This window comes from Pseudoalteromonas sp. NH0006-46 (assembly GCF_057547735.1).
In genome coordinates, this window is record NZ_BAAJML010000001.1 from 691,847 (window position 1) to 749,517 (window position 57,671).

Here is a 57,671-nt window from a genome sequence, read left to right on the forward strand (position 1 = left end):
CAAAACACTTGTTGTAAATACGATGGCTTATAGCGAGTCTATCAATTTACTACCTGTTTTTAGTATTACCTATGTGCATAATTACGGTGCTGCTTATAGTTTTTTAAGTGATGCCGGTGGTTGGCAACGTTGGTTTTTAAGTGCAATTGCAATTGCGATAAGTGCCTTATTAGTGTGGTGGCTAAAAAGATTACCTGCCACTAATAAAGTGTTATGTGGTGCTTACTCGTTAGTGCTTGCTGGCGCTATTGGTAATTTATACGACCGTATTGCTTACGGTTATGTAATTGACTTTATTCACGTATTTTATGAAGACTCACATTTTCCTGTATTTAACTTTGCTGATTGTGCTATTTGCGTTGGCGCGGCATTGTTATTATTTGACGCCTTTACAGGCGAGAGTCCGAAGGAGCACAAAGCATGAGCCAAGCTGTAATTGGTGAGAACTCGCAAGTTATTTTTCATTTTTCTATAAAACTTGAAGATGGCTCTGCCGCTGATTCAACTAAAGTGCATAACAAACCTGCAAAATTAACAATGGGCGATGGTAGCTTAACAGCAAATTTTGAGAAGTGCCTATTGGGTTTAAGTGCAGGCGAAAGTAAAACGTTTGAATTAGAGCCTGAAGATGCATTTGGTCAGCCAAATCCAGATAATATTTATTACGTTGATCGTAGTAAATTTGGCGCAGAGACACCTGCTAAAGTAGGTGCCATTATTGCGTTTACACAACCTGATGGAACAGAACTTCCTGGGTTAGTGCGTGAAGTGCAAGGTGAGTCGGTTACGATTGATTTTAATCACCCGTTATCTGGGCAGCGCTTAACATTTGAAGTGGATATTATTGAGGTAGAGGGCTAATGGATATTTTATTAGCTAACCCACGTGGTTTTTGTGCAGGCGTTGACAGAGCAATTAGTATAGTAGAGCGCGCTTTAGATATTTTTGAAAAGCCAATTTACGTGCGTCATGAAGTTGTTCATAACAAATATGTTGTAGATGGCTTAAAAAATCGTGGTGCTGTGTTTGTCGAAGAATTGCACCAAGTACCAGACGATAGCATTGTTATATTTAGTGCTCATGGTGTTTCGCAAGCCGTTCGTTCTGAAGCCAAGCGCAGAGAACTAAAAGTGTTTGATGCAACATGTCCACTTGTTACTAAAGTACATATGGAAGTAACCCGCGCAAGCCGTAAGGGGACTGAATGTATTCTTATTGGTCATCATGGTCATCCTGAAGTTGAAGGCACCATGGGGCAATACGACAACAATGCTGGCGGTATATATTTAGTTGAAACCGTTGACGATGTTATTGCGCTTAATGTTAAAGATGCGGAAAATTTATTTTATTGTAGTCAAACAACACTCTCTGTTGATGACACCGCAGATGTCATTGACGCATTACGAGAAAAGTTTCCAGCAATTGACGGCCCGCGCAAGGATGATATTTGTTATGCAACACAAAATCGCCAAGATGCTGTGCGTGATTTAGCTGACAAAGTTGATGTGCTTTTAGTTGTCGGTGCAAAAAACAGCTCAAACTCAAATCGATTGCGCGAACTTGCGGATAAAATGGGCACAACCGCTTATTTAATTGATGATGCGACTGACGTACAAGAGCAGTGGGTTTCAAGTGCTAATTCAGTGGGAGTGACTGCCGGTGCATCTGCGCCTGAAGTGCTTGTTCAACAAGTAATCAGTCGTTTGAAAGAACTTGGCGGTAAGCAAGTTGTCGAAAATCCAGGCGAAGAAGAAAATATCGTATTTGCTGTTCCTGTGGAGCTGCGTTAATCTATATAAATTAACTATTTAGATTACAAGGAGAGCTGTCATGAGCAAGTCGCTTCAATCGGATGCACTGCTTTTTTCGGCTCTTTTTAATGAGCGAGGTGTACTTGCCTCGCTTGTTGTTACTCAAGTTATAGCGGTCGTTTTAGCATTTGCTCCTCACGCTCAGGGGGATATATGGCTTAGGCTTGGGATAATTAGCTTATTTCTACACTTAATCGTTTTATCAAGTACGTCCTCGTTATATATAGCCAGATCTTTATTGCAAAATCGTTCTCATGTTTTGCAACTTTCACTTTTTTTTGTTTCTTTTTTATTATTTACCAGCTTATTTAGTGTTTTATTTTCGCGCTTTGCGTTTGACATAAATACAACTAAACACCTTATTTATTTTGTAATGCAAAATATTATTATTGTCGCTTTTTTGGTTGCGTTGTTTGTGCAGTTTTTACTTATTCATGCTGAAAAAGAAAAGCAAACTAAGGCACTTTCACGTGCAGAATTAGATGCTTTACAGGCACGAATTCGTCCACACTTTTTATATAACAGCTTAAATACAGCAGCAGAATTAACGCATCACGATGCCGCGGCCGCAGAGCAAGCTATCTTAGCATTAGCTGCATTATCTCAAGCAGCAATGCGTTCTGGTAAAAGCGTGCTACTAAACGATGAGGTAACACTGAGTAAGCAATATATTGCTTTAGAAACATGGCGCTTTGGTGAGCGATTAAAAGTTAATTGGCTCATTCCAGAAGAATTACCAGCATTGAATATACCGTGTCTATCACTCCAGCCATTGCTTGAAAATGCAGTATGCCATGGTGTTGAAACAAGTGAAGACGGCGCAACCATTAATGTAGAGCTGCACATAACCACGGGTTATATTACTATGATTGTTTCAAACCCAATCACAGCATCAAAAGTGCAGACTAGGCCTAATAACGGCATGGCACTTGAAAATATTCGTCAGCGTTTAAATATTTACTATAAAAATAAAGCGCAGCTTACTATTACCAATAGGGACAACGTATACAGAGTAAAAGTCGTTATCCCTAAGCACATTGAGAATAGCTTATGAATGTACTAATTGTTGATGACGAACCATTAGCTAGAATGCGCTTAAAACGGCTTTTAGCAAATGAAAACAGCATAACGATAAAAGCAGAAGCGGCAAATGGTAATGAAGCGTTGAAGCTTGCTAACAAGTATAATCCCGATTTAATTTTCTTAGACGTTGATATGCCCGGTGTTAATGGCCTGCAAGTTGCGTATGAGCTTAACAGCTTGGCTTTGCCGCCAGCAATAGTATTTATAACAGCTCACCCTGAACATGCATTGGATGCACTGCAGTTAAGTGCTGCAGGGTATTTAGTTAAACCGGTTACCGAGCAGTCTTTAGCTAAAGTACTAGAACAACTAGGGCGTATAAATAAAGCGCATGTACAAAAGCAGCAATCACCTAAAATTAGTTATCAGATAGCAGGGGTGACTAAAAGTGTAGATCTTGAAAATATTTTCTATTTTAATGCGCAGGAAAAATACACGAATATGGTTTTTGAAGGTGGAGAAGCCTTTGTTGAACAAAGTTTAAAACAGTTAGAGCTACTTTACCCCGCTCAATTGTTAAGAATTCATAGAAACACCCTAGTAAATAAAAATAAACTGCTGTGTTTAAAAACACAACGTGCTGGTTTACATACAATCGAGTTGGTTGGTTGCACAGAGCCGTTGGCCGTAAGTCGACGAGAGCTAAAAGCAGTTAAAAATATATTAAAAGCCTAGTTGTTAACCGTTTATCAACAAATCCTACCGCTCATCCTAGTAAGTATTGAATCTAAATTTTAATGTCATAAACTTATAATCAGATAATTTTTATTTGGTTTTGGTATGCAATCGTCTCAAACAAAATTTCAAAAAGGCTTCACACTAATTGAAGTACTCATTGCATTTATTATTTTAAGCTTTGGCTTATTGGGGGCCGTGGCTTTGCAAGCTAAGGCTAAGCAAGCAAGTTTTGATTCTATGCAGCGAGCTGCAGCTGTTGCGCTTGGAAACGACATTATTCAGCGCATTCGTGCAAATGATACACCGCAGCTAGTTGGGCTTTATGCTAAAACATTTAACAGTGAAACCTCCACATCAACGTCTCAAACTTGTTTCAGTGCAAGCTGCAGTGCAGCGCAAGTGGCGGCTTTAGATTTAGAACAATGGAAAAGAGCAATCAGAGCGCGAGAGAACACAGGTGCCTTAGATGATGCAACTGTGTGTATTACGCCAACGGCAGTTGGTGGGTCAGGTGGAAAAGCGTTTAACTTAGAAGTGATTATTTCATGGCAAGGTAGGCAAGAGTTTACAGCTAATGATGCAACAGCTGCGATTAAGTGTGGCGAATCAGACAAAAAGCGTCGTTTAGTTGTTTTAACTAGTTACATTTACTTAAGGAGCTAAGCATGAAGCAAAAAGGGTTTACCCTTGTAGAAATGATGATCTCGCTTTTTATAGGTGGTTTAGTTCTTGGTGGCGTTATGTTTACCTACATTGGTATGAAAGTAACCACAAAAGACACCATGACCATCGGCGAGATCCAAGAGTCTGCGCGTCTTGCTATTAATATTATGCAGCGAGATATAGAACAAATTGGGTTTTGGGGCACATACTACGATGACTCATTTGTCGCAGGTAATACCACAAGGGCTTCAGCAACAACCCCTGCACCAGATTGTTTTGAAGGGGCTAATAATGGGAGTTTTCCTGATTTAGCGTCTACCACTAACTTTAGAACTATTTATGCAAAGGTTGCTGAAGAGTCTAAAGAACTTAACTGTGTGAGTAACCCTGTAAAAAGTACAGATATTTTACAGCTTAAGTTTTTACAGGGAAATCGTTTAACAGTAGGAGCTGCAGGAAACGAAACCCAAGCAGGTCAAAATTACTTTGTTGCTGAGCAAGAAAGAGCGCAATTTGTGCGCGGCGTGGTTAATGCTGGTGCGCTAAATATTAATGCAACTGTTTGGCCCTATAGCCACCATGTTTATTATGTTTCTGAGCAAACCTATAAAGTTAATAATAAAAATATTACCGTTCCCGCATTGATGAGAAAACGCTTGGTGGGCGGCAATATTTCTACAGAGACAATCATGGAAGGCGTAGAAAATATGCGTTTTGTTTTTGGTCTCGACACAAATAGTGACAGCCGCATTGATACCTATAAAAGTATCAGCGATATGGAACATTCAGACTGGGAAGACCGAAAGGGTATTTTAACTGTTCAAGTATTCTTATTGATAAGAGCTTTACAAGAAGATCCGGGGCTTAAAATAAAAAATCAAACGTATACCTTGGGCGAAGACGATAATAAGCGTCAATTAACATTTAACGACAGTTACAGACGCACCGTATTTACTACCACTATTCGATTAAACAACGTTGGATCAAACTTATGGCGTATTTAAAAAACTCACCTAACAAGCAGCAGGGTGTTGTGCTTATTACAGCATTGATCATGGTTATAGCCGTTACCGGTATTGCTGTAACACTTATGAGCAGCAGTAGTATTGACGTTAAAATTACAAATGCAGCGCAAGAGCGAGAAGTCGCTGAAAATGAACTGATTGGTGAAGTGCAAAGAATGATTTCTGATGAGGCTAATAAAGGAGCTGCAAACCAGTTTTTTTTAACGCCGGATGAAGTATCACATCACTCAGGTGATAATGGCGAAGGTATGACGATTGCAACACATGGCGATATGCAAAGTAAAATGATTAACCTAAACAAAGGGGCGCTTGATTTAGAGTGCCCAAGGCGTTTTAACTTTACCGCGGGTATATCGTGCAACATGTTACAGGTTGCTACAACTGTTGAATATGGTTCTAAAGCGAAGCACTCACTCACAATTGTGACAGGTGTAGCACAAGAAATGGCTAGTATGAGTAAGGGAATTTAAGATGAGTTTTAAATTAAACAAAGTGCTAGCGGCATTACTTGGCTTAGCGGTTAGTGCAACAGCAAGTGCAGAAGACATTGAATTATATGTAAACCATAATGTAGAAACTGATGAAAACCCAAGAGTATTAATGATATTTGATACGTCAGGCAGTATGGCTTGGGATGTGACTGATGGTGGGCAGTGTTATCGTCGCTACCAAAATGGACAATTTTATCAATCAGATTGTTTTAAAAGTCAGCTTTATTTTAATTACACACAGCAGTGCTACAAATCGGTTAACGGATACGCTCAAGCTATTTGTGAAGATAGCCGACTTTTAGTCGCTAAAAATGCGATCACACAACTAGTCAATGATAATGATGATATTGATTTTGGTTTAATGCGTTTTAACGGAAACTCTGGAGGTTATGTACTTGCAAGATCAGGTGCTAGCAAATCAAATATATTAAAAGAAATTGATGATTTGCCAGCTAGCGGTTCTACGCCAATAACAGAGACTCTCTGGGAGGCATACCGTTATATAACAGGTGCAAGTCTCGATTTTGCAAATGGTATAAATAATCGGGATAAAAGCGCAGATGCAAGCGGGAACTATAAGTCGCCTTTTAAAAAAAATTCAGGCGATCCTTTAAGGTGTGACAATTCAATAAACTTAATATTAATGACAGATGGCGACCCAACGAATGATAGTGGCCGTGATAATCAAATAAAAAATGTACATAACAGTATATTTGACGACTCAATTCCTTTTGTTGATGGTGACTATTCAAATAGCTATTTAGTGGCTTTATCTAAAATTATCCATGGCACCAACAACACAAAGGTAGATTTATACACAGACACTAGCGATGTTTTAGATACGGGTAGAGTGTATACCATTGGTTTTGGTACAGGTATGAGTGAAGATGGTATTAAGTTACTAGAGGGGGCTGCTTCTGTTGGTGGCGGACAATATTTAGAAGCTCGAACATCTGAAGCTTTATCTGAAGCACTCAAAAATACAATTTCTCGTATTAGAGAGGTTAACGATAGCTTTTCATCTCCTTCTGTGGCAAGTAATAACGTGGATCAAACCCGAAGCCGCGACGCTATTTACTTTGCAATGTTTTACCCTGAAACAGGTGCACGTTGGCGCGGTAACCTAAAAAAGTTAAAAGTATCAGGCAGTCAAATTGTTGACTCAACGGGCAACCAGGCTCTTGATGAAAATGGACTGATTGACGAAAGTGCCAAAACGTTTTGGTTACCTAGCGGTGAAGCTGCCGATGGTAATTTGGTGGCCCAAGGTGGGGTAAATCTTCATTTAACTAATCTTGACTCAGACAGCCGTAACTTATACACAGAGAATCAAGGACAAGTTATTACGTTTAATACAACTACTGTAACAGATATTCTTGATTTGGTTGACGATAATCCGATTAGCTTATCGAGCAAGGATATTAAATGGGCTATGGGTATAGATGTTGATGATGAAGACGGTGATGGGTCAAGTGTTGATCAGCGTAAAGATATATTTGGCGACCCTTTACATTCTAAACCTGTAGCCATTGATTATGGTAACGATGATATTAGGGTTTTAATTGGTACTAATGCCGGTTTTTTACATATGTTTAAAGACTCTGATACCAGTGTGAGTGAAAGCTGGGCATTTATTCCTTCAGCCTTATACGACATTATTGAGCCGCTTAGGAATAACCAAGCAGATACAAAAGTTTACGGTATGGATGGACCCATTAGTGTTTACTTTAATAATAAAAACCTAAACAGCGATGGGTTGAACGATGGCATTATTGATGCCAGTGGGGACGATAAGGTGTGGGCGTTTGCAGGTATGCGCCGCGGTGGTGAAAATTACTATGCGCTTGATATTACTAACCCAGATGAGCCTAAAAAACTGTGGGATAACCCAATTGAAGGCGGTAAAGGAGATTTCAAAGAATTAGGTCAGTCGTGGTCTAAGCCACAGATAGCCTATATTAAAGCATTTGGCGATAAACCATTACTTGTATTTGGAGCAGGATATGACACAAATAAAGATGAGGCTATTCGAAGTAATGATGGTATTGGCCGAGGTATATATATTGTTGAGGCTGAAACTGGTAAAAGAGTATGGGCTTTGACACCTAGCATTAATGGGTTTAAGGGCGAGCACAGCATTGCTGCCGATATTACTACATTAGACTCTGACTATGATGGCTACATAGACAGAATATACGCAGCCGATACAGGCGGTGATGTGTGGCGTATAGATATGCCCGGTACAAACACCAATGATTTTAGTCATTTCAAACTGGCAGAACTTGGCAGTAACAAAGCAACAGAAGACAGGCGCTTTTTTTACAAGCCACTGGTTGCGCGTACTATTTACAGCAAAGTATCAGAAACGACGATCAACGGTAAAAAAGTGATTACACGTCTGGATACACCGTATGATGCAATAGTTATAGGTAGTGGTAACCGCTCTAAACCAACCGGTACAAATGAGCAAGACCAACTGTTTATGATAAGAGATGAAAACACAGTCACACAAACGTTTAAATCAAACGCACCAGACACCATTAAACCAGATGATTTAATGCTAATGAATTCAGACCCGTTTGGTAATGCACTTGATGATGTGGACGATTTTGTAGATTTAGAAATAGACTTAGCAAAATTTAATGGCTGGCGTTACGAGTTAGGCACTGGTGAAAAGTCACTTGCCGCTTCAACTGTTGTTGGTGGTGTTGCGTACTTTACTAGCTTCACTCCAGCATCAGAAACATCAACAGAGAATCAATGTTCGCTCAGTGGCGGAGGGGGCTCATTGTATGCCTTCCACCTACATTACGGTACAAAAGTGTATGATGATCTAAAATTTTCAACCAGTTACGATGTACCTGATACACCGCAACTTTACTTTGGAGAAGGCCCTTCATGTGCCGATGGTAATGGCGATGGTAAGTGCGATGACAACCCAACGCTATCAGTAACACAAGAAAGCCAATTTTATCTCATTGGGCCGGGTATTAAAGGAGAAAATGCACAAAACCCAATGAGGCCAGTTGAGATCACAGGCCCTGGTTTAAATGTAGTTGATGGTAAAGTACAGCTTGTTAACCCTGATAATACATTAGGCTTTGGATTTAGAACGCAACAAACGTATATCTATAAGCGTGAAGAAAATGATGAAGTTGGAAATTGAGGAATAAAAATGAATAAGCAACGAGGATTTACCTTGATTGAGCTGATGATAGCGGTGGCTATTGTTGGCATTATAGCAGCGGTTGCAGTGCCCAATTACACAGAATATGTAAAACGAGCATCAAGAGCGGAAGCTGCTGCAGCACTTTTAGATACGGCAAATAAACAAGAGCAATTCTTTGTAGATAACCGTGAATACACAGAAACATTTGCAGACTTAGGGCTTCAAAATAAAACCGAAAATGGGCATTTTGAATTATCTATTGATGTCGTTGATGGCAATGCATTTACTATAAAAGCAAAGCCAATTGCAGGTGCTGTAAAAGGTGATAACGACTGCAAGGAGTTATCTATTACCGACACAGGTTTAAAGGGCGCTAAAGGTGCCAAAGGTAACTCAGATATTGACTATTGCTGGGGCCGTTGAGTTTAATTTTTTTGGCATTTATCGGTTGATTTAATCCGTATTCTGCCCGTTTGACTTACCGATAAAGCCAACCCTTCTAGGTTGGCTTTTTCATTTGGGCAGTAAATAAACGTCCCATTTTGAAAACCGTTTAATGAACCATCAGGGCGAAACGTAATTGCAGTGCGAGGGTATTCAAGCGCGTCAGCATCATGAACCTTTTCAAAGGTACTAAGTAATAGCTCATCATCATCTAATGTCGTTGATTTATCTTTGTCGATAAATAAGGACATTTGCCCATCCCACTCATCTTTTGAGCATTCACCCTCGTCTAACGAGCAAAGAGTAACGTAAGTCGCGTTTTCAATAGCATACAAACGACCATAATTTATTGTGCGATGCAGCAGGCTTACATGATTTTCTAGCCTGTTTTTAGCTAGAAAATCAGGATAGTACCACATAGATATTTGACTGATTATGCTTACAACAGCCAGTGTAATCATAAGTTCAAGAAGCGTGATCCCTTTACTTTTCGATATTGATAACCTCATCCCTGAAGTCCTAAATTAATAAGCGTTAATTTAGTTTAGTAAATGAAAAAAATATGACAAGATAAATTGGTTGTTTTTTAACCGCATGTTTTTGTGCTATCACCTAAGTAAAACGCTGTGCCAGATTGAGAAACGCTAAGGGCTTTATTGTTATCTGTTCCATTATTAGGGCAAAAAACAAACTCCCCTGGGTTTGTTGTAATTCGACCGCTTGTATTAAAACGTAACCGTTTTGAGTTGCCTGTAAATTTAACTTTATCTTCTAGGCTAATTTTTTCCATTACCCGTAGTAAAGAGTCTGTAGAGCTGTTGTAGTTACCACTGTTATCTGAGTCGATAAAAACAATAATAATTTTATTTTTGTCCCATTTATTTCGGCATTGCATAGTGTCGTTTTGGTTTTTTACTTCGCCGTGTTGCGCTGCGCATATTACAACTATTTCATCGGTGCTTGCCGCTTGTGAGCGGGCATAACTAATATTTCTTTTCAGCTCTAGTAAAAAGTTTTCAGCACGGTTTTCTTCTAACATATCGCTACTATTCCAAAAAGCGATAGACGCTATAATGCCAACAATTGCGACGGTTACCATTAATTCTAAAAGTGTGAATCCTGATTGTTTAATTTTCATAACGATCTCATTTACAGCTAATTTTTGTATTACGATTCTTATATGGCCAAAATTATATCATGGCTGATTAATTTATCACCGTAATTCAATTGCTTTGTTTGCTATGAACCTTATGATTGTCTAAAATCGTGGCATCTAAAGCTTTAAAAAGTAATTAACATGAAAAAAATAGAAGCAATTATAAAACCATTCAAACTTGATGACGTACGCGAAGCGTTGTCAGAAGTGGGCATTAACGGTATGACAGTAAGTGAGGTGAAAGGTTTTGGTCGACAAAAAGGCCACACAGAGCTTTATCGTGGTGCTGAGTATATGGTTGATTTTCTACCGAAAGTTAAGCTTGATATCGTATTGGCTGACGAAAGTGTTGACCGCGCCATTGAGGTTATTGTAAAAACCGCGCAAACCGGAAAAATCGGTGATGGTAAAATATTTGTCACTGAGGTTGAGCGTGTAGTCCGTATTCGTACCGCAGAAGAAGATGAAGACGCAATTTAAACTAAGTTTAAAAAAGCTCAGGCAGTAAAAAGGCGCTTTAAAAGCGCCTTTTTTGTATTTACTGTGTTCTTTTATTTAGCGCTTGGGCTTTTTTTGCGTTTTGGCTTAATTCGGTTAAACCTAACTTTTCGTAACTTTTTTGCATCATATCAAGCGCTGCATTTAAGTAACTACTTTGCGAGTAGTGTTCAACAACAAACTTACCACGGTTAGCTGCGGCTAAGTATGCTTCGCGCTCGTAGTAGTATGTGGCTACTTTTAGCTCGTAACGTGCCATACGGTTTAATAACCATACTAAACGACGTTTTGCTTCAGGTGCGTAACCGCTTTGTGGAAAACGTTTTACAAGTGTTGATAAATCAGTAAAGGCAACGCGTGTTCTGTTAGCATCTCTGTCTGCTCTATCAATACCAAAGTATTCTTGGAACGCATTTTTGTCTGCTTTAATATTTACCAAACCACGCATGTAATACATGTAATCTAGATCTTTATGATTTGGATTCAAACGAATAAAGCGGTCAATAGTTGCTAATGCTTGTTCAGTGTTACCCGACTGGTAGTGAGCGTACACTAAATCCATTTGCACTTGCTTTGAGAATGGCCCAAATGGGTAGCGCGAATCAATAGCTGATAAAAGCTCAATTGCACGGGCATATAAGCCTGAATCTAGCGTTTCTTTTGCATCTTCGTATAAAGCTTGTGCTGATCTATTTGGTACGCGTTGAATGTCTTCTTGGTCAGGTGCTGACGAACAGGCACCTAAACTAAGTACCGAAACTGAAAAAACGATGGCAAATGCACGTTTCCCTATTTTATTTATCATTTTATTTGTTACCTTCGATGTCTTCGGCTAGGCCAAGTCGGTAAAACCGAGTAAACTATACGTATTATATTATGCTTTTATTAAAAGCGATTCTAACCCAGTCGAGCAAAGCTTGCACTGGTAAATTGGGTAAAGTTACGAATGACAGAGCAAATTTCTCTTCAAGCCGAGGTTCCAACCGACTTAGGTGGTAAACGTCTAGACCAAGTATTAGCGCAATTGTTCCCTGATTATTCACGTTCACGTATAAAAACGTGGATTTTGGATGATAAAATCACCGTTGATGGCGAAATATTAAACACACCGCGTACAAAATTGTTAGGCGGCGAAATGTTAAATGTTGAAACAACCATTGAAGCACCGCGTGAATACCTTGCACAAAATATAGACTTAAACATTGTTTATGAAGATGACCATATTTTAGTTATTAATAAACCGATGGGATTAGTGGTTCATCCTGGTGCGGGTAATCCAGATGGCACTGTGCTTAATGCATTATTGCACCATTACCCTGACATAATAAATGTGCCTCGTGCGGGTATTGTTCATCGACTAGATAAAGATACAACAGGTTTAATGGTTGTTGCTAAAACAATTCAGGCGCAAACACACCTTGTTAAAGCATTGCAAAAACGCGAAAACTTCACTCGTGAGTATGAAGCGCTTTGTAACGGGACTATGACCGCTGGTGGAATGGTTGAAAAACCAATTGGCCGCCATGCAACACAGCGTACTCACATGGCAGTGCATGAAATGGGTAAGCCTGCTATAACGCATTACCGTGTTGCTGAAAAATTTCGTGCGCATACGCGTTTACGCTTGCGTTTAGAAACGGGCCGTACTCACCAAATTCGTGTACATATGGCTTATTTAAATCATCCGCTAATTGGCGATCAGTCATACAATGGCCGTCCGCGTCCACCAAAGGGTGCAACACCGCAGTTATTTGAGTTACTTCGTAGCTTTAAACGCCAAGCCTTACATGCAGTAAAACTAAGTATTGCGCATCCAATTACGGGCGAAATGATGACATGGCAAGCACCTATCCCAGATGATATGGTAGAGATGACGTTAGCACTTCGTGAAGATACACAGGCTAACCCAGATATCGATAGATAATGCAGTTGCTATCAGCACCATGGCAAAGCTTCCACAATGTAAGTACTTTAAGTACTAAACGTGAAGGCGGTGTGTCAAAGGCCCCATACAATAGTTTAAATTTGGGGCTTCATGTTAATGATAGCCACGCTGATGTATTACAAAATCGCTTAGTACTCAATAATATCCTCCCAAAGCCAGCTATCTGGCTGAATCAAATACACAGTGCAAATGTAATTACAGTTGATAAGAAGTTTGATTTTAATAAATTACATGATGCCGATGCACTCTATACGCGTTTAGTTGACCAACCCTTGGCTATAATGACTGCTGATTGCCTACCTATATTGCTTGCGAGTAATGATGGGACTGAGGTGGCGGCTATTCACGGCGGTTGGCGAGGGTTAGAACAAGGCATTATCCAAAATACACTTAAATGCTTTACCGCGCCCAAAAATAAAATTTACGCATGGCTTGGACCCGCAATCGGGGCGCAACAGTTTGAGGTAGGCGCCGAGGTATTTGAGTTATTTAACAATCAATCCCCGCAGTTTACTGATGTATTTAATTTACAGCCAAATAATAAGTATCTTGCTGATATTTATGGTATTGCACATATTTTATTAACCCAGCTTGGCGTTAAAAATATTACTGGCGGCGAATATTGCACTGTATCTCAACCTGATTTATTTTTTTCTTATCGTCGCGATGGCCAAACAGGGCGTATGGCAAGTTTGATCTGGCGCAAGTAATTAACAATTTAACGAATATATTTTCTTTAGCATCTTGAACAAATCGTGCAACATACCCATTTATTAATCAATTAGATTTTTTAATAGGTAACCCCCCATGCGTTTAGATAGATTTACAAGTAAATTTCAATCTGCGCTTTCTGATGCGCAATCGCTGGCCCTTGGTCGCGACCATCAATTTATTGAACCCGTTCATTTAATGTATGCATTGCTCCAGCAAAGCGGCTCAAGCGTTCGTGCACTGTTTGCTCAAACAGGTGTCAGTGCAGACGAGCTTAATACAAAGTTATCCCAAGAAATAGAAAAGCTATTCAAAGTTGAAGGGGTTGGGGGCGATGTACAGTTATCTAATAATATGGCTACGCTTATAAATTTATGTGATAAGTACGCTCAAAAGCGCAAAGATAAATTTATTTCTAGTGAGTTATTTGTTCTTGCTGCGTGCGATGACAAAGGTCCACTTGGGGATATATTGAGATCACTTAATATCACTGCAACAAAAATAGAAAGCGCTATAAAAGCAATCCGTGGTGGTCAAAAGGTTGACGACCCGAATGCGGAAGAAACGCGTCAAGCATTAGAAAAATACACGATTGATTTAACCGAACGCGCAGAGCAAGGCAAGCTTGACCCCGTTATAGGTCGAGACGACGAAATACGCCGTACTATCCAGGTATTACAGCGCAGAACTAAAAACAACCCGGTACTTATTGGCGAGCCTGGGGTTGGTAAAACCGCCATAGCAGAAGGCTTAGCGCAGCGTATTATTAATGGTGAAGTACCAGAGGGATTAAAAAATAAACGCGTACTGTCACTTGATTTAGGAGCCTTGGTTGCTGGTGCTAAATTTAGAGGTGAATTTGAAGAGCGTTTAAAATCGGTTTTAAACGAGTTGGCAAAAGAAGAAGGCCAAGTCATCTTATTTATTGATGAAATTCATACCATTGTGGGTGCAGGTAAAAGCGATGGCGCAATGGATGCAGGCAATATGCTTAAGCCTGCGCTCGCACGTGGCGAGCTGCATTGTGTAGGCGCAACTACGCTTGATGAGTACCGTAAATACATAGAAAAAGATGCAGCCCTTGAGCGCCGTTTTCAAAAAGTATTAATCGAAGAGCCTTCAGTTGAAGACACTATTGCAATATTGCGTGGTTTAAAAGAACGTTATGAACTGCATCACTCAGTTGAAATCACCGACCCTGCAATTGTTGCTGCCGCGCAGTTATCGCATCGTTATATTAGCGACCGTCAGTTACCTGATAAAGCAATAGATTTAATTGATGAAGCCGGCTCTTCTATTCGTTTGCAAATAGATTCGAAGCCTGAGTCATTGGACAAGCTTGAACGCCGCATTATTCAGTTAAAACTTGAAGATAATGCTCTCGCTAAAGAAAAAGATGAGGCGAGTCAAAAGCGCCGCAGTGAAATGCAAGAGCTTATAACCGATCTTGACGGCCAATACCGCGAACTCGATGAAATTTGGAATGCAGAAAAAGCATCACTGCAAGGTACGCAAGTAATTAAAGCGGAGCTTGAGCAAGCTCGGCTCGACTTAGACGTTGCTCGCAGAGCAAGTGATTTACAGCGCATGTCTGAGTTGCAATATGGTCGTATTCCAGAGCTTGAACGCAAGTTAGATTTAGCGTCACAAGCTGAAATGCAAGACATGACGTTGCTTAAAAACCAAGTAGGCGAAGATGAAATTGCAGAAATACTCTCTCGGTGGACAGGTATTCCAGTGTCACGCATGTTGCAAGGTGAACGTGAAAAACTGTTGCAAATGGAAGATCAACTGCATAGTAAAGTAATAGGGCAAGACGAGGCCGTTGTGGCTGTGTCAAATGCGATTCGTCGCTCTCGAGCTGGGCTTGCTGATCCTAACCGACCGATTGGCTCATTTTTGTTTTTAGGGCCAACAGGCGTAGGTAAAACAGAGCTGACTAAAGCCCTTGCTGGGTTTATGTTTGACACAGAAGATGCCATGGTACGCATTGATATGTCTGAATTTATGGAAAAACATTCTGTTGCTCGTTTAGTGGGAGCGCCTCCTGGTTATGTAGGATATGAAGAAGGGGGCTACTTAACAGAAGCTGTTCGCCGTAAGCCATATTCGGTCATATTGCTTGATGAAATAGAAAAAGCACATCCCGACGTGTTTAATATTTTATTGCAAGTACTCGACGACGGCAGGTTAACCGACGGACAAGGGCGTACTGTTGATTTTAAAAATACAGTAATTATTATGACTTCAAATTTAGGCTCAGATATTATTCAAGAACAAGCGGGTAATAATGATTACACAACACTTAAATCAAAAGTAATGGATGTATTGATTAGCGAGTTCAGACCTGAGTTTATAAACCGCATTGACGAAACCGTGGTATTTCATCCGCTTGCGAATCAGCATATTAAAGAAATTGCTGACATTCAGCTAATGAAATTACGTGAACGTTTAACTGAGATGGGGTACTTATTAGAAATTAGCGACGCAGCTCTCGACACTATTGCTGCAAGTGGATTTGATCCTGTATACGGCGCACGTCCATTAAAACGAGCCATTCAACAAACAATTGAAAATCCGTTGGCGCAAAAGTTACTTAATGGTGATTATATTCCGGGATGTGTCATTGTTATTGATGCTGGCAGTGATGGGTTAGTATTTACTAGCCGGTAAATAATTATAAAAACCGCTTAGTTTCCTACCTCATACAACTAAGCGGTTTTTTAACCTATAATGTTTATACTTTAAAAGTTAAAAGTAGGTCATTTACTTTTCGTGAGCCTTCAACCAGTTCTGCTGCACCTTTAGCTACTTCAAAGCTTAAACTCAAATTGTTATCGCCAAAGGCTTTAATATCAGTCACATTGTTGCTGATATCGTTACTCACCATTTGTTGCTCTTCTGCTGCAGACGATATTTGAATGGCTAAATGCGATATTTCACTAATTTGAGAAAAAATACCTTCCAGTTCCACTTGCGTTTTTTCTGTGGTATTTACACAATTATCTGCCTGTTCTTTAGTATCTTGCATCACCTTCGACCAGCTAAATAAGGTATCTTGTATTTCTTTTATTGAGCTGTGAATTTGTGTTGTAGCACTTTGTGTACGAGACGATAAAGTTCTAACTTCATCGGCAACGACAGCAAACCCTCTTCCGTGTTCACCTGCCCTTGCTGCTTCTATTGCTGCGTTAAGTGCAAGTAGGTTTGTTTGATCTGCAATGCCTTCTATTTCACTCATTACTTGACCAATTTTATCAGCTTCTGATGCCAAACTGCTTGCAGTGCTTGCTGCATGCTCAACTTGAACGGCCAGATCTGAGATCATATTACTGTTATCGGCAATGTGTATTTTAATTTCAGAGCAACTGCTGTGTGTTGCATTAACTTTATCTGCGGTTTCAGCTGTGTTTACTGAAATTTCGCCAATGGTCGATCCCATTTGTGTCATCGCAGATGCAATCTGTTCTAAACGCTCTCCCTGAGAGGCAATTCCTTGCTCTGTAAGTGTTGATTGTTTGTCTAAATTAGTCGCAATACTATTAAAATTAAGAGTTGAATCTTTCATTCGCCCAAGTACAGTACGCAACTTGGCATTTAGCAGTTGTTCTTTGAAGTCACTCACGCTGTGGGCTGTGGTGCCGCTGTAAATATAGCGAGAAACAGAATCTGATTTCGCTTTATGCTCACGTAATATTTTTGGGGTTGCAACAAGCTCATCGTAATTTAGGGCGACTACTAATACACAAACAATAACGTTAAGCAAAGTAATGGCTATTGGGCCAAATACCGCAGAGCTTATTAACCAAAGTAACACACACGCGATGGTGATACTTTGCCTTACTCCTGTTTGCTCACGAATACTAAATAACGATTTTTTAGCATTAAGTGTATCGTATAAGCTTTGCGCCTTATCTTTAAGCGCTTGGCTTGGCTTTGTTCTTACTGATTGATAACCAACGAGCTGACCATGTTCAAAAATTGGGGTAACAAAAGCGTCAACCCAATAGTAGCGACCATCTTTACAGCGGTTTTTTACCATACCGCGCCAAGAGTGACCTTGTTTTAATGTTTCCCACATTTCTTTGAACGCCGCTTTGGGCATATTTGGGTGACGAACTATATTATGATTTTTGCCAACAAGCTCTTGTATTGAGTAACCCGCAACGGTGCAAAACTCTGTATTGGCGTATGTAATAACACCTCGTAGATCGGTTGTAGAAACAAGCTCTTGTGACTCATCAAAGAGAACTTCTTCATTAATTAGTGTTTTATTACTGTGCATTGCATTCACTATCATCCTTTTTAATTAATTGAAGTATATTCAGTTATTTATACAAAGCAAAATTACAGCTCGTTTATATTTATATTTAAGGTAAATCTAATGCTTTATTGATCTGTATCAAGTTTTTTTTAGTTAACAATGTTTACCAAATAAAGTTTGAATTGTTTATTATTAATTACAGGTCTTTTGAACAGCTTGGTTTAATACTGCTTTATTAGCAAATAGCTACGTAAAGCAATTGTATAAAGTGAATAGCAATGGCAAGATTACAACATCATTGCATGAAGATAGTTATATCAAGCGTATGCTCAAATCATGGATATGAGGACTAATTGAAAAAACTATATTGTTCTTAACAATTTAATCTTGAGTAATCGGTAATTAGCCCCCATAACCGAATGATTACGCCACGTGGCCTGAGGAAATATTTTTGACAACACATGATCTAACAAATGCGCTTAACGCGTTATCAACTGGTGAACACCAAAACGCAATTAAGGGCATTAAGCGTGGCATTGAACGCGAGTCGCTAAGAATTCAAAGTAACGGTGCTATTTCTTCTCAAGGTCATCCAAAAGGGGTGGGGAGTGCATTAACTAACGGGCACATAACGACTGATTTTTCGGAGTCTTTACTCGAGTTTATTACGCCTGTTAGCGAGTCATCAACACAGACCCTGAAGCAGCTGCGCGACCTTCAAAAATTTACGCTTGAAAATATGGGTGATGAACTGCTTTGGCCCATCAGTATGCCTTGTTTTATAAATCATCAAGACGATATTGTACTTGCTCAGTTTGGTAGCTCAAATATAGGTAAAATGAAGACGCTTTACCGTGAAGGGTTAAAAAATCGATACGGCAGTATGATGCAGGCTATTGCTGGTGTGCATTTTAATATCTCTTTTCCAGAGTCACTTTGGAAGTCTCTGCACTCGTTAAAGCAAAGTAATGCGAGCTTGCAAGATTTTATATCTGATGGTTATTTATCCCTGATAAGAAACTTTAAACGTGAGCTGTGGCTTATTAGTTACATGTTTGGCGCATCGCCTGCACTGTGTAACTCATTTTTGCAAGGTCGAAAAACAGATTTACCATTTAAAAAGTTAGGTAAAGGCACCTTATATTTAGAGGTAGGAACTGCTCTGCGTTTAGGTAACTTAGGGTACACAAATAGTGCACAATCGTCGTTGCGTGTTATGTATAACTCGCTTGATGAATACGTTGCCGGTTTGAAAAAAGCTATCAATACGCCATCAGATATTTACAGTGATATTGACGACTACACTAGCGAACAGCCAAAACAGTTAAATAAAAACATTCTTCAAATAGAAAATGAGTTTTACTCGCCAATTCGGCCTAAACGTAATGCAAACAGTGGTGAGACACCAACGGATGCTTTATTAAGGGCAGGTATAGAGTATGTAGAAATTCGTGCACTAGATGTAAATCCGTTTAGTGAAGTGGGTATCGATATAGAGCAAATTCACTTTTTAGATGTATTTTTAACGTATTGCTTATTAAAAGATTCACCACAAATGGATTGGCAAGAACAAGCTCGTAGTACTGAAAACTTAGATGCGGTGGTAAATCAGGGCAGAGAGCAAGGGTTGATGCTCAATGATAATAATACTCCGCGTAGTCTGCAATCTTGGGGTCATCAAATATTCTCTCAATTAACAGATGTTGCAAAGTGGATGGATAAAGCTTACGGCGTTAGTTACTACTCAGAAACAATTGAGCGCATGAGCACATGGGTTAATGATCCTTCGCTTACTTACTCTGGGCGATACGTAGCAAAACTAAAAGAGTCAGGTTTAGACAATGGTCATTTTGCCTTAGATTTAGCAAATAAGTATAAGCAAAGCCACGTAAACACAGACTACAGTGAGTTTTTAAAACCGTGGCTTGAGCAGCAAGTTGAGCAGTCAAATGAAGCCCAGCGTAGTATAGAGGATGCAGATACGCAGTCGTTTACAGTGTTTTTAGATGTTTACTTCCATAAAAACTGATACTCAACACGTACGCAAAAAAAACGCAGCCCTATATGGCTGCGTAAATACTATTCAGGGATGAAACAATGCTATACAGCTGCATTAATTATTACGACCGACACTTTTTATAAAAGTTCAGTGAGAACACAAAAAATGAACAAACAAGCACTTATTTTATCTCTCACTCTCGCTTTTACCCTTGCCGGGTGTGCTACAGCGCCCCCTAAACAGCCAAATGATCTTTGTAAAATTTTTGAAGAAAAGCCTGACTGGTACTTTGATGCAAAAGACGCGCAAGATAAATGGGGCTCTCCGAAACATGTACTCATGAGCATGATGTATCAAGAAAGTTCATTTAAACACGATGCAGCGCCACCAATGGAATACTTTTTGTGGATAATACCAACAGGTAGAGCAAGCTCGGCATATGGCTATTCACAAGCCAAAACACCAACTTGGGCTGATTACGTTCGTGAAACAGGGAACAGCGGAGCTGATAGAGATGACTTTGATGATGCAATCGACTTTATGGCATGGTTTGTTTATAAAACGCATAAAGTAAACGGCATTTCTAAATGGGATGCTTACGCTCAATACCTCAATTATCATGAAGGTTGGGGTGGATATAAACGTGGCACTTACAAGAAAAAAAAGTGGCTCATGAGCGTAGCTAACAAGGTAAAAAACAGAGCGAGCCGTTATGGTGCGCAATTAAAACGATGTGAGGATGAACTTGATAAAGGTTGGTTGGAACGGTTATTTACGTAATCGAAAAACAGCGTGAATAAGGAGCCTATTGGCTCCTTATTTGTTATTGGCGAGTACGCTTTTTAGGCTGTATTTTAACTAACTTAATCATGTTTTCTTTTACTTCGAGTACTTCTAATGGATAACCCGCAATACGTAAACTGATATTTGCGTCGGGGATATCTTCTAAATATTCAACAATTAAGCCACTCAATGTTTTAGGACCATCAAGAGGGAAGTCCCATTCCATTTCTTTGTTTAAGTCACGAACGTTTGCGCCACCATCTACAATAAACGAGCCATCAGATTGCGTAGTTACTTCTTCACTTGGCGTACGCGTTTGAGTGGTAGTAAAGTCGCCCACCACTTCTTCTAAAATGTCTTCAAGTGTTACTAATCCCTGAATATCGCCGTATTCATCGACCACTATACCAATTCGCTCTTTGGATTGTTGAAACTTAAAGAGCTGGGTATTTAGTGACGTCCCTTCAGGGATAAAGTATATTTCGCGAACGGCACGCAACAGCGACGGTTTGTCAAACTGCTCTTTTGTTAAAAGGCGCAGTGCATCACGTGAGTGAATAAAACCAACGGCATCATCAATGTTATCACGGTACAGTAAAACACGCGTATGCTGCGCATGTGTTAGTTGACGGCTAATTACTTTCCAATCGTCGTTTATATCAATCGCCACAATTTCGTTACGTGGGATCATAATGTCTTCAACAGTGACTTGCTCTAAATCTAAAATAGAAGTCAACATACTCTGGTGGCGAGCAGGTAATAAAGCACCTGACTCATTAACTACCGTTTTTAATTCTTCTTTACTCATGCTGTGCTCATCAATTTGAGCCGCACTAATACCAAATAAACGTAATATGCCGTTAGTTAGCCAGTTTACAACTACAACAAACGGGAACATTATTTTAAGTAACCCTTTAAGGATTACTGAGCTTGGGAAGGCTACTTTTTCAGGATAGAGCGCAGCAAGTGTTTTAGGCGTTACTTCGGCAAATATAAGTACAACTAAGGTAAGCACACCTGTTGCTACCGCAATACCTAAATCACCATATAAACGAATACCTATAATAGTGGCTACTTGAGCCGCCGCTATATTTACTAAGTTGTTACCAATTAAAATGAGACCTATAAGCCTATCGGGACGGCTAAGTAACTTACTGACTCGTTTAGCTGCGCGGTGATCTTGCTTTGCAAGATGTCGCAAGCGTATACGATTGATTGACATGATCCCGGTTTCTGAACCAGAAAAATAAGCAGAAAAAAGTACCAATAATCCTAATGAGATAAACAGGGTACTTGTCGATATGTCGTCCAACGATGGATCCTTTTTTTATAAATCAATGCGTATTAAGCTAGAGTGAGCTACTAGAGTCAAGTTAAAACTTGTTTAGCACCACTTCTTGTACAAAACGGCTGCCAAAATAGGCCAATGTGAGGGTGAATGCTGCAACCATGATGGTAATGACCACAGGTTTACCACGCCAGCCTTGTTTAATATGGCCAAGTGCGACAACAACAAAAATTGCCCATGCTACCAACGAAAGTATGGTTTTATGGATAAACTCTTTGGCAAACATGCCATCGAGAAATACAAATCCGCAAACGAGCGCAACTGTAAGCAGTGCTGTGCCAAGATTAAGAAGTTGGTATAGCTGGCGCTCCACTACCATCAGTGGAGGCAAATGACTGTGCACAATAGCGAGGTCTTTGCGCTTAAGGCGTTTATCTATAAAATAAAATTGTACGCCGTATAAGGTTGCAATAATCAAAATACAATAAGCAAGTAAGGAAAGTGATATATGAGCAACCAAACCAAGCTCAACGTCTATACTTTGCAGTAATATATGATGGGGTATAAACAAGCTCGCAACAGTTAAAAGGGCTGCAAATCCATACACCACAGGCAATAATAAAGTAGCTGGGAACTTAAGCGACACGGCAGTCACAGATACAACTATAACCCAACAAGTCAGCAGTGCTACATTTACGATGCTTAAATCTTGTCCGTCAGATCGAAATACCGAATTTACCAATAACAGCATATGCGCCAATATAGCAACAGTACTTAAAATGACCGTTATTTTTTGGCTAGGGCCTTGTTTATGAAAAAGCCGTGAAAGTACATGTGACGTTGCTAACACATAAAATATACTGGTGATAATAGTTAAACTGATAATCAGCATTTTGCTTGGGCCACTTAATTTGAGTCAAAAAAAATCCTTTCAAGTACAAACGCATTGTATTTTATAGCAACGCAAATGAATAGACCTTAAAAAAGAAACTTAATTCACTGCACTTGAACACTGTATTGTCCGCCACTATTTACGGTATACTGTTTTTAATTCAAATTTAATAATATCAATATCATTAGTCGAGCCGCTAGTTAAATCGGCTGCGTAATTAAATTGGTATAACGTTTTATCGGAACCGATACATGTTTGAGAATCTCCAAGAACGATTAGGTAAAACCTTAAAAAATATCAGTGGCCGTGGCCGCCTAACAGAAGACAATATCAAAGATACTCTTCGCGAAGTGCGCATGGCCTTTTTGGAAGCCGATGTAGCTTTGCCAGTTGTTCGCGATTTTGTAAAGCAAGTTAAAGAACGTGCAGTGGGTGTTGAAGTAACTAAAAGCTTAACGCCTGGACAAGTGTTTGTAAAAATTGTGCGTGAAGAGCTTGAAAAAGCGATGGGCGAAGCAAACGAAGAGCTAAGCCTTAATGCACAACCGCCAGCAGTTGTTATGATGGCCGGCCTTCAAGGTGCGGGTAAAACGACCAGTGTGGGTAAACTTGCTAAGTTTTTAAAAGAGCGCAAGAAAAAATCAGTGCTTGTTGTAAGTGCCGATGTTTATCGTCCTGCAGCAATAAAACAGCTTGAAACGCTAGCGACGGAAGTTGATGTAGATTTCTTCCCAAGTGACATATCACAAAAGCCAGTTGATATTGCTACAGCTGCTATTACTCACGCTAAAAAGAAATTTATCGATGTGGTACTAGTTGATACTGCGGGTCGCTTGCACGTGGATAGCGATATGATGGATGAGATTAAAGATCTTCATTCAGCGATAAATCCAATCGAAACACTATTTGTTGTTGATGCTATGACAGGTCAAGATGCGGCAAATACTGCAAAAGCATTTGACGAAGCTCTACCGCTTACCGGTGTAATACTAACAAAAACAGATGGTGATGCTCGAGGTGGTGCTGCTTTATCTATTCGTCACATAACCGGCAAACCAATTAAGTTTATGGGTGTTGGTGAACGCACCGATGCACTTGAACCATTTCACCCTGATCGTATTGCATCGCGAATTTTAGGCATGGGTGATGTACTTTCATTAATCGAAGAAGTCGAAATGAAAGTGGATAAAGAGCAAGCTGCAAAAGTTGCCGAAAAAGTATTTAAAGGTGCCGGTTTTACACTTGATGACTTTGCTGATCAGTTAAAGCAAATGAAAAATATGGGGGGGATGATGTCGATGCTTGATAAACTCCCTGGTATGTCTAACTTACCAGATGCAGTGAAAGGCCAAATGGGTGATAAAACATTTATCCAAATGGAAGCCATTATCAGTTCTATGACAAAGCAAGAGCGTGCTCGTCCTGAAATAATTAAAGGGTCGCGCAAAAAGCGTATTGCAGCTGGTTCAGGCACACAAGTACAAGAGATAAATAAGCTACTTAAACAGTTCACGCAAATGCAAAAAATGATGAAAAAAATGAAAGGCAAGGGCGGCATGCAAAAAATGATGCGCGGTATGAAAGGGATGTTACCACCTGGCATGATGGGTGGCGGCGGTCCAAAATTCTAGAAATTGAATAAGCATTGTGTTTAATTTGAGCACAATGAATACAAAAAGGGAGCATAACGCTCCTTTTTTGTTGAATAATTTATGCACTCAATACTGCATTAGCTCTAATTTTTAGCCTAGATCACGGTTTAACCTACTAAACTGGCTTTTTGCTTCACTTCTTACTTGCGTTATTGCTAAAAACTCGTACAATTCACCGGCTCCCCATACTGGGGAGTAAATCTTATTAATGAAAACAGTCAATCTATTTAGAGGACGGTATGGTAACTATTCGTTTGCAACGTGGTGGCGCTAAAAAACGCCCTTTCTATCAAATTGTGGTTGCGGATAGCCGTTTCTCGCGTGACGGTCGCTTCATCGAGAAAGTTGGTTTCTTTAACCCAATCGCTTCGGGTCAGGAAGAAAAACTTCGCTTAGATTTATCTCGTGTAGATCACTGGGTAGGTCAGGGCGCAGGTCTTTCAGATCGTGTAGCTAAATTAGTTAAAGACGCTCGTAAAGCGGCTTAATAGGCGTAAGTGTAACCATGAGTCAAGAGAACACCTCATCAATAATTGTCGTAGGAAAGCTCGGCGCCCCTTATGGTATAAAGGGCTGGCTTAAGGTACATTCATTTACTGATGATCCCGCAGGGATCTTCGATTTCAGCCCGTGGTTGATAGGGCAACAAGGTAAATGGCAGTCCTTAGAAGTGGTCGACTGGCGTCGCCACAACAAAGGCTTTATCGCTAAATTTGCGCAAGTAAACGACCGAGACGAAGCAATGGCTTATACCCATGCAGAAATCTCAATGGATGCAACGCAATTACCAGAACTCCCGCAAGGTGAGTTTTATTGGCGAGATCTCATTGGCATGTCGGTTATGACTGATAAAGGTTATAACTTAGGCATTGTTGATGACTTGATGGAGACAGGCTCAAATGACGTACTGGTTGTGAAAGCAAACAGTAAAGATGCATTTGGTCAATCGGAGCGTTTAATTCCTTTTTTAACTGACTCAGTTATAAAAGAGGTTAAATACGACGTAAAAGAAATTACCGTAGACTGGGATCCTGGGTTTTAATGACTCAAACTAGTTCATTATGGGTAGGGGTGATAAGCCTTTTCCCGGACATGTTTGATGCTATTACCCAACAAGGGGTTACTGGTCGCGCAGTAAAAAATGGATTAATCGATTTTAACTGCTGGAATCCTCGAGACTATGCTTTAGATAAGCATAAAACCGTAGATGATCGTCCTTACGGGGGCGGACCGGGTATGTTAATGATGGTTAAACCATTAGAAAAAGCCATCCTTGATGCTAAAAAAGCGGCAGGCGACGGTGCTAAAGTAATTTATATGTCCCCACAAGGGCGCAAACTTGATCAGCAAGGGGCTAGCGAATTAGCTAACTCTGAAAAACTGATTTTGATTGCCGGTCGATATGAAGGTGTAGATGAGAGAATAATAGAGTCATACGTTGACGAAGAATGGTCAATTGGTGATTTTATTTTGAGTGGTGGTGAACTACCAGCCATGACACTAATTGACGCAGTAGCGCGATTGGTGCCAGGCGTGTTAGGACACAATCAATCAGCAGAGCAAGACTCATTTTCGGATGGCTTGCTAGATTGTCCTCACTATACACGACCAGAAACATTGGACGACAAACAGGTTCCTGCTGTATTGCTCAGTGGTAATCACCAAGCGATAGCAAAGTGGCGGCTTAAGCAGTCATTAGGCAGAACTTGGTTACGACGTCCTGACTTGTTGCATAACCTAGCTCTGACTGAGGAGCAAGCGGTATTACTCGCAGAATTTCAGCAAGAGTACCAAAAAGCTTGTGGCTAGAAGACAGTTACACCTAGGAAAGTGAGAAACATAATGGCAAAAGTAAACCAAAATATTATTAAAGCGCTTGAAGAAGAGCAGCTTAAAACAGACGTACCTGCATTTGGCCCTGGTGATACAGTGGTTGTACAGGTAAAAGTAAAAGAAGGTGCTAAAGAGCGTCTACAGGCCTTTGAAGGTGTTGTAATCGCTAAGCGTAATCGTGGTCTTCACTCAGCATTCACTGTTCGTAAAATCTCGAACGGTGAAGGCGTTGAGCGTGTATTCCAAACGCACAGCCCTCTTATCGATAGCGTAACAGTTAAGCGTCGCGGTGCAGTTCGCCGTGCTAAGCTTTACTACTTACGTGAGCGTTCTGGTAAATCTGCACGTATTAGAGAAAAACTTAACTAATACGCGCTGTATATCAACGCAAAAAAACGGGTTGCAGTCTTCGGATTGCAACCCGTTTTCGTTTTTATAAAGGAACACTTTTTTGAATAAGAGTTCAGGTGTTTTGTAATATTTAACTTGTTTGAGGGGGGAATTACTGACGCTAATCGCGTTAATAATTATGATGCAGAACAACCAATAAGTTTTTGTGCTACCAACAGGGTTTAATAACTACCAAATAGATTATTCGATTAATCAAATAGGTATTAATTACTCTAACAACCAAAACTTTCCTAGATGTTATTGAAAATTTTTGTTGTTATAAGCCGTTTTTTTGCGATGCGTAAATTTTTTAAAACATTATTGAGCATACGCTTTGCAATCTAATGTTAAGTTGGTTAACAGTCAGTGAGTTATTTCTCTATTACCTCTGTGCTACAACTTCGGTTTTTACTAATCTATATTTGCTCTGCTCTTTTAACGGTTTACATATCCTGTTAGTATTTATTGTATTGATTAGTTTACCTTTATGTAAATTTATATTTACGATATTTGGTTTTTATGGTGAGATTGAACGTGGCAGATATAAGTGATTTAGCCCAGCTGAGAAAAGGCATAGATGAATGTGATACGCAGCTGGTTGCCTTACTAGCTAAACGTAATGGTATTACCCAAAAAATCGGTGAAATCAAACAGCAAACAGGTGCGCCTTTACATGCACCAGAACGTGAAGCTGAGTTACTAGCAGCAAGGCGGGAAGAAGCAATTAGCCAAAGTGTGAGCCCTGATTTAGTAGAAGACATTCTCAGACGGATGATGCGTGAAGCATATCAAAATCAGCAGGCTAAGCTAGCTTGTGTAGCGCCATCGCTTTCTCCTATAGTTATTGTGGGTGGGCAGGGGGCAATGGGCCAGTTATTCGCGCAGCAATTTATGCGCTCGGGCTACGAAGTTAAAGTGCTAGATAAAGATCAACAAGATGATGCTCACAAAATTTTGAGTGGCGCAAAACTGGTTATGATCAGTGTACCAATTAATGCTTTAGAATCTGTAGTTGCTAAACTACCGAAACTAGATGAAGAGTGTTTGCTTGTTGATATAACATCAGTAAAGCAATCGCCAATTAAAGCGCTAAAGGCTGCACATAGCGGCCCGGTTGTCGGTTTGCACCCAATGTTTGGCCCAGATATTTCACATTGGGTAAAACAAACCGTGGTGGTTTGTGAAGGCAGGCATCATCAAGCGGCCAAAGGGCTATTAGAGCAGTTACAAGTGTGGGGATGTCAGCTTGTAGAGCTAGATGCTAAAAAACACGATGAAGCTATGCAAATAATTCAGGTAATGCGACATTTAACAACGTTTGTTTATGGGCAGTTTCTAGCAAAACAAAGCCATACTTTGGCAGAGTTACGAAGCTGTTCGTCGCCAATATACCAATTAGAACTAATGATGGTAGGACGCTTGTTTGCACAATCTCCCGAACTTTATTCAGATATTATGTTAGCTCAATTTGACGATGTAGAAAGTCTATTGGCTCAATACCAAGATACGTTTGCACAAACACTCGAAAAATTAAGGAATGGCAACAAAGCGGCGTTAATAGATGCATTTGCCGATGCAAAATCTTATTTTTCAGACTCTACTGCGCATTTTCTGACACAAAGCCGCAGCTTACTTAACAAAGCGAATGACGCTAAAGTACTCGACTAAATTTGTGACATTAATAATGCAATCTCAAAGGGGCCGAATCTGGCCCCTTTTAGTTTTATATTTAAGTATTAACACTGACGGCTTGCAATGTTTCACTTTGGTAGCAGCCTAATATGCGGACATATTGGGTATGTTCTTTAAGTTCTTCTAACGCTTCTTTTACTTGGCCGTCGGCTAGATTTGCCTCTAAATCAACATAAAACACTTCTTCCCACGGATTGCCCGGAGTAGGACGAGATTCCAATTTTACTAAGTTTATTTTGTGTTGCTTAAAAATCATCAGTGCATCAGCAAGTGAACCAGCCTGTTGTTTAGTAGACATAATTAAACTGGTCTTTGTTGGTATTTGATTCGACACATGTAAAGGCTTACGCGCTACGACTATAAAGCGGCTGTGGTTTTCGCTTTGGTTAGCTAAGTTTGATTTAATAACTTCGAGTCCTACATTCTTGCCGGCTTGGGCTGATCCAATGGCAGCGCTATTTGGTGTGTTTAGCGCAGATTGAAGCGCCGAGGATGTTGAATCACAGGTTTCTTGTTGTAAATCACCTAACCCTTGCAAAAAGCGGCTGCATTGAGCAAACGGTTGAGGGTGCGCAAATAATTTTGTAATTTGGGCTAGTTGAGTGTCCGGTGAAGCTAATAAACAATGTTCAACACTGTGTGTTACTTCACCAACAATAGAGACTTGCGCATGCTGAAGCAAATCAAATACTTCATTAATGCTCCCTGAGCTTGTATTTTCAATGGGAAGTAAACCAAAGTCGGCTTGTCCGTTTTCTACTTTTGAGGTGATTTCTTCAAACGATGAACAACCTATTTCAACAAGCTTTCCTGGACGACGACTAAAGTATTTATGGCAAGCTAACTGACTATATGAGCCTTGCCCACCAAGGTAAGTCACACGATGTGTTTCACTTAAAGCATCAGGATTTAGATTTTTTTGAAGCATTGCTTGCTGGTGTAATACGGAGTCTTCCAGGATTGTTTGAAAAACGTTATTTACATAATACGCATCCAAGCCGAGTGATTTACCGTAACCAATGAGTTTTTCAAGCAATGCTAATTCACGAGCCTCATCACGAATGGGTTTATTATTAGCAATCTTATATTCGACAACGCCGTGACTAATACGACGTCGCTTAGCTAGCAGTACGAGTAAGTCAGAATCTATTTCGTTTATATCATGTCTTAAGGTGTTTAAAACATCGTTGGTCATTTTTGGTTTCCTCATTCCAAAATTAATCTGCGTAAACGCAGCGTATACAAAAAAGCCTCCCAGTTGGGAGGCTTTACTATTCGATTGATTTATCTCACAAACAGACAAGCCTCTTTAAATAAAGAAGCTAAAAAAAGAAAAAATAGTGCGAGAATTAAATATGTTCATGCACTTAATGTATGGAGAGTTAGGAGTAATGTCAATAACATACTTTACTAACATAGTGCTTAAGTATTGATTATTTCAACTTTTGTAATTTTTTTATAAAGTTTACAAAAAATTTATAATAATGAATTTGAATCTGGTATATTTCATTAACAGCTAAATAATAACAATTATTAATAATTAAGGTTGGCTTGTGCTATATAGACGCCCTCCATCGCGTTTTGGAATAAACTCTTTAAGTGTAAAACTGTCGTTACTTATATCTTCAATTTGTTTAATTGCGGGTGTTTGTGCTGCATTTTTTATGCTTAAATCAGAGGAAAAACAGCTGGTTTTTGAAGAGCATGAAGTACTAAAAAGCTCGACCGATTTATTAGTAAGGCAATTTAAAGAACGAATAAAAACTAAAGTAAATATTGCTAAGCAAGCTAACAACATAGTTAATGAGCAGTTATTTCAAAAAAACTCCCCCATTGATCTAACCAGTAAAGCGCAACTACAGTTTAACAGTGATGGTACGATTCGAAGCGCTTCATCTGATGGCTTATCCGCCGCTTTTTTACCACAAGAAAAGTACAGCCCTTTTTACAAACAGCTATTTAATAATTCTGAAGCACTCTGGGATGTTATTTCACCAACATTAGTTTATGACTTCTACAATTTTTACCTTATTACGAATGATGACTTTATTAGGATATCGCCTCCTAATTGGGCGTTAAATGCCCCTGCTGATTTTCGGGTAAGCGCAGGCTCAACTTACAAGTATGTTCGAGAAAGCTTAGGTAACTCAATAGAACCAGAATGGTCAAAGGTTTATTACGATAGGGTATGGCATGATTGGGTGATCAGTTTACTGGTTCCTATTTATTCGAATAATGAATTTATAGGGGTTACAGGCAGTGATATTACGCTTAATAAACTCGTGTCTTTTTTACCTATAGGAGACAAAGAAAAAAACTTACTCGTTTTTGATAGCAAAGGCCAATTATTAGCTCACCCAGATTTAAGTGCTTCATTACTTGCTGAATACGGAAAAAATAACAAAACAGTAGTTATGGACGAGTTTGTAAACCCACAACTAAAGTCAATTATTGGTGAAGCAATTGCGACCAAGCTTCCCGAGTATGCCAGCTCATTTTTACAAAATGATGAGGCACACTTAATCAATATTCAAAAAATTGATGAGCTAGATTGGTATATAGGCGTTTATAAAAAGCGTTCTTCTACATTGTCTGCACTGCAAGATTTAAAGTTTAAGTTTTTTGGCCTCTTTATTCTTTACGCTATTTTAGTTGCCTTGTTATTGCATCAAGCATTGCAGCATCTTGTGTTACGCCGATTGCATTCACTTGTTTATGCGGTGTCGAGTTTTGGACAAGGAAAACTTGATACTAAATTCCCAGAAGAGAACAAAGACGAAATTGGTACGCTTAACGGTTCGTTTAAAGATATGACGATTGAAATTCGTAAATTAATTGACGGACTTAACCAGCGAATTTCAGAAAAAGAAATAGCCGAAAAAGCAGCTAACCGATTATCAAAAGCAGTCGCTTTCTCAGGAACAGGTGTAGTTATAACTGACGAAAACTTTGTTATTGAATACGTTAACCCTAAAATGTTAGAAATGACTGGGTACCCTGAAAGCCACTTTACCCGAGCACCCCTTTTAAATATTGTTGCTTCAGATATGGCGATTTTGGTTGAAGATATTGATATTGATCTTCGTAGTCGCAACTATTGGCGCGGCGATACCTTAATTGAAAGCAAAGGTAAACAGCCTATATGGGTTTCATTAAGCGTTTCACCAATACGTGAAGAGGGGGGCAATATCACCAGTTATGTTGCTTCTGCACAAGATATTTCGTTTGTTAAAGAAAGCCAACGCAAAATGGAACAGTTGGCTTATTTTGACACGCTAACAGGTTTGGCAAACAGAACCTTCTTTAGAATGCAGCTGCGCAAATCTCTTGCACTTGCAGAACGCGGTCATTACGCGTTTTCACTTTTTTACTTTGATTTGGATGAGTTTAAACGCATAAACGACACCCTTGGCCACGATGCGGGCGATCAACTATTAATACAGGTTGCAAATAGACTTAAAAAACGTCTTCGCTCTGAAGATACTATTGCACGCTTGGGTGGTGATGAGTTTGCAGTACTATTGAGTGGTATCGAAAGCCAAGAACACGCAACCGATGTGGCAAATACAATTCAGCAAACACTTAGTATGCCTATCATGCTGGGCAATAATGAGGTCATTATAAGTGCCAGTATTGGTATTACTATGGCGCCGTACGATAGCCTAGAAGAGGACCAATTATTAAAGCATGCTGATTTAGCGATGTACGAGGCAAAAGAAAAAGGGCGTAATACGTTCCACTTTTATAGCCAAGAACTTAATGCGGCCGCAAATGAGCGCTTATTCATTGAAAACGAACTGCGTATTGCATTAAAAGAAGACCAGTTTGTGGTTTATTATCAGCCACAAATCGATAGCCGTACTCAACAGGTTGTTGGATACGAGGCCTTATTAAGGTGGTTCCACCCAACAGAAGGGTTAATACCGCCGGATAAGTTTATTCCGATTGCTGAGGCGACAGGGCTTATTGTTGAATTAGGTGAGTGGGTATTACAGGAGTCATGTAATTTTGTTGTGAGATTAACAGAGCAAAACCGTGAAAATAATGTATCTATAAACTTATCTGCTCGCCAATTTAAAGATTCGAATCTTGTGCCAACCCTAAGTAAAATGATTATTACATCAGGTGTATCGGCTGAGCGCTTACATTTAGAGTTAACCGAAAGCATGTTAATGGGGAACGTAGAGGCCGCTATTACACAACTTCATCAGTTAAAAGCGTTAGGTATTTCTATTTCAATTGACGATTTTGGAACGGGTTATTCTTCACTGAGTTATTTAAAACGCTTTCCGGTGGATATACTCAAAATAGATCGTTCATTTGTGCAAGATATCCCAGAAGATAGCAACGATATGGAAATTACAGCCGCTATCATAGCAATGGCTCAAAAGCTTAATTTAGATGTCGTTGCCGAAGGGGTAGAAACCATAGAGCAAGTAGAGTTTTTACAAAATAACAACTGCTTTATAGTGCAAGGGTACTATTACAGCCGCCCAATTCCTGAATCTGATTTACCAGACTTATATACTAAGCTGGGTGAAGTACCATTTAAAAAAGTAATGTAGTTTATAATTGCGGGTTAACCACCCGCAATTTTCACTTTAAATTTTAAGCCTTCTAAAATCGCTTTTAATTTATCTCGGTCATCACCTTGAACTTCAATAATACCTTCTTTTACAGCGCCGCCTTGGCCCATTTTACTTTTTATTGTTTTAGCTAACTTTTTTAAGTCATGTTCTTTTGGGTCTATGCCAACTACAAGCATTACGCCTTTTCCTTTACGGCCTTTTGTTTGACGCTCAATACGCACAAAACCATCTTTGAAGAGCTTAATATCAAGCTCTTTTTCTGGTTTTGGCTGGTCAATGCGTCCAGTGCTTGTTGAATATACTAAGTGACTATCTGTCATGGTTTACCTTATTCAGTCAAAATGTATTAAATAATGGCGTAAATGATAGCAAATTTGCTGTTGTGTGTTTTTCTTTTTGCTAAATAGTTTTAACAGGTTATATTTAGTCAAAGATACATTTAACGGAGAAATCAATGAATTTAACTACTCGTACATCAGCCGATGGAAAAGCGCTAACAATACAAATAAAGGGAAAGTTTGACTTTAATTTAGTTCAGTCTTTTCGCCAAGCCTATGCACAAATAGACAACGGCACTAATAAAGTTATTGTTGATTTAAGAGAAACTGACTACATGGATAGTTCTGCCCTGGGTATGCTTTTAAATATGAAAAAAACATTAGAAGATAAAGTGACTGTGTTTGAAATTACTAATTGCCAGCCACAGCTTAAAAAAATACTACAAATATCGCGCTTCGATAAGAAATTTGACATTAGCTAATGGCACCACACGTTCTTATTGTCGATGATCAGGCATTAAACCGTATTTTACTAAGTCAAATGCTTAAAGATGAGGGCTATCAAATATCGATGGCCTATAACGGCCAAGAAGCTATTAAAATCCTCGAACATGAACCCATAGACATTGTGTTACTCGATGTAATTATGCCAGTTATGGACGGTTTTGAGACCGCCAAAATAATAAAAAATAATCACAGTGACGTTTATCTACCTATTATTTTTATTACTTCTTTAGATGACAAAGCAAGTTTTGAAAAATGTTTGGAGGTTGGTGGGGATGACTTTATTCATAAACCATTTGATAAAGTAATTCTTAACGCAAAAATTAAAGCGCATAGAAGAACCCGAGAATTAAGTAAAAAAGCGAATCAGCAAAAGCAACTTCTCGAATATCACCATAATCAAATTGAGCGTGAACACGAAATTGTTGAGCATATTTTTAATAATTCGCTCGAAAATCAAGATGGTTTTAAGCAGCACCTCGACTTTAATTTATCTCCCGCTTCTATGTTTAACGGCGACATGTTTTTAGTTGCGCAAAGTCCAATAGGTAACTTGTATTGTATGCTGGGCGATTTTACCGGGCATGGTCTAGCAGCTGCTATTGGTGCACTTCCTGTATCTCGTGCATTTTATACAATGGTAAATAAAGGCAAGGCCGTTAATGATATTGCTTTTGAGTTAAATACGCTTTTATACAACCTGCTACCAGGGCACATGTTTTGTGCGGCGACTATTGTAGAGCTCAGTGCATCTGGAAAAAGTATATCAGCGTGGCTTGGTGGCTTACCTGATGCATATTTGATTGATAGCGAAGGCAATATAAAAAAAACGCTAGAGTCTCAGCACATGGCACTGGGCATATTAGACAAACATGAATTTGAGTACGACTTAATACATTTTGAAGTCAGTAGTGATACGCGTTTAGTGCTTGCTACCGACGGCATAATAGAAACGACAAATAAACAAGATGATTTTTTTGCCGAAGACCGCTTAATAGCCACCCTGCAAAGTAAGCCTATGATCACCTGTGAGGATATAATTGCTCATGTCAGCGATTTTGCACAAGGCTTACAGCAACAAGATGATGTAAGCATTGTGCTTCTAAACTGCTTGCCTTTGCCGATGGAAGAAAAGCCCAGAGAACCTTTCTCAACGCTTGCTTTTAATTTGTCATTGAGCCTAAATTCAAAACAAATTAAACAAACTGACCCCGTCTATGACATTGTAAATATTCTTAGTCGAATTGAAGGATTAAATGATCACCGCTCAAACATATTTTTACTCCTTTCTGAAGCTTACAATAACTCACTTGATCATGGTGTTTTAGGATTAGACTCTGCGATTAAACTTCAGGAAGACGGTTTTTTTAAATTTTATGAAATGCGTGAAAAGGCAATAAGTGAGCTAAAAGATGCCATGATCATCATTGATATACGTTATTGCCCAGATACACTTAGCCTCCATTTTATGATTTGTGACTCGGGTAGGGGGTTTAGTAGTCAGTCAAATGATGTAATGAGTGGTAATAATGAATTTGGTCGGGGCCTGTCATTGCTTGAAGAAATAGCAGAAAAAGTGACTTACAACGCAAGCGGTAACCAAGTTGAAATGTGCTATAAGTTGATCTAGCTCTGCGAAAATATCCATGCTATTATCCTCAAAACTTTAGATGTATGGATGGCCAAATGATTTCTTCTTATTTAACGCAAGCGCAGTTAAGCGTCGATGCAAACTTAATTTCAGCCGAGCTTGAAAAGCTCGAGAATTATCTTGCGCATACATCTTTGCCAGAAACTCGTTGGCAGTATCAAATACCTGAATTAGGCGAAGGCGGAGCATGTAGCTTATTTGGTTACTTGCAAGATGAGCCTTTCAACCTTGCTGATTTCATAAATAACGATAGCAATACCAATGACAAGCTTGCACAGCTGCAAAGTATTGTTAACTATGTACACTCGCAAACGGGTGTTGACTGGTATGGTATTTATCAATCAACAAACACTAACGAAGGTAAACAACTATTAAAGCTTGCTTATCATGGCGTGCCTAGCCGTCCTTTATTTCCGCTTACACAAGCCTTTGCTGCAGGAAGCAATAACGTTCAAGTGGCTTTATCTCAAAAAGGCCGCATTATTAATAATATAGAGCAATACTTGGCACAAGGTGGAGAATATTATACCTGTGACCCTAAAGTTAAATCTGAAGTGTGTTTGCCTTTGTTTAATGCTCAAAATGATTGCGTAGGTATTATTGATGCGGAAGCATTTAATAATGATTTTTTTGATGAAAAAGCACTGGCCATTTTAATTGCATGTTGTATTAAAATTCCTCATTCACTAGTGTAAATAACACTAGTCAACGTGATGTGCTTTTATGTTAAGCTAAGCTTAATTGCTAACCCATAAATATAGATAAGAGATAGCCCATGTTCTCAGTATTAAAACCATTACCAACTGATCCGATCCTTGGCCTTATGGCGGCCTATAAACAAGACACAAACCCTAATAAAATTGATTTAGGTGTGGGTGTTTACAAAGATGAGCACGGCAATACACCTGTACTAAATGCAGTAAAAAAAGCAGAAGCGTTCCGTTTGGAAAATGAAACAAGCAAATCTTATATTGGTTTAGCAGGTAACTTAGATTACTGTCAAAAAATGGAACAGCTATTACTTGGTGAGCACCAAGCATTATTAGCAAATCGTGTTCGTACTGCACAAGCACCAGGTGGTACAGGCGCACTTCGTGTTGCTGCTGAATTTATTAAACGCTGTAATACAGATGCAACCGTATGGGTTACAACGCCGACTTGGGCAAACCACATTAGTTTATTTGAAGCGGCAGGTTTAACCGTAAAAGAATACCCGTACTACGACTACGAAAATAAAGATCTGTTATTTGATGAAATGATCAATACCCTTAAGCAAGTACCAAAGGGTGATGTAGTGCTGTTACATGCATGTTGTCATAACCCAAGTGGTATGGATTTAAACGAAGAGCAGTGGAAAACCGTTGCAGAGCTTGCCAAAGAGGTTGGCTTTACACCGTTAGTAGATATTGCTTATCAAGGTTTTGGTTCTTCACTTGAAGAAGACGCACGCGGGCTACGTATTTTAGCCGACGCCGTAGAAGAGTTAATTATTTGCTCTTCGTGCTCTAAAAACTTTGGTCTATACCGTGAGCGTATAGGTGCATGTTCATTAATCGCAAAAGACAGTGCAACAGCTGATGTGTCTAACTCAGTAATGTTAAGTGTGGTACGTAGTATTTACTCAATGCCTCCGGCACATGGCGCTGATATTGTTAACACTATTCTAAGCAGTACAGAGCTTACGCAAATGTGGCATGCTGAACTTGATGAAATGCGTACACGTATTAATGGCCTTCGTAGTTTAATTAAAGAAAGTCTAGCATCAAAAGACATAGCGCAAGACTTTTCGTTTATTGAACGTCAACACGGTATGTTTTCGTTCTTGGGTATTAATAAAGAGCAAATTGAGCGATTACAAAAAGAATACGGTATATACATTGTTGGCTCAAGCCGCGTAAATGTAGCGGGTGTTAGCAAAGCAAACCTTGATTACTTTGCAAATGCAGTGGCTGACGTTTGTAAATAAGCGTAGTTAATATAAAAAAACCGCACTCCATTAATAATGGTATGCGGTTTTTTATTAACTAAATTTTGTTGTTACAAAAGTACGGTTTAACCAATTGCGGGTATAAACCCCGCCATTTGCATAAATTGCGCAGCAATTATTAGCACGCCACATAACCCAGCAATTAATAGCCCAATACTACCACTTTGTACTTTATAACCAGTGACAGTGCTTACTGAACCTCGTTGCTTATAAACCATAGCAACAGGTAAAAATACAGCTAATATAACTAAAGCTATAGCAGCGTAACCTAGAGCCATAATAAACCCTTGCGGGTAAAAAAGGGCAAACCCCAAAGGCGGTATAAACGTAACAAGCGCGGTTTTAATTCGGCCTACGTTGTTATCGACTTGCTTGAATGTATCGGCAAAAAAGTCAAATAAACCCAAGCTTACACCTAAAAATGAAGTTGCTAGTGCTAAATCGGCAAATAACTTTACCGCTACCGACACGTTTGAATTATGTGCAATGCTTGCAACACTGGCTACAAACCCGCTCAAACCTTCGCTATTAAGTAAATCGCTTTGGCTCATAATACCTTGGCTTAATAATTGCCAAAAAATATAAATTACTAAAGGAAGTGCCGCGCCTGCAATCATCACTTTACGAAGCGTTTTTACGTCAAGGCCTACGTATTTCACGATTGATGGAATAGAGCCATGAAATCCAAAAGAGGTAAAGACGACAGGGATCGCGGATAATATTAATCCTTGTTGTACTGGCATTTCGAGTAAATGCTTGGCTTGTACATAAGGTGTAAGCATATAAAATAGGCTGGCTAAAACAATCACTTTAATTGTAAATAGCACTCTATTGAATTTATCTACTTTGCTTGTTCCCAGTGTAACTACGCTTGCAATAATGACCGCTAATATGACAGACCCAAATTGGGGAGCCATGTCTAAATCAAACCCAAGATTAATTCGTTCTTGAAGCTGTGCACCACCGCCTGCAATATACGCTGCGCATAAAGCATAAAATAAAAACACCATAGAAAAATTGGCAGTGTATTGACCGCGCTTCCCAAGCCAGCGTTTAGCAAGTGTATTTAACGTGGCATCACGTGGGGCAAATTGATGTAGCTCTAACATCAGTAAAGCGGTGTAAGTCATTAATACCCAGCTTGCAACAATAAGTGCAAGTGCAGTCATAAAACCTAAACCAGCAGAGGCGATAGGTAAAGCAAGCATGCCAGCACCAATTGTGGTACCAGCTACGATTAACATGCTGCCTATTGTTTTATTTTTGAGCACTTAATTACCTTAATTATTATTAATTTACACGCACGATATAACTACTTCAGTAAAACTCAAATAGTTTTGTTCTAAATGGCATTAAATAAAATGTAACTTACAATTTACAGCTGTATATTTACACGTTTTTTAATCTTTAATATGATTAAACGCCTATTCATAAACCCTTTACAGCGTATAATCCTATGACCAGTTCTTAGGCGCTTATATTTTAAGATTAAGCTGACAGTTAAGTGCTTTTAGCGAGTTTTAACAAAAGCTATTTAGCTTTGCCTGTAACTCATTTATCAATGCGTGAAGCTGGTTTTTACTTCCTAAGCTCAACTCGCCTTATTTTTAACTTACAAAGGAATGGCACGTGCCAGTTAAAGTTTCTTATTTTTTAATGGTTCTTATATGGTCGACCACACCGCTGGGTATTGTGTGGAGTAGTGAAAGTGTTTCGCCCTCATTAGCGGTGCTAATGCGTATGCTGGTGGGGCTATTTATGGGGGCGCTTGTCGTAGCCGTCACTAATGTAAGAGTGCCATGGAATAAGTCGGCGTGTTTACTGTATTCTTACTCAAGTATTGGTATTTTTGGTGGCATGCTATTGAGTTATATGGCGGCTAAAACAGTGCCTTCTGGCATTATTTCACTCATGTTTGGGTTGACTCCTATTTTATCGGGGTTGCTTGCTCAGCAGCTATTAAATGAGCCTAAATTTAGCCCAATAAAGCTCATTGCTTTAGCAAGCGCTTTAGTTGGCCTTTATTTTGTAAGCTACAACCAAGTACAAAATTCACAAACTCAGGGACTCGGGCTTGTATATGTATTTATGGCTGTGTGTTTTTTTAGCTTAAGCGGTGTCATGATAAAGCGAGTAAAAATTGCAATTCACCCTATGGCCACAACATTTGGTGCACTCGTGTTTGTAACGCCACTATTTTTTATTGCGTGGTGGTTGCTTGATGGTGAGCTTAATATACAAAACTGGAATGTAAGGTCGCTTTGGGCAATTGGTTATTTAGGATTATTTGGTTCGTTAATAGGGGCATTAGCGTATTTTCATGTTTTACAAAATTTAAATGCAAGTACCGTTGCGTTAACCACACTTATTACTCCAAGTTTTGCTATTGGACTAGGTGCGTGGCTTAACAACGAGCCACTGAGTATAGAGCTAATAACTGGCGCGGTTATCATTGTTATTAGTTTAGGCTTTTTTCAATTTGGCGATAAATATTTAAAAGCAAAGCGTTAGCACTAGTGCGTGTTGAACTTTGTGGCTAGAAATTTGTTCAATCTAGGAGCGATCAAATTACAGCGTGAGGTTTGTAACCTAGTGGGCTGAGTATACGCTCCTACATTTTAGCTATTTGAATTACCAAACGGCGGTTTTTATCGCGACCTAAAATATTATCGTTGGTGTCTACAAAGCGTTTTTCACCAAACCCCGTTGTTTTAACTTTATTTTCATCTACCCCTAGGCTAACCATGTAGTCTTTTATTGCTTTAGCACGCTTACGCGATAGGTCTAAATTGTTCCAACGACCGCCGTAGCTATCGGTATAAGAGTCGATACTAATTGATTCGATGGTTGAATCGTTTTTTAAATATTCAGCAATTTTGTTAAGGCGTTGCTGAGATGATTTAGTGAGCTTACTGCTGTTAGATTGATAGTTCATTACTGTAAACGAAATATCTTCAAAGCTGTAAGGCAGTAGTTCGTCACGACATTGTAAAAACGCCCAATAAGCTTGCTTAAAATTAACGCTTGAAATACCAACGGCAATTTTATCGGCACTATTTTGCCAGTCTTGATAGTAAAAAGTGGGGTAAAATCCTTTTTCAAGCTCAGTGAGCATTTCCCAAGCTGTTTGATTGCCTAGCTCGCCATCAAACTTTTTTAGTAGCTTCATATTGGCAATATCTCGGGCTGGTAGCCCAGAACGCCATGAAGGCGGAACTGCTTTAAGTCCAGCAATAGAGTAGTTATCTGGGCGCACAACCATATCTAAATTAAAAGTTAGGTTTTTATTTTTGCTTGCAGTGGCTTTAAAAATAGCTTCCCCGTAGTAAGGAACCTCATGATTTAATTGGCACTGTAAGCGTGTTGTTCTAACGACTTCCCAGCTTGAACTGTCTTGATTCGCAGAGTAATTACGCATGGCTGCAGTTGCACTTGCGCTTAATAGCACAGAGCTAATACTGGCGCTCATCAATAATAATTTAAACTTCATAAAACTCTCCGTAACCCTACACGCCAAAAATTTGGCATTGTTCAGTACTACTTTATTAAAGTGCAACGTAAACTTTGCTAGCGTCATTCTAAAGCAAGTTATATGCCTATTATTATAGGCGTAAATAATAGTTAATGCCTCTAGCCGAAAGCCCTATACTTTTGACATAATAGAAGGCTTATACCTACAAACCAAGAAGACTATGGCAAATACTGAGCAAACTCTTTTCGCAAAACGCTTTCGTGGCTTTTTTCCTGTTGTTATTGATGTTGAAACCGCAGGTTTTAATAAAGAAACAGATGCATTACTTGAAATTGCAGTCTCTGTATTAAAAATGGATGACAATGGCTTGTTGAGCATAGATCAAACAGTGCATTTTCATGTTGAGCCGTTTGAAGGTGCTAATATTGAGCAAGCGGCAATCGAATTTAACGGAATTGATCCATTTTCACCGTTAAGAGGAGCAGTAAAAGAAGAGGATGCCATTAAAGAGATTTGTAAGGTAGTGCGCAAAGCGCAAAAGGCAGCCGGATGTCAGCGTTCTGTTATTGTGGCGCATAACGCGGCCTTTGATCACGGATTTTTAAATGCAGCTATTGAACGCAATAGTATAAAACGCACCCCGTTTCATCCATTTGTAAGCTTTGATACAACAACGTTAGCAGGGCTTGCATTAGGTCAAACAGTATTAGCTAAAGCGTGTCGTGCAGCTGGAATTGAATTTGATAACAGTCAAGCCCACTCAGCACTTTACGACACAGAACGCACCGCTGAATTATACTGTTTAATCGTAAACCGTTGGCAAGAGCTAGGCGGTTGGCCGCTTGCACCACTTGATGATAGTGACGAAGATGAAGCAGCCAATGAACCTAAAACGACTGAGTAATTTTACCCTCAGATAGTTTTACGAAGTGGGGGGGATAAATACGCGAAAACTGTTTTGTTTCTTTTGCTATTTTAACCTCTACACCAGGGTGCATTAATTCGTTCACTTTTACGCGGCTAGAAGCTAATAGCTGGGCTATTTTTCTTTTTACGATTGCTTTTTGCTGCTTAACATTGCGAGAGCGAGCATTCAGTTGCTTTTCGTTAGCACTGATTTTATCTGTAAATTGTTTACGCTGAGCAGGGTTCGTGATTTTTTCTGCTTTAGTTCGCGCATTTTTTAAATCCACTAATTTAGTGCTTAATACTTTTTCAAAGTCGTTAATTTGGCTCTGCTTATCACGCAGTTCAAACCAGTTTTGAGCTAAAAATACACGCGTTTTAGTACCGGCTGGTGCACCTAGTTCGCCAGTTTCAATACGCATAGCATCAAATATATTACCACCTATAATTTTGCCACGAGGCTTATCTGCCTTGCCAACACGAATTAAACGTTTAGCCGTTAAATCACAATGCAATACTTGACGTTCAATAAACAGGTTTTGGTCGGTTTTAATATTACAGTATTGGGCATAACCTATAGAAATTGTGCGCTTAGCTGAAATGCTACATGTAAATGCTTCTTCGTTTTCACGGTTACGGCCTATAGCCCCTAGCACAATTGTAACTGCACTTTGGCTTTCAACAATGGCCGATTCAACAAAGCCTAAAACAGTAATATCACCTTTTGCCTTTACTCGCATACCGTCTTTTATGTCACCGCTGATAATTACACTGCCATCAAAATCAACATGACCGGTGCTCACATCGACATTATCGAAACATAAAACGTCGTCAACGCGCATCCCGCGTGGTAGCGCAACAGGTACGCCTTTGCAGTCTGCTATTAGTAAATTGGGGTTTGTTGGGTCTATTTTTGTCCCTTCAAAAGGTTGCAGCTCAAGCTCTTTACCAGGCGTTGCAGGAATGATATCGCCAAACACGGTATAGCCGTCTTCACCCATTGTGGCAGCAATACGTTGCATAAGAGGTGTGCCTGGTTTAACAGTAATAATGGCACCAAGATCTTTCATATCTACTTTGCCACCGGCAGTAGCTTGAGGGCTTAAAATACGATCTTGTGCTGTTGAACAAAGGCGAACAAATTTAGCATCGCTTCCTTCTTTTGGATTACGACCATGCGCAACAATAGCGCTGTAAGTTGACCCAGAAGCTTGTTCAAATTGTTGACCCAAAAAGCTATCAAGTGCGCGAGGACTAATCCCTTTTTTTACACCCGCTTTGTTCAACGCCTCTTGTGCATCTTCTATTGAAAGCAGTGCACCACCTTTGGCGGTTGTTATTGTTGCTTCTGCAACCATGTTTTTTTCATCAATATTAATTACAATAGATGCATCCACTGCTTTTGCGACAACTAAAGACACTTCTTTGTGGTTATTTGTAGGCGCAAAAAGTTTTCCGATATTGGCTGAAATGATCTCATATTCACCAAATTCAGATTGCTCAAACATTTCAATTAGTTGAGTGCTTGTGACCGGAAAACCACTATCAACAGGATGCTTAGTTAAAGACACACATCCTGTACTTTTATCTAATGAAAAAACCGACATTTTTAATTCCCTACTTCTTATGCCTGTTATTATTCTTAACTTTTACAGTTACAACTAAACCTTTAGCACTAGTTTGCTAATCCCTCATTTGAACACAGGTTAACCATATTGTTAAGTAAATGTTTACTGTATCTAGTACATTATTGTTAATTTGTTCATTAAATGCGCAGTTAACATAGGTGAATTAAATAAAGCGTCATTAAGCCTTGAGTATCATCACTTTACTCAGTTATACTGCCTGCACGCTCTGAATGAGTTTACTAATTCAGGGGCTGATTAGGATTCGACGGAATTCAAGAAGCCCAAGGTGCATGTCGAGGTGCGGTTTGCCTCGTAAAAAAGCCGCAATCTAAAGTAATCGCAAACGACGATAACTACTCTCTAGCAGCTTAGGCTGGCTAGCGCTCCTTCCATGTATTCTTGTGGACTGGATTCTGGAGTGTCACCCTAACACCTGATCGCGATGGAAACCCTGGCCGGGGTTGAAGCGTTAAAACTAAGCGGCCTCGCCTTTACTTACCGTGTTTGTCCGGGATTTAAAGGTTAATTAAATGACAATACTAAACATGTAGTACCGACGGTCGAGGCTTTTCGGACGGGGGTTCAAATCCCCCCAGCTCCACCAATAATGGTTTTTAAATTCGTTTGTTTAAAAACCCTAAATAACCCGCAACTTGAGTAATCAGGTTGCGGGTTTTTTTATGCAATGAATAAAAAATACTAGGTTTCTTTAATTGTACGTAGCTTCATTTTTATCACAATGATCATTAATATAAGTAGTGATAAAACACTAATTGACAGCGTTAAATTAAGCACAACGTTGTTAGGTTCATTAACTTTAGGAAGAGAGTTGCTGATTTGTTGCTGCCTAATATAACGCTGACTGATCCAGTCTACGGCGTTGATCCATTGAACTTTGTTTGGGTCGGCATTACTAAGAGTGCTCATTACATGCGCGTCGTTATTTAAGTTTTTTGCTAAATTAATGAGTTGCAGCCAAAATACATTTTTTTCACCTAATTCGTCTATTTCTTGAAGGCGTAGGTTTAATTTTTCTCCTCCCATTTTTTCTACATTAGGCTGTTTTACACTTTCAGCATAACTATTAATTAATAGGGCAAACCGATTGAATTGCTGACTACCTTGGTTTTGCGATGCATTATTATCGGTATTTATATTGCTTTGTTGATTGTTAATTGCGTTTTGGTCAGTTATGTATTGTTTGTAATCTTGATAGGTTAAGTTAACTAAAGTGTTACTTTGCGATTCATTCACAGTGTTTGAAAGTAAATTACAGCTAATGGTAAGGCCCGTAATTGTCACAACTAACAGGGATACGTAACAAAAATAGAGCAGGCTTTTTAGTGACGCGCGCTGCAGCTTTACTTTGTAGTTTTTGTAACGCGTAATCATATCCCTTACAGAAATTGCTTTTTTTTGCAGTAGTATACGTTTTGAATTGGACGTTTTATGTGTTTTTGCATTATCGTAATTTGTTGGTGTTTTTAACGCTAAAGGATACTGTTTTTCAGTTAAAGAGGTAGATTGATGCAGTTCAACTCGTGTTATTAAGCCCATTTTTTTAAGTGACGATTCGGCTTTAACAGCTTCAATACTCGTTAGATCTTTTTTCAATGCGTAGGGTTTACCGTCAAATAATTTGATGGCAATAGCATGGGGAATATTTAAAAACTGACTTAGTTCTTTTTGTACCAATGGAATATTGGCATGCTGGTGTAATTGGCCATTAAAAATAATTTTAAATGTAGCGCTCACATTAATTCCCTTATTAACATCCCAGAAAGAAGCTTTGTTTTTATTTTAGATACATAACATAAATTTAACAGATTGGAGCACGGTTATCTATAATCCTCACTAATGATTTTTCATTAATAATTTACTGTGCTTAAAATTAGTACAGAAAAGTGGGTTCATAAGAAGAAAATTTGCAAAGTAGGGAAGGAAACGTGGATTATTTTACATTTAACTATTAGAGCGGCACTCACTTAGATCTAATCTTGGGGCTGTGTCGTCTAGTTTACTGAATCTCATCGTGACTACTTTGGGTTTAAAGTTTTTGCGAAGTAATGGGGTAATTGTTTGTTGCATGCAAATGGGTGCCTTATTGCCTATTCCTTATTTAGATCCATTAGGCTCAATATTACGCCCTTGTTTTAATGTTGGCTGTTTAATTTACTTGGTAATCGATGAAAGTGCTGCCCCACTAACGCTCAGGTTAATGGAGCGCTTAAATTATTTAACCGCAGATTTTATTGCTGTATCACCATCAAATAACTCAAAAATACGATTTTTTTCAAATGAGTTAGTTGCAATATGCAGTAGCGCATTGGCTACATTTTCTCGACTGATTTTGGCTTTGTCTTGATCATCAGGGCGCTGTTTTGTCACTTCCATTGAGGCTGTTTCATCAGTAAGCGTACCAGGGCGAACAATGGTGTAATTTAAGCTGCTATTGGTTAAGTATTCATCGGCCATGTGTTTAGCAACTAAGTAAGGTTTTAAATCGCTTTCTATTGCGTCCGGGTTGTCTGCACCGATTGAGCTGACCATAATAAAGTGTTTAACTTTATTATCTTTTGCATAATTTACTGCTTTAACAGCAGCCCATAAGTCAATCAATAATGTTTTATCATCCCCAGTACTACCACCAGAACCCGCTGCAAAAATTACTTGGTCGCAACCTTTTACAGCTTCGCTAAAGTCACCTTCTAAGTCCTGCTCTACAATATTTAAAAACGGGCTTTCTAAATCACTTAGTTTAGTTTTATCACGAACAAGGGCGGTAACATTTTGTTCGTTCTTAAGTAATAACTCCGTTGTCATTTTACCAATTTGACCACTAGCGCCAATAATTAAGGTCTTACTCATAATTAACTCCTTTCACTTGTTAGTAAATGTGTTTGCTTACAAATAGAGCTTGGGCTCAAAAATTGTTTTTAAAGGGTAAAAAGAGATATTAATTGGTTAATTTTAAAGAACGTTTAATTTAAAACGAGCACCTTAACTGAGTATGAAAATGAGTGGCTATATTGGTGTTTTTTTATAACGTTTATTCGATCATTATACTCACTTCGGTCACATAGTTACGGTGGTATAAGCTAATACGCACTTTACGAGTTTGGTAATTGTAATGAAGGGTACGGTAATTTTTATTGCCGGTTACGCTTAATGGCTCACCTAACTGTTGCTGATAAAAGTCTGTAATGGACGAAATAGATTGCGTTAAATACCCTGTTTTTACAAGTGGGTATTCATCTGTTACTTCCATCGTTGTAACAAACTCATCAGGCAGGGCAATGTTAATAACATTTATGCTAAGTGCTTTAAACGAGGTAAACAATATCAGCGATAGTACAATTAATTTTTTCATTGTGGCTCTATAAGTTCCTTTTATTAAGAATAGTTTACCTAAATTAGGGGCTTTGTCATTTATATTTTATTGCGGATTAAATCTCTTACAATAAAACGAGCGGGGTGTATTGCTTGGCTTACTCGCTCGCTGAGTGGGCGCGGCTCGTTTGCTAAGCAGCTAATAAAATGTTCGGCACACAGTGGTGCGCTGCATAAAGCGCGAGCTCCAAAACCTGTGAAAATATGCAGTCCTTGTTGAGGGTTCGCCAGAGGCAAGTATTGGTAACGTTTCCCCAGCCTTAGATTTGCAAATGCGTTAGTATAATCGCTTTGTTCACACCATTGCCCAGCCATTGGCAGGTGATCGATGAATGTGCATCGGACAGCGGCTTTTGCTGAGTTTACTTTACCTAACGTTGTGGCAAAGTCGCTATGTTCGTAAAAGTTGATGAGTTGATCACGGTTGGTTTGGTTATCTTCATCTGAAACATGACGGCTTTTACTGTTTTTATCAAACGTAGCACCCATACAGTGTTGGTCTAAATAAGCTGGCGTAAAGTAGCCTTTATGGCAAAGCACCGTCTTAAGCTTTTGAGATTCAGGGCTTGCTTGCACATGCGACACTTGCCCGCGTACACCTACAATAGGAAGTGCTTTTGTTTGCTCAAATGCGTCGCTGTGCTCACCAGCGCAAATAATAACATCGCTAAATGGGCCAAACTTTTGGTGATTGCTTGTTAAAAACCAGCCGTTTTCTGTTTTTTTTAGGTTTGTGATATTGCAATTAAAATGGCTGTTGTGAGGCGCTAGTTTATTGGCTGCGGCTAGCATTGCATTAACGAGTTGTGGTGGATTAACCCAACCCCCTTGTTCAAAAAACACACCGGGGTAACCAGTTTGAACGCCGGCTATTTCATCGCCTTGCTCTGCGGTTACGTTTTGCATAAGTTGCTTTGGCCAAAGTTGCTTTTGAGCTAGGTTTTTGTGTTTATCAGCCAGCGGTTTTTTTACTGCATGTTGCAAAACACCACACCATTGATGATCAAAACTAAAGCCTTCATCCAGCAGTTGTTGGTAAACACGCTTTGCGTATAAAAAACTATGAGCAAAAAGTTCACTATGTGGCGAGTTTTTAGCTTGTAAGTGAGGATACACCGCGCCTTGCACATTATGAGACGCGCCCATAGCGGGACGTGGGTCTTGGCAAAATAATTCAGCTGCAATACCACGTTTAGCAAGGCTATATAAAATACAACTACTTGCTATACCGCCACCAATAATAGCAATTTTTTCGAGTTTGCTCGCATTTTGATTAAAGTAAGGCGGCGCAGATTGCGCTGTATTTGCATCATTTATTTGGCCAATTAGCATGTCTCTTTTTTTGCCAAAGCCTTTACTTTTGATTGTATTAAACCCGGCTTCTATTAAGCCACGGCGAACAAAACCTGCGGCGGTAAATGTAGCGAGTGTTGCTTTTGCTTTTGAAATGTTAGCCATGCCATTAAATAAGCTTTGTTGCCACATTTCAGGATTTTTACTTGGGGCAAAGCCATCCAGATACCACGCATCAACAATACCTGTTTGTGGGTAGCTCATTGTATTAATAGACGCCAGCGCATCACCAAAACGTAAATCGAGCACAACACGCCCGCTGTCAAACTCAAGGCGATGGCATCCTTGTAAGTTGATAGGGTAACTGTTAACGAGTTTTTTGCTTAATTTTTGTAATGTAGGCCATGCTTGAAGTGCTCGGCTTAAATCGTCGACTTTTAACGGATATTTTTCAAACGAAATAAAGTGAAGGCGTTTAACACCTTTATCTAATTGATTTTGTGATTGTTGACGTGCAATATGATCGTTAAAGTGTTGCCATGTATTTAAGAAATTCAGCCCTGTGCCAAACCCTGTTTCTGCTATTACAAAATGGGATTGGTCATGAGTTTGTAATCGAGTGTCTATATTATTTTGCTCATAAAACACATAATGCGATTCAGCAAGGCCGTCGTCATTCGAAAAATAAATATCACCAAAGTCATCAGCAAACGGTGTACCTAAATCGTTAAAGTGTATATGTGCGTTTTTGATCATAATTAACAAATTTATAGAATATATTTTTCATTATTTTACGGGTTTTCTTTGTAATAGTCTGGCGTTATTTATAAGCTAGCAGTTCAGAGTACAAGTGTACGCTAGAAAGCTGACCACTTAAGTGATTAAATTCGCGTAAAATAAAACGCAATTAAGTATTAAGCTAAGGGAATCACCCATGAGAAGAGCCGTAATTACCGGTATCGGTGTTGTATCAAGCATTGGTAACAACAAAGAAGAAGTTTTAGAGTCATTAAAAACAGGTAAAAGTGGTATCGCTTTCAACCAAGAGTTTGCCGACTATAACTTACGCAGTAACGTATCGGGTATAATTGACATAAATGTTAAAGATCACGTTGACCGTAAAGCAATGCGTTTTATGGGCGATGCAGCTGCGTACTCTTACATTTCTATGACGCAAGCAATTGAAGACTCTGGATTATCAGAAGACCAAGTGTCAAACGAGCGCACGGGTATTATTGTTGGCTCTGGTGGTGGTTCATCTAAATGGCAAGTTGAAGCTGCTGATATTTTACGTGAAAAAGGCGTAAAACGCGTAGGGCCTTATATGGTTCCACGTACTATGGCCAGTACAACATCAGCATGTTTAGCGACCCCTTTTAAAATAAAAGGCGTTAATTATTCAATTAGCTCTGCGTGTGCTACGTCGGCGCATTGTATTGGTAATGCGGTTGAACAAATTCAACTGGGTAAGCAAGACGTTGTGTTTGCTGGTGGCGGTGAAGAACTTCACTGGACGCTTGCAATGGAATTTGACGCAATGGGTGCACTGTCGACTAAATACAACGAAACGCCAGAAAAAGCATCGCGCACCTATGATGCTAACCGCGATGGGTTTGTTATTTCTGGCGGTGGTGGCATTGTGGTTGTGGAAGAGCTTGAGCATGCATTAGCACGTGGCGCACATATTTACGCTGAAATAGTAGGGTATGGTGCTACATCTGATGGTTACGATATGGTTGCACCTTCGGGCGAGGGTGCTGCACGTTGTATGCGCCAAGCAATGCAAAATGTAGACAGCATTGATTACCTTAATACGCATGGTACATCAACACCGGTGGGTGATGTCAAAGAGCTTGGTGCAATTCAAGATGTATTTGGTGGTAACTCGCCAATGATCAGTGCAACAAAAGCAATGACTGGTCATGCATTAGGGGCTGCAGGTGTGCATGAAGCCATTTTCTCTTTGCTAATGCTTGAGCATGGCTTTGTAGCGCCATCTATTAATGTTGATGAATTAGACGAGCAAGCTGAAGGTTTAGATATTGTGACGGAACGCAAAGACGTAGCGCTTAATACAGTAATGTCTAACAGCTTTGGTTTTGGTGGTACAAACGCCACTCTGGTAATGAGCAAATATAAAGCTTAATTACTCACAGTTGTTTTGTACGATACAAAAAAGGTAAGCCGTAATGGCTTACCTTTTTTTATTACAAGGTTTATTATCCCTTATTATGTTCTTCACGAGCTTGCTCAATTTCATCAGCAATTTCTTGCGCTTTTTGCTTCGTTTTTTCTGTTAATTCACCTGCGGCTTCTTTACTTTTTATCCATGCATCAATAGCAATTTCTTTACCATCGTCGTACATGTCTAAGCCCATTGCTTTACTTTCTTGCAGCAGTTCGTTTAGTGACTCATCATTTTTAAGATCGTTTGTTGTTTCTTTTACTTCATTCCATGCATCACCCAATTGCTCTTGCATTTGAGCGGTTTTTTCTTTTGTTTCTTCTTTTACTTCTTTTGCATCTTCACAACCCGTTAAAGTTATTAAAGTGCCTAATAATGCTAAACCTGCTAATTTGTTCATGTGTTATCTCCTCAAGAGATTAATAATTGATTTAAAGGAACTATACACTAATGAAAATGAACGCCCCCGTAACAAAACGGTTAAAATTTAAATTAATGGACGAGCATGATTGGCATAAATTGTATGAACTTGATCAAGACCCTGTAGTTATGCAATTTTTAACACGCGGGGTTCCTACCTCAAAAGAGCAAATTAAAGAGGAAGGTATACCGCGTATGCTTGCTTATCGAAATGAGCAAACAGGGTGGGGGCTTTGGTCAATAACAATTAAAGACACGAATATGTTTATTGGCTGGATTCTACTGAGGCCTATGGATTTTTTTAGTGATTCACCAAACTTTAGTGATATTGAAATTGGTTGGCGCTTTAAACAAGCTAGTTGGGGACATGGATACGCTACTGAAGCCGCTAAGGCACTGTGTGGAGAGTTAGCAAAACAACCTAGTGTAAAAAAAATTAGCGCCAGTGCTCTGGCTGATAATGTCGGTTCTATAAAAGTAATGGAAAAGCTTGGACTGTTGTTTATTAAAACCTACACACATACCGATGAACAGGGTGAGCTACCTGCTGTTCTTTATTCTAAGCGTTTAAGGTAAGACTAAAATCTGAATACGCAACGATTGACCTAGCCATTAAAGCTATGCATAAATAAGCGTGAGGTTATGCTGTTAGTTATTTTTAAGATGTTTACTTTTTAATTAATTTTTCAATAACACCAATATTAAAACAATAATTTAAGGATGCTGTATGGGCTTATTTTTCTCGCCAAGCAAGTTAGTGATAACTAGCGTAGTTATGCTGCAATTTAGTGCATTTAATGTAGCGGCTAAGCAGGTTGTGCAAAGTGCTGTCGCTATGCCTGACTCGTTCAGTGCAGATGCGGCTAAAAACATATTAGAGCAAGGTGGTAACGCAGTAGATGCAGCTATAGCAGCACAATTTGTACTAGCTGTGACGCTTCCCGAAGCGGGTAACATTGGTGGTGGCGGTTTTATGCTCATCCAAAAAGATGGCAAAAGTGATTTTATTGATTACCGAGAAACTGCCCCAAGTGCTGCTCATCGTGATATGTATTTAGATGAACAAGGTAATGTGATCCCCAATAAATCAATTTATGGCATCCACGCAAGCGGTGTACCCGGGAGTGTTGCGGGTATGTGGTTAGCACATAAAAAACATGGCACGGTTGACTGGGAAACGCTAGTGCAACCCGCAGTTACTTTGGCTGAGAAGGGGTTTGTTGTGCCACCAAAGCTAGCGCAAGGAGCTAGTAATTATATCAGCTATTTAAACGAGCAAAAAATAAACGTTAACTTCGAAAAGTATTTTGCTGGTTTAAAAGCTAATGAAATATTTAAGCAACCCGACCTAGCAAAAACCTTAATGCGAATTCGTGATAATGGCCAAGCAGGATTTTATGAAGGCGAAACAGCTAATATTATTGAAAAGTTCATGCGCCAGCATGGGGGAATCATAACTAAGGCTGATTTAAAAAATTATACGGCTAAATCACGCACACCATTAAAAGCACGTTGGAACAGCTATGAAGTACTTACTTCGCCGCCGCCTAGTTCTGGTGGCATTGCAATTTTACAATGGCTTAAAATGTATGAGCTAAAAAAACCAGTTAACGACATAGCTCATAACTCAACACCCTACGTACATTTACTTTCTGAAATAGGTAAACGTGTGTTTGCCGACCGAGCGGAGTATTTAGGTGATCCTGACTTTTTTAATGTGCCGGTAAATGCATTAGTTGATGAACCGTATTTGCAAACACGTAGCAGCGGTATTTCGTTGGCAGCCATTACTACAACCGAAACAATAAAGCCTGGGTTAAAAGAAAGCGAACAAACCACACATTTTTCTATTATTGATAAAATGGGTAATGCTGTTGCAAATACTACGACCATAAACTTAGGGTTTGGCAGCGGTGTAGTGGTTGACGGCGCTGGCTTTATTTTAAATGATGAAATGGATGACTTTAGTGCTAAACCTGGTGTTATGAATGTGTTTGGTGCTATTGGCGGCAAAGCCAATGAAATACAGCCACACAAACGTATGCTTAGCTCTATGACGCCTACTATTTTATTAAAAGACAACACGGTACAAATGGTTACAGGCTCACCCGGAGGTACAACTATTATTAGCTCGGTTTATCAGTCAATTTTAAATGCTATTGAGTTTGATATGAGTGCAGAGCAAGTCGTTAATTCACCTCGCTTTCATCATCAGCTTTGGCCTAAAAACGTTGTACGTGCTCATGTAGGGTTGAATGATGAAGTAAAACTAGAACTTAAAAAAATGGGTTACACTATTGACGAGCGCCACTTTGGTGACTTGCATGTAATTATCAATAAAAACGGGCAATTAGACGCTGCGTCTGAAAGTTCAGGAAGAGGTAAATCAATCGTTTTTTAATAGATAAAAGGTAGATACAAAAAACCGCTTAGCATGGACTAAGCGGTTTTTTTATTTACTGGGGTTTAAAGCCAACGAATTGCGTTAGTTACTCGCTCGTTATAAGTATCAAGCGGTGCACCTACACTGGCTACTAAAATAGTATCGGCTTGGGTGCCGCGATTAATTTGCCCTTCAAATCGCTCGTCTTGAAAATGGTCGTTGCCCAAACCAAACGATTTATTTTCAGAAGGAACAATAAATACCGTCATTGGCCCAAAGTCCGATTCAAAAATTAAGTGTAAGCCTCTTTCACCTTTAAAATCACAAAACATAGCGTAAGTTATATCACCTGGTAGCTCGTCTATGTGGCCACCTAATATAGCCAGCTTATCATTCACACTTTGCAGGCTAATAGGAGATTTTTTATCAAGCGCATTTATTTCGTAGTAAACATGTGCGAGTGCATGTTCGCCTGCTTCGTGACCAATATGTTGCTCTGAGCTAAAAAAGAACGCACTTACAGCCACCATAAATGACGCGGCTAAAGCAAGGTGCACACGATCAAACTTAAACCGAGATTTGGCATCAACCACATTGGTACCAGCAGCTTGTTCTTCCTGCAACGCCTTTTCTTTTAACGAGGTATTTAAAATAATACGGTCGGCTAAATTATCAGGTACAGGTATATCGAGTGCATCTTGGATATGCTTATCAAAATCTTTCATTTCATTAATAAAATTCTGTCGTTCAGGATTGCTTTGGGCAAACTCCTGAAGTTCTTTGTCAATATCGTTTGGCTGCGCAATAGTGCGGCGACGAAACTCAAGTTCATCCATTACTTTGATGCCCCTTTAAGTTGTTCATCATCACGGCTTAAAGCCTCTTTAAGTTGGTTTCTGGCACGGTATAGACGCGTCATAACTGTGTTTTTGTTTAAATCGAGAATGTCGGCAATTTCCTCGCCAGTACACCCCATTACAACTTGTAGCAATAGTGGTTCTCTGTATTCATCAGATAATAATCCAATTTGTCGTTGAATAACGGTTTGCTCCATTTCATCATCAAGCGAATGGCTGGTTTCATCAACCAACGTGTCGTTTTCTACATCGCTGTAGTCAAACTGTTTGCGTTCAAATCGGCGCGCATTCTCTCGTCGCAAAATAGTAAGTAACCATGGTTTTGCGGCTTTTTGATCAAGTAATGAGTCAAGTGAGCGCCAAGCACGCAAGAATGTCTCTTGTACTAAATCATCTGCTATGTGCGGGTCACGGCATAACCAATAAGCAAAGCGATAAAGCTCCTTATTGTAAACGTGGACCAAGGCTTCATAACGTTTTTGTTTCTCTGCCATATCGATTAAGACCTGATTGTTTGACTTTTTATTTCCCAACATAAGCACTTTTTACTACTTTATTTTTATTTAATTAAAAAAGATTCATCTTTAACTTCACTTTAGTTATAAAGGTCTTTTAATACAGTTGGTTGTAATTTTAATGACTGAGTTTGCTCGCTCTCTAGTATTTTTATAATAGCACCAAGATCGCTATTTGTAGCCTTATTACCATACAGTTGTGCTTGTAATTGAATAATTGCATTGTTTAGCTGCGGGTTATTTATACTTTGGCATAACTTATCAATTGCCCCTGTCTCTTCGTGTGTGACTTGCATTGCATAATGAGTAAGCTCGTTATAAAACGCTTTAATATCACCAGTTTTATGTACTTTTATCAATTTTTTTAAGCTGGGTTGATTAAGTGAAGTAGGTGAAGGCTGCACATTTTCAACTGTATTAATATTAGAACGGTTAAACCAATAAAACATTACAGTAATGATCCATAAAACATAACCCAGTATTGCAACACCAATAAACCACAACGGAGATTGGTTTATAACCGTTGCTGTTTGTGCCAAAGGTTTACCAGCACTATTACTTTCGGTATTAGCTTCATCCAAAGGTAAGTCGTTCATATTTTGTGGTGTATTAATTGGTGTGTTAACACTGCTGCTACTTGGAATAACAGTAATTGTTCGCTCTGCAATGGTCGCATAACTAATACGGTTTATTTTTGTATTAAACCACGGCAATTTTATTTCGGGTAATGTATATGTTCCAGGTTTTTGTGGAAGTAATGCGTAAGATGTCGTTTGTTGCGATACTACACGCCCATTACGAACAGCGTTGTTGTTTTCTTTTTGATCCGGGTAACTACGAATTCCCTCGATGGTAGGCATTGTTATATCAGGAAGTTGCTCTTTAGTTACCCCTAAAGCCGTGAGTGTAATAGTGCGTGTTATGGGAGTGCCTACTTCTACGGTGCTATCGTTAGGTTGCCATTCTTCATCTAGGTTCACCAGTTCGCTGGGTAGCCAATCCCCTTTGTAGTCGCTTGGAATAGGTTTAATTTCTATTTCTAGATCGTCGCCAAGAGCAGATACTTCTAACTGACGATAATTTTGTTGAACTCGGCCCTGAAATACCGGAGCTGCAATAGTATAAGCACCACTTTTTTGGGGCTGAATTAAATACTCTCGGGTAATAACCAGGTATCGTTTTCCGTCGACTAATTCATAACTCTCTGTTTGTTTACCTAATTGGGTTAGCTGTGCATCTTCCATGCTGGGTGTACTTAAACTGCCATCAAGTAGCTCTTTAGCTAAGTACAGTTTTAACGTGTAAACGCCTGCTTCTTGGACGTATAGCGAGCTGCTAGAAAGTGATGTTTTTACAAAAATATCGTTATTTTTGTCTGCGTTTACAGCCCGTTTGGCGACAGTTAAATCAATGGGTTCAGAGCTAAGCCCAGCAACACTAAACGAGGGGATTGTATACTGCCCCTCAGTGCGGGTCATTAACTTAACGCTCCAAGTGGTTTGTTTATTAATGCTGCCGTTTATGATGTTTGTGCGGGTACTTAAACTTGTGGGGCCGACTACAAAGTCTTTTAACAATACAGATGTATCGGGTTGTTCACCATGAACGGTATCGTTTACTGAAATGTTAAGCATAAAAAACTCACCCGCTAATACTGGGTTTTTATCTACGCTTGCTTCGAGTTTTGTCGCTGCGAATGACGGCATCGCGCATAGTAGCAATAAACAGCAAAATAATCGCATTACCATGATTTTTCTACTCCTGTAGGGCGGCGTTGATATTGTCTTTTTTGGGCTTCGAGTTGCATTTTATTCCGTAATAAAATGGCCGGATCGTCCGGTACTTTTCTGAGTAATTGATTAAGCTGCTGCGCTTTTTCTTTTTCTTCGTTTGTCAGTTCACTTGCTTGGGCTTGCATAGCCTGTTGTTGCGCTTTTTGCTTTTGCTCATCGCTGACTGGTTGCTCGCTCATTGCCTGCGGTTTTGGCTGGTCAGACTGTTCAGCATTATTACTTTCGCTTTGCTTATTTTGTGGCTGTGCTTGCATATCAGGTTTATTTTGCTCTTGAGATTGCTCACCTGTTTGACCTTGCTGATCTTCAGAGGGCTCTGACTCCTGCTCAGATTTTTCGTTTGCATCGCTTTGGCTTTGTTTGTCACCTTTTTGAGAGTTGTTTTGGTCGTTATTTTGTTGCTCTTGCTCTTGCTCAGATTGATCGCTATTTGGTTGTTGGTTTTGATCGCCTTTTTGCTGATTTTCTTGGTCTTGGGATTCATCACCACTTTGTTCCTGTTGATTCTGTTGTTTTTGTTGATTTAACAACTGCTCAACTAAGGCCTGATTATCTGCGGCTTGGCTAAAATCACTTCGTAGCGTTTGAGCTTGTTTATAGGCGTTTATGGCTTCTTCTAGTTGGCCAGCTTTGGCAAGTGCATTGCCGTAGTTGTAATAACCTGTGGCTGACTTATCCTGGCTAAATGCATCCAGTGCAGCATCAAAGTTGCCTTGCTTGTATAACGCTGCGCCTTTTAATTGGTTTGATTGCGCATTAGCGGCTTTGTCGTATTCTTCATTGTTGTATGCGGTGAGTGCACGTTGGTCTGTATTTTTTAATATCGTAGGGAGCTCAAATGCATAAGCGTTTTGCTGCGGTAAAAAGGCAAGCAATAAAACTCCCCCTAAAAAGGCAGAGCGCCTAAATAAATACAAACCAAATGGTAATAAAAGTAAAAGCCCGTAAATACCCGCATCAATACGCCATAGCGCATGGCTTTGCGTCTCATCTTTAATTAATTCACTGTTAGCCATTGGCGAAAACGTATTTATGTCGCTATTACTTGGTTGATAGCGCGCAAATTTACCACCGCTGCGGGTGGCCAAACTTTTCAGTTGTGAAATATTCATAGTCGGGATGACAATTTGACCGTATCTATCTTTTAAAAAACCGCCTTCAGGTAATTTAATAGGTGCACCTTGCTCAGAACCTACCCCATAAATATTGAGTCTAAACGTTGTGTTACTTATAAAGCGTGTGACATCCGTTTGTTCTTCTTGCTCTATGCCGTCGGTTATTAAAATAATATCGCCATCAATATATCCTGCTTGAGTTAATAGCTCTTTTGCCATATCAAGGCCTGCTAGTACG

Annotated in this window: 52 protein-coding genes and 1 other RNA gene (2 of these 53 running past the window's edge); 33 read left to right on the top strand and 20 right to left on the bottom strand. The window is 39.4% G+C overall.

The genetic code is table 11. From position 1 onward, the window contains the following. The 10 genes from lspA to AC27I2_RS03205 all read left to right on the top strand — a co-directional run. On the top strand, positions 1-424 hold the 3' portion of the coding sequence (lspA, locus tag AC27I2_RS03160; protein WP_010555931.1) for a signal peptidase II. It extends 77 nt beyond the left edge of the window; only the last 424 of its 501 coding nucleotides appear in the window; its start codon lies off the left edge, out of view; it ends in the stop codon at positions 422-424. Further along, positions 421-861 carry an FKBP-type peptidyl-prolyl cis-trans isomerase gene (gene fkpB, locus AC27I2_RS03165; RefSeq protein ID WP_006792779.1) on the top strand — a complete coding sequence of 147 codons (441 nt, stop codon included), beginning with the start codon at positions 421-423 and terminating at the stop codon, positions 859-861. Before lspA ends, fkpB begins: the two co-directional genes overlap by 4 nt. After that, complete coding sequence (gene ispH, locus AC27I2_RS03170; RefSeq protein ID WP_058551006.1) at positions 861-1,790, top strand: 4-hydroxy-3-methylbut-2-enyl diphosphate reductase; 930 nt, start codon at positions 861-863, stop codon at positions 1,788-1,790. The genes fkpB and ispH overlap by 1 nt, the downstream gene beginning before the upstream one ends. 40 nt (positions 1,791-1,830) lie before the next feature. After that, complete coding sequence (locus AC27I2_RS03175; protein ID WP_487203474.1) at positions 1,831-2,865, top strand: sensor histidine kinase; 1,035 nt, start codon at positions 1,831-1,833, stop codon at positions 2,863-2,865. Continuing rightward, positions 2,862-3,569: a LytR/AlgR family response regulator transcription factor gene (locus tag AC27I2_RS03180; protein ID WP_487203475.1), complete on the top strand. Its 708-nt coding sequence runs from the start codon at positions 2,862-2,864 to the stop codon at positions 3,567-3,569. The genes AC27I2_RS03175 and AC27I2_RS03180 overlap by 4 nt, the downstream gene beginning before the upstream one ends. A gap of 105 nt (positions 3,570-3,674) precedes the next feature. Further along, on the top strand, positions 3,675-4,235 hold the full coding sequence (gene pilV, locus AC27I2_RS03185) for a type IV pilus modification protein PilV (RefSeq protein WP_487203476.1): 561 nt from the start codon (positions 3,675-3,677) through the stop codon (positions 4,233-4,235). Positions 4,236-4,237: 2 nt separating this feature from the next. After that, positions 4,238-5,239: a PilW family protein gene (locus tag AC27I2_RS03190; protein WP_058403471.1), complete on the top strand. Its 1,002-nt coding sequence runs from the start codon at positions 4,238-4,240 to the stop codon at positions 5,237-5,239. After that, positions 5,227-5,730, top strand: coding sequence for a hypothetical protein (locus AC27I2_RS03195; RefSeq protein ID WP_058403470.1), 504 nt, complete (start codon positions 5,227-5,229; stop codon positions 5,728-5,730). The genes AC27I2_RS03190 and AC27I2_RS03195 overlap by 13 nt, the downstream gene beginning before the upstream one ends. 1 nt (position 5,731) lies before the next feature. After that, positions 5,732-8,917 carry a pilus assembly protein gene (locus AC27I2_RS03200; protein WP_487203477.1) on the top strand — a complete coding sequence of 1,062 codons (3,186 nt, stop codon included), beginning with the start codon at positions 5,732-5,734 and terminating at the stop codon, positions 8,915-8,917. A 9-nt stretch (positions 8,918-8,926) separates the two neighbouring features. Then, on the top strand, positions 8,927-9,343 hold the full coding sequence (locus tag AC27I2_RS03205; protein WP_058403468.1) for a type IV pilin protein: 417 nt from the start codon (positions 8,927-8,929) through the stop codon (positions 9,341-9,343). 2 nt (positions 9,344-9,345) lie between these two features. Here AC27I2_RS03205 and AC27I2_RS03210 read toward each other — a convergent pair whose 3' ends face one another. Both AC27I2_RS03210 and AC27I2_RS03215 read right to left on the bottom strand, forming a co-directional pair. Then, the gene (locus tag AC27I2_RS03210; RefSeq protein WP_138528702.1) at positions 9,346-9,873 is read right to left on the bottom strand and encodes a GspH/FimT family pseudopilin; all 528 of its coding nucleotides are present in this window, start codon (positions 9,871-9,873) and stop codon (positions 9,346-9,348) included. Positions 9,874-9,950: 77 nt separating this feature from the next. After that, positions 9,951-10,502: a GspH/FimT family pseudopilin gene (locus AC27I2_RS03215; protein ID WP_058403466.1), complete on the bottom strand. Its 552-nt coding sequence runs from the start codon at positions 10,500-10,502 to the stop codon at positions 9,951-9,953. 159 nt (positions 10,503-10,661) lie between these two features. Between AC27I2_RS03215 and glnB the strand changes: the two genes are divergently transcribed. Beyond that, positions 10,662-11,000: a nitrogen regulatory protein P-II gene (gene glnB / locus AC27I2_RS03220; protein WP_006792790.1), complete on the top strand. Its 339-nt coding sequence runs from the start codon at positions 10,662-10,664 to the stop codon at positions 10,998-11,000. A 58-nt stretch (positions 11,001-11,058) separates the two neighbouring features. Here the strand turns inward: glnB and AC27I2_RS03225 are convergent, their stop codons facing one another. Next, on the bottom strand, positions 11,059-11,823 hold the full coding sequence (locus AC27I2_RS03225; RefSeq protein WP_006792791.1) for an outer membrane protein assembly factor BamD: 765 nt from the start codon (positions 11,821-11,823) through the stop codon (positions 11,059-11,061). A gap of 141 nt (positions 11,824-11,964) precedes the next feature. On the opposite strand from AC27I2_RS03225, the gene rluD reads away from it, so the two are divergent. The 3 genes from rluD (at position 11,965) to clpB (ending at position 16,347) form a co-directional block, all read left to right on the top strand. Continuing rightward, the gene (gene rluD, locus AC27I2_RS03230) at positions 11,965-12,942 is read left to right on the top strand and encodes a 23S rRNA pseudouridine(1911/1915/1917) synthase RluD (RefSeq protein WP_487203478.1); all 978 of its coding nucleotides are present in this window, start codon (positions 11,965-11,967) and stop codon (positions 12,940-12,942) included. After that, positions 12,942-13,673, top strand: coding sequence for a peptidoglycan editing factor PgeF (gene pgeF, locus AC27I2_RS03235; protein WP_487203479.1), 732 nt, complete (start codon positions 12,942-12,944; stop codon positions 13,671-13,673). The genes rluD and pgeF overlap by 1 nt, the downstream gene beginning before the upstream one ends. 97 nt (positions 13,674-13,770) lie before the next feature. After that, entirely contained in the window at positions 13,771-16,347 is a 2,577-nt protein-coding gene (gene clpB, locus AC27I2_RS03240; RefSeq protein WP_487203480.1) for an ATP-dependent chaperone ClpB, read from the top strand. A gap of 64 nt (positions 16,348-16,411) precedes the next feature. On the opposite strand, the gene AC27I2_RS03245 is transcribed toward clpB, so the two are convergent. Next, a complete protein-coding gene (locus AC27I2_RS03245; protein ID WP_487203604.1) occupies positions 16,412-17,959 on the bottom strand; it encodes a methyl-accepting chemotaxis protein in 1,548 nt (515 codons plus the stop codon). Between the two features lie 430 nt (positions 17,960-18,389). Here AC27I2_RS03245 and gshA point away from each other — a divergent pair, with 430 nt between their 5' ends. Both gshA and AC27I2_RS03255 read left to right on the top strand, forming a co-directional pair. Next, positions 18,390-19,967, top strand: a complete 1,578-nt coding sequence (gshA, locus tag AC27I2_RS03250) for a glutamate--cysteine ligase (protein WP_487203481.1) — start codon at positions 18,390-18,392, stop codon at positions 19,965-19,967. Between the two features lie 135 nt (positions 19,968-20,102). Further along, a complete protein-coding gene (locus AC27I2_RS03255; RefSeq protein WP_058403561.1) occupies positions 20,103-20,717 on the top strand; it encodes a transglycosylase SLT domain-containing protein in 615 nt (204 codons plus the stop codon). 43 nt (positions 20,718-20,760) lie between these two features. Here the strand turns inward: AC27I2_RS03255 and AC27I2_RS03260 are convergent, their stop codons facing one another. Further along, entirely contained in the window at positions 20,761-22,032 is a 1,272-nt protein-coding gene (locus AC27I2_RS03260) for an HlyC/CorC family transporter (RefSeq protein ID WP_138528692.1), read from the bottom strand. Between the two features lie 61 nt (positions 22,033-22,093). After that, complete coding sequence (locus tag AC27I2_RS03265; protein WP_219421690.1) at positions 22,094-22,900, bottom strand: cytochrome C assembly family protein; 807 nt, start codon at positions 22,898-22,900, stop codon at positions 22,094-22,096. 251 nt (positions 22,901-23,151) lie between these two features. Here AC27I2_RS03265 and ffh point away from each other — a divergent pair, with 251 nt between their 5' ends. The 6 genes from ffh (at position 23,152) to tyrA (ending at position 28,443) form a co-directional block, all read left to right on the top strand. Further along, positions 23,152-24,531, top strand: a complete 1,380-nt coding sequence (ffh, locus tag AC27I2_RS03270) for a signal recognition particle protein (RefSeq protein WP_006792800.1) — start codon at positions 23,152-23,154, stop codon at positions 24,529-24,531. A 260-nt stretch (positions 24,532-24,791) separates the two neighbouring features. Continuing rightward, positions 24,792-25,040: a 30S ribosomal protein S16 gene (gene rpsP, locus AC27I2_RS03275; RefSeq protein WP_006792801.1), complete on the top strand. Its 249-nt coding sequence runs from the start codon at positions 24,792-24,794 to the stop codon at positions 25,038-25,040. Positions 25,041-25,057: 17 nt separating this feature from the next. Next, on the top strand, positions 25,058-25,594 hold the full coding sequence (gene rimM / locus AC27I2_RS03280) for a ribosome maturation factor RimM (protein ID WP_058403461.1): 537 nt from the start codon (positions 25,058-25,060) through the stop codon (positions 25,592-25,594). After that, positions 25,594-26,361, top strand: coding sequence for a tRNA (guanosine(37)-N1)-methyltransferase TrmD (gene trmD / locus AC27I2_RS03285; RefSeq protein WP_058403460.1), 768 nt, complete (start codon positions 25,594-25,596; stop codon positions 26,359-26,361). The genes rimM and trmD overlap by 1 nt, the downstream gene beginning before the upstream one ends. Positions 26,362-26,394: 33 nt before the next feature. Beyond that, the gene (rplS, locus tag AC27I2_RS03290; protein ID WP_008132530.1) at positions 26,395-26,754 is read left to right on the top strand and encodes a 50S ribosomal protein L19; all 360 of its coding nucleotides are present in this window, start codon (positions 26,395-26,397) and stop codon (positions 26,752-26,754) included. A gap of 555 nt (positions 26,755-27,309) precedes the next feature. After that, on the top strand, positions 27,310-28,443 hold the full coding sequence (tyrA, locus tag AC27I2_RS03295; protein WP_138528687.1) for a bifunctional chorismate mutase/prephenate dehydrogenase: 1,134 nt from the start codon (positions 27,310-27,312) through the stop codon (positions 28,441-28,443). 61 nt (positions 28,444-28,504) lie between these two features. On the opposite strand, the gene AC27I2_RS03300 is transcribed toward tyrA, so the two are convergent. Further along, complete coding sequence (locus AC27I2_RS03300) at positions 28,505-29,662, bottom strand: chorismate mutase (RefSeq protein WP_487203482.1); 1,158 nt, start codon at positions 29,660-29,662, stop codon at positions 28,505-28,507. Between the two features lie 358 nt (positions 29,663-30,020). On the opposite strand from AC27I2_RS03300, the gene AC27I2_RS03305 reads away from it, so the two are divergent. Then, on the top strand, positions 30,021-33,032 hold the full coding sequence (locus AC27I2_RS03305; protein ID WP_487203483.1) for a bifunctional diguanylate cyclase/phosphodiesterase: 3,012 nt from the start codon (positions 30,021-30,023) through the stop codon (positions 33,030-33,032). Between the two features lie 14 nt (positions 33,033-33,046). Here the strand turns inward: AC27I2_RS03305 and AC27I2_RS03310 are convergent, their stop codons facing one another. Beyond that, positions 33,047-33,376, bottom strand: coding sequence for an SUI1 family translation initiation factor (locus tag AC27I2_RS03310; RefSeq protein WP_058403457.1), 330 nt, complete (start codon positions 33,374-33,376; stop codon positions 33,047-33,049). A 134-nt stretch (positions 33,377-33,510) separates the two neighbouring features. Between AC27I2_RS03310 and AC27I2_RS03315 the strand changes: the two genes are divergently transcribed. From AC27I2_RS03315 to AC27I2_RS03330, 4 genes are all read left to right on the top strand, one after another. Further along, positions 33,511-33,816: an STAS domain-containing protein gene (locus AC27I2_RS03315; protein ID WP_058551023.1), complete on the top strand. Its 306-nt coding sequence runs from the start codon at positions 33,511-33,513 to the stop codon at positions 33,814-33,816. After that, positions 33,816-35,468, top strand: coding sequence for a SpoIIE family protein phosphatase (locus AC27I2_RS03320; protein ID WP_219421694.1), 1,653 nt, complete (start codon positions 33,816-33,818; stop codon positions 35,466-35,468). The genes AC27I2_RS03315 and AC27I2_RS03320 overlap by 1 nt, the downstream gene beginning before the upstream one ends. Before the next feature lie 56 nt (positions 35,469-35,524). Next, positions 35,525-36,184: a GAF domain-containing protein gene (locus tag AC27I2_RS03325; RefSeq protein WP_487203484.1), complete on the top strand. Its 660-nt coding sequence runs from the start codon at positions 35,525-35,527 to the stop codon at positions 36,182-36,184. An 80-nt stretch (positions 36,185-36,264) separates the two neighbouring features. Further along, positions 36,265-37,455: an amino acid aminotransferase gene (locus AC27I2_RS03330; RefSeq protein ID WP_058551026.1), complete on the top strand. Its 1,191-nt coding sequence runs from the start codon at positions 36,265-36,267 to the stop codon at positions 37,453-37,455. A gap of 86 nt (positions 37,456-37,541) precedes the next feature. Here the strand turns inward: AC27I2_RS03330 and AC27I2_RS03335 are convergent, their stop codons facing one another. Then, positions 37,542-38,747, bottom strand: coding sequence for an aromatic amino acid transport family protein (locus AC27I2_RS03335; protein WP_487203485.1), 1,206 nt, complete (start codon positions 38,745-38,747; stop codon positions 37,542-37,544). 358 nt (positions 38,748-39,105) lie between these two features. On the opposite strand from AC27I2_RS03335, the gene AC27I2_RS03340 reads away from it, so the two are divergent. After that, complete coding sequence (locus AC27I2_RS03340; protein ID WP_487203486.1) at positions 39,106-39,987, top strand: DMT family transporter; 882 nt, start codon at positions 39,106-39,108, stop codon at positions 39,985-39,987. A 100-nt stretch (positions 39,988-40,087) separates the two neighbouring features. Here the strand turns inward: AC27I2_RS03340 and AC27I2_RS03345 are convergent, their stop codons facing one another. Further along, entirely contained in the window at positions 40,088-40,966 is an 879-nt protein-coding gene (locus AC27I2_RS03345; protein ID WP_487203487.1) for a flagellar protein MotY, read from the bottom strand. A gap of 202 nt (positions 40,967-41,168) precedes the next feature. On the opposite strand from AC27I2_RS03345, the gene rnt reads away from it, so the two are divergent. After that, complete coding sequence (rnt, locus tag AC27I2_RS03350) at positions 41,169-41,852, top strand: ribonuclease T (protein ID WP_058552054.1); 684 nt, start codon at positions 41,169-41,171, stop codon at positions 41,850-41,852. On the opposite strand, the gene AC27I2_RS03355 is transcribed toward rnt, so the two are convergent. Further along, the gene (locus AC27I2_RS03355) at positions 41,836-43,461 is read right to left on the bottom strand and encodes a flagellar assembly protein A (protein WP_219421700.1); all 1,626 of its coding nucleotides are present in this window, start codon (positions 43,459-43,461) and stop codon (positions 41,836-41,838) included. The two genes, rnt and AC27I2_RS03355, sit on opposite strands and share 17 nt — an antisense overlap. 268 nt (positions 43,462-43,729) lie before the next feature. Here AC27I2_RS03355 and ssrA point away from each other — a divergent pair. Beyond that, positions 43,730-44,086, top strand: a transfer-messenger RNA (tmRNA) gene (ssrA, locus tag AC27I2_RS03360). 95 nt (positions 44,087-44,181) lie between these two features. On the opposite strand, the gene AC27I2_RS03365 is transcribed toward ssrA, so the two are convergent. From AC27I2_RS03365 to mnmC, 4 genes are all read right to left on the bottom strand, one after another. Further along, the gene (locus AC27I2_RS03365; RefSeq protein WP_487203488.1) at positions 44,182-45,237 is read right to left on the bottom strand and encodes a hypothetical protein; all 1,056 of its coding nucleotides are present in this window, start codon (positions 45,235-45,237) and stop codon (positions 44,182-44,184) included. Positions 45,238-45,714: 477 nt separating this feature from the next. Then, complete coding sequence (locus AC27I2_RS03370) at positions 45,715-46,350, bottom strand: SDR family oxidoreductase (RefSeq protein ID WP_219421702.1); 636 nt, start codon at positions 46,348-46,350, stop codon at positions 45,715-45,717. A gap of 181 nt (positions 46,351-46,531) precedes the next feature. Then, positions 46,532-46,852 (bottom strand): hypothetical protein, encoded by a 321-nt coding sequence (locus tag AC27I2_RS03375; protein ID WP_058403438.1) that lies wholly within the window; start codon positions 46,850-46,852, stop codon positions 46,532-46,534. Positions 46,853-46,911: 59 nt separating this feature from the next. Further along, positions 46,912-48,921: a bifunctional tRNA (5-methylaminomethyl-2-thiouridine)(34)-methyltransferase MnmC2/FAD-dependent 5-carboxymethylaminomethyl-2-thiouridine(34) oxidoreductase MnmC1 gene (mnmC, locus tag AC27I2_RS03380; protein WP_487203489.1), complete on the bottom strand. Its 2,010-nt coding sequence runs from the start codon at positions 48,919-48,921 to the stop codon at positions 46,912-46,914. 178 nt (positions 48,922-49,099) lie between these two features. Between mnmC and fabB the strand changes: the two genes are divergently transcribed. Continuing rightward, entirely contained in the window at positions 49,100-50,311 is a 1,212-nt protein-coding gene (gene fabB, locus AC27I2_RS03385; RefSeq protein WP_487203490.1) for a beta-ketoacyl-ACP synthase I, read from the top strand. Positions 50,312-50,384: 73 nt separating this feature from the next. Here the strand turns inward: fabB and AC27I2_RS03390 are convergent, their stop codons facing one another. After that, positions 50,385-50,750 (bottom strand): hypothetical protein, encoded by a 366-nt coding sequence (locus AC27I2_RS03390; protein WP_058403435.1) that lies wholly within the window; start codon positions 50,748-50,750, stop codon positions 50,385-50,387. Between the two features lie 50 nt (positions 50,751-50,800). Between AC27I2_RS03390 and AC27I2_RS03395 the strand changes: the two genes are divergently transcribed. Further along, a complete protein-coding gene (locus tag AC27I2_RS03395) occupies positions 50,801-51,346 on the top strand; it encodes a GNAT family N-acetyltransferase (protein ID WP_138528662.1) in 546 nt (181 codons plus the stop codon). A 151-nt stretch (positions 51,347-51,497) separates the two neighbouring features. Continuing rightward, entirely contained in the window at positions 51,498-53,171 is a 1,674-nt protein-coding gene (gene ggt, locus AC27I2_RS03400; RefSeq protein WP_487203491.1) for a gamma-glutamyltransferase, read from the top strand. Positions 53,172-53,236: 65 nt separating this feature from the next. Here ggt and AC27I2_RS03405 read toward each other — a convergent pair whose 3' ends face one another. The 4 genes in view from AC27I2_RS03405 to AC27I2_RS03420 are tightly spaced (at most 59 nt apart) and all read right to left on the bottom strand, a layout consistent with a single transcriptional unit that may run on beyond the window. Next, positions 53,237-53,989, bottom strand: coding sequence for a DUF3379 family protein (locus AC27I2_RS03405; protein ID WP_487203492.1), 753 nt, complete (start codon positions 53,987-53,989; stop codon positions 53,237-53,239). Continuing rightward, on the bottom strand, positions 53,989-54,546 hold the full coding sequence (locus AC27I2_RS03410) for a sigma-70 family RNA polymerase sigma factor (protein ID WP_021032391.1): 558 nt from the start codon (positions 54,544-54,546) through the stop codon (positions 53,989-53,991). Before AC27I2_RS03410 ends, AC27I2_RS03405 begins: the two co-directional genes overlap by 1 nt. A gap of 59 nt (positions 54,547-54,605) precedes the next feature. After that, the gene (locus AC27I2_RS03415; protein WP_487203493.1) at positions 54,606-56,273 is read right to left on the bottom strand and encodes a BatD family protein; all 1,668 of its coding nucleotides are present in this window, start codon (positions 56,271-56,273) and stop codon (positions 54,606-54,608) included. Next, positions 56,267-57,671: the 3' portion of a VWA domain-containing protein gene (locus AC27I2_RS03420; protein ID WP_487203494.1), read on the bottom strand. 506 nt of this gene lie beyond the right edge of the window; the window shows 1,405 of its 1,911 coding nt (coding positions 507-1,911); its start codon lies off the right edge, out of view; its stop codon occupies positions 56,267-56,269. The genes AC27I2_RS03415 and AC27I2_RS03420 overlap by 7 nt, the downstream gene beginning before the upstream one ends.

Excerpts from the sequence above, each read along its gene's own strand:
- fkpB (WP_006792779.1), top strand. The coding sequence starts at position 421 with ATGAGCCAAGCTGTAATTGGTGAGAACTCGCAAGTTATTTTTCATTTT.
- ispH (WP_058551006.1), top strand. The coding sequence starts at position 861 with ATGGATATTTTATTAGCTAACCCACGTGGTTTTTGTGCAGGCGTTGAC.
- AC27I2_RS03175 (WP_487203474.1), top strand. The coding sequence starts at position 1,831 with ATGAGCAAGTCGCTTCAATCGGATGCACTGCTTTTTTCGGCTCTTTTT.
- AC27I2_RS03180 (WP_487203475.1), top strand. The coding sequence starts at position 2,862 with ATGAATGTACTAATTGTTGATGACGAACCATTAGCTAGAATGCGCTTA.
- pilV (WP_487203476.1), top strand. The coding sequence starts at position 3,675 with ATGCAATCGTCTCAAACAAAATTTCAAAAAGGCTTCACACTAATTGAA.
- AC27I2_RS03190 (WP_058403471.1), top strand. The coding sequence starts at position 4,238 with ATGAAGCAAAAAGGGTTTACCCTTGTAGAAATGATGATCTCGCTTTTT.
- AC27I2_RS03195 (WP_058403470.1), top strand. The coding sequence starts at position 5,227 with ATGGCGTATTTAAAAAACTCACCTAACAAGCAGCAGGGTGTTGTGCTT.
- AC27I2_RS03200 (WP_487203477.1), top strand. The coding sequence starts at position 5,732 with ATGAGTTTTAAATTAAACAAAGTGCTAGCGGCATTACTTGGCTTAGCG.
- AC27I2_RS03205 (WP_058403468.1), top strand. The coding sequence starts at position 8,927 with ATGAATAAGCAACGAGGATTTACCTTGATTGAGCTGATGATAGCGGTG.
- AC27I2_RS03210 (WP_138528702.1), bottom strand. The coding sequence starts at position 9,873 with ATGAGGTTATCAATATCGAAAAGTAAAGGGATCACGCTTCTTGAACTT.
- AC27I2_RS03215 (WP_058403466.1), bottom strand. The coding sequence starts at position 10,502 with ATGAAAATTAAACAATCAGGATTCACACTTTTAGAATTAATGGTAACC.
- glnB (WP_006792790.1), top strand. The coding sequence starts at position 10,662 with ATGAAAAAAATAGAAGCAATTATAAAACCATTCAAACTTGATGACGTA.
- AC27I2_RS03225 (WP_006792791.1), bottom strand. The coding sequence starts at position 11,823 with ATGATAAATAAAATAGGGAAACGTGCATTTGCCATCGTTTTTTCAGTT.
- rluD (WP_487203478.1), top strand. The coding sequence starts at position 11,965 with ATGACAGAGCAAATTTCTCTTCAAGCCGAGGTTCCAACCGACTTAGGT.
- pgeF (WP_487203479.1), top strand. The coding sequence starts at position 12,942 with ATGCAGTTGCTATCAGCACCATGGCAAAGCTTCCACAATGTAAGTACT.
- clpB (WP_487203480.1), top strand. The coding sequence starts at position 13,771 with ATGCGTTTAGATAGATTTACAAGTAAATTTCAATCTGCGCTTTCTGAT.
- AC27I2_RS03245 (WP_487203604.1), bottom strand. The coding sequence starts at position 17,959 with ATGCACAGTAATAAAACACTAATTAATGAAGAAGTTCTCTTTGATGAG.
- AC27I2_RS03255 (WP_058403561.1), top strand. The coding sequence starts at position 20,103 with ATGAACAAACAAGCACTTATTTTATCTCTCACTCTCGCTTTTACCCTT.
- AC27I2_RS03265 (WP_219421690.1), bottom strand. The coding sequence starts at position 22,900 with ATGCTGATTATCAGTTTAACTATTATCACCAGTATATTTTATGTGTTA.
- ffh (WP_006792800.1), top strand. The coding sequence starts at position 23,152 with ATGTTTGAGAATCTCCAAGAACGATTAGGTAAAACCTTAAAAAATATC.
- rpsP (WP_006792801.1), top strand. The coding sequence starts at position 24,792 with ATGGTAACTATTCGTTTGCAACGTGGTGGCGCTAAAAAACGCCCTTTC.
- rimM (WP_058403461.1), top strand. The coding sequence starts at position 25,058 with ATGAGTCAAGAGAACACCTCATCAATAATTGTCGTAGGAAAGCTCGGC.
- trmD (WP_058403460.1), top strand. The coding sequence starts at position 25,594 with ATGACTCAAACTAGTTCATTATGGGTAGGGGTGATAAGCCTTTTCCCG.
- rplS (WP_008132530.1), top strand. The coding sequence starts at position 26,395 with ATGGCAAAAGTAAACCAAAATATTATTAAAGCGCTTGAAGAAGAGCAG.
- AC27I2_RS03300 (WP_487203482.1), bottom strand. The coding sequence starts at position 29,662 with ATGACCAACGATGTTTTAAACACCTTAAGACATGATATAAACGAAATA.
- AC27I2_RS03310 (WP_058403457.1), bottom strand. The coding sequence starts at position 33,376 with ATGACAGATAGTCACTTAGTATATTCAACAAGCACTGGACGCATTGAC.
- AC27I2_RS03315 (WP_058551023.1), top strand. The coding sequence starts at position 33,511 with ATGAATTTAACTACTCGTACATCAGCCGATGGAAAAGCGCTAACAATA.
- AC27I2_RS03320 (WP_219421694.1), top strand. The coding sequence starts at position 33,816 with ATGGCACCACACGTTCTTATTGTCGATGATCAGGCATTAAACCGTATT.
- AC27I2_RS03325 (WP_487203484.1), top strand. The coding sequence starts at position 35,525 with ATGATTTCTTCTTATTTAACGCAAGCGCAGTTAAGCGTCGATGCAAAC.
- AC27I2_RS03330 (WP_058551026.1), top strand. The coding sequence starts at position 36,265 with ATGTTCTCAGTATTAAAACCATTACCAACTGATCCGATCCTTGGCCTT.
- AC27I2_RS03345 (WP_487203487.1), bottom strand. The coding sequence starts at position 40,966 with ATGAAGTTTAAATTATTATTGATGAGCGCCAGTATTAGCTCTGTGCTA.
- rnt (WP_058552054.1), top strand. The coding sequence starts at position 41,169 with ATGGCAAATACTGAGCAAACTCTTTTCGCAAAACGCTTTCGTGGCTTT.
- AC27I2_RS03355 (WP_219421700.1), bottom strand. The coding sequence starts at position 43,461 with ATGTCGGTTTTTTCATTAGATAAAAGTACAGGATGTGTGTCTTTAACT.
- AC27I2_RS03370 (WP_219421702.1), bottom strand. The coding sequence starts at position 46,350 with ATGAGTAAGACCTTAATTATTGGCGCTAGTGGTCAAATTGGTAAAATG.
- AC27I2_RS03375 (WP_058403438.1), bottom strand. The coding sequence starts at position 46,852 with ATGAAAAAATTAATTGTACTATCGCTGATATTGTTTACCTCGTTTAAA.
- mnmC (WP_487203489.1), bottom strand. The coding sequence starts at position 48,921 with ATGATCAAAAACGCACATATACACTTTAACGATTTAGGTACACCGTTT.
- fabB (WP_487203490.1), top strand. The coding sequence starts at position 49,100 with ATGAGAAGAGCCGTAATTACCGGTATCGGTGTTGTATCAAGCATTGGT.
- AC27I2_RS03390 (WP_058403435.1), bottom strand. The coding sequence starts at position 50,750 with ATGAACAAATTAGCAGGTTTAGCATTATTAGGCACTTTAATAACTTTA.
- AC27I2_RS03395 (WP_138528662.1), top strand. The coding sequence starts at position 50,801 with ATGAAAATGAACGCCCCCGTAACAAAACGGTTAAAATTTAAATTAATG.
- ggt (WP_487203491.1), top strand. The coding sequence starts at position 51,498 with ATGGGCTTATTTTTCTCGCCAAGCAAGTTAGTGATAACTAGCGTAGTT.
- AC27I2_RS03405 (WP_487203492.1), bottom strand. The coding sequence starts at position 53,989 with ATGGATGAACTTGAGTTTCGTCGCCGCACTATTGCGCAGCCAAACGAT.
- AC27I2_RS03410 (WP_021032391.1), bottom strand. The coding sequence starts at position 54,546 with ATGTTGGGAAATAAAAAGTCAAACAATCAGGTCTTAATCGATATGGCA.
- AC27I2_RS03415 (WP_487203493.1), bottom strand. The coding sequence starts at position 56,273 with ATGGTAATGCGATTATTTTGCTGTTTATTGCTACTATGCGCGATGCCG.